Genomic DNA, 57,671 nt, shown 5'->3' on the forward strand with positions numbered 1-57,671 from the left:
CTAGAGTTAGAGCACAAGGTTTGGCTATTTCTGATGATCCTATAGGGACTTTTAAAAAGCATCCTTTGAATCCTGTAATTAATTCAGGACACGAAACAGCCTTGTTTCCTTTTAAAGAAGGAGTAGCCGCTATTGTAAGTAGACATGGATTAGAGCACAATACCATTCAATACTCTCCTGATGGGGTAAATTTTGAAATTGCCTCTATAAGTTCATTGTTTCCGATAGCTCCAGGAGGTTATATACCCGATGTGTTTACCAATACTGACAATGGAAGAGGATTAACATGGGGATTGTGTCACTTTAGAGATGTGGGTAGACCTGACGGTAAAAGTCACAGTATTTTGGCTAGGTTCGATTGTGATTTAAGTTTGGATGTAAACCGACCTGAAATGAAAGAAAGTGATTATCTAAATCATCCAGAAGTATATTTTACGTTTGGATTGAGTAATGAGGAAAAGGAAAGAACAAAAAGGGAAAATACTTTAGAGTAAGCCAATAAAAAAACAGCAACCAATTTGGTTGCTGTTTTTAGTTTTTATAATAAGTATTTTAAGATTCTTCTCCGTTCTCTAACAAAGAATTCCAACCTTGTGCAGTTAATGGAACTGCTTGGTTAGAACCACGAGTAATTAAATTCATTCCGCTATTGGCATCTGTCATATGACCAATAACAGTAATGTGCGGATTTCCTTTAATTTTATCAAAATCACTTTGTTTAATGGTAAACAATAATTCGTAATCTTCACCACCACTTAAAGCAACGGTAGTACTGTTTAAATTAAATTCTTCACATACCGAGATAACTTGTGGGTCTAAAGGAATTTTTTCTTCGTATAAGTTACAACCAACTTTAGATTGTTGGCAAATATGTATAATCTCCGAAGACAATCCGTCCGAAATATCAATCATAGAAGTAGGTACTACATCCAAATCGTTTAGAATTTTAACCATGTCTTTTCTAGCTTCTGGCTTTAATTGACGTTCTACTAAGTAAGAATAAGCATCTAAATCTGGTTGGTTGTTTGGGTCTACTTCAAAAACTTGTCTTTCACGCTCTAATACCTGAAAACCTAAATAAGCAGCACCTAAATCTCCAGAAACAATTAATAAGTCATTTTCTTTAGCGGTGTCTCTGTAGGTAATTTTTTCCTCTTCTGCATATCCAATAGCAGTTACACTAATTAATAATCCTTTGGTTGATGAGGTAGTATCTCCTCCAATCAAATCGATATTGTATTTTTCGCAAGCTAGTTGAATACCACTGTATAGTTCTTCTACAGCTTCTAAAGGAAATCTATTAGAAATAGCAATAGAAACGGTAATCTGTTTTGCGTCGGCATTCATAGCATACACATCAGACAAATTTACCATTACAGATTTATACCCCAAATGTTTTAAAGGCATATAAGCCAAGTTAAAGTGAACACCCTCTACCAATAAATCTGTAGAAACCAGTGTCTTTAAACCATCAGAATTTAAAACGGCACAATCATCTCCAATTCCTTTAATGGTAGAAGTGTGGTTAATTTTAAAATATTGAGTCAAATGGTTGATCAATCCAAATTCTCCTAAGCTTGCTATATCTGTCTTTTCGGGTGATTTATCTTCGAACATAGTGGGTCAAAAATGAAAGGTTTTTTAGTTTAAAACAACTAAATAATTAATTATGAATTTACTAAAATGTCTGCAAAGATACGTTTTTGATTGATGAAGCTTATAATAACATAAATTTTATTAATTAGGCATATGATAAAAATCATATTAAAAGTGATAAATTTGCATACGTTTATATTTTAAACAACAGAAGTTATGATAAAAGTGTCAGATACAGCAAAGAAGAAAGTAGTAGAGCTAATGACCGATGATGGTTATAATGCTACCAGTGATTTTGTTAGAGTAGGAGTAAAAAGTGGAGGGTGTTCTGGTTTATCGTACGATTTAAAGTTTGATAAGGAAGAACTAGAAGGTGATAAAGTTTTTGAAGACAATGGTGTAAAGATTATTGTAGATAAGAAAAGCTTTTTATACTTGGTAGGAACTACTTTGGAATATTCTGGTGGTTTAAATGGTACTGGGTTTGTGTTTAACAATCCTAATGCTAATAGAACCTGCGGATGTGGAGAAAGCTTCTCGCTATAGTCAAAATAGTGAAACAATTGAGTTCTATTTGTTTTATTAGACAAATTTGAACTCTAAAACAATAGAAAGACTTAAATTTGCAGCTCTTTTAAAGCAAATTAAGTTTTAAAGAAGACAAAAGTTAGATACTATATCTATCTATGTTTTAATTTTTAAATCTTTGAATTACAAAGAAATGAGTAAGTATACAGAAGATGATTTAAGAGAAGAGTTAAAAACGCAAGAGTACGAGTATGGATTTTACACGGACTTAGATGCGGATACTTTTCCAAAAGGATTGAATGAGGGAATTATTCGAGCGATTTCTGCAAAAAAGGAAGAGCCAGAATGGATGACTGAATGGAGATTGGATGCTTTCAGAAAATGGGAAGCAATGGAAGAGCCAGAATGGGCGAATGTAAATTATCAAAAACCAAATTTCCAAGAGATTAGTTACTATTCTGTTCCTAAAAAGGCAGAAAAGAAAAACTTGGATGAGGTAGATCCTGAAGTATTGGAAATGTACAAAAAGTTAGGGATCTCTGTTGATGAGCAAAAGAGGTTACAGAATGTAGCTGTAGATATTGTAGTAGATTCTGTTTCTGTAGCTACTACATTCCAAGAAACGCTAAAGGAAAAAGGAATTATTTTTTGTCCAATTTCAGAAGCTATACAAGAGCATCCAGAATTGGTAAAGAAGTATATGGGGTCTGTAGTTCCTAAAACAGATAACTTTTATGCAGCATTAAATTCTGCTGTATTTACAGACGGTTCTTTCTGTTACATTCCTAAAGGAGTTACTTGTCCTATGGAATTGTCAACCTATTTCCGTATTAACGAAGGAGGAACAGGACAGTTTGAACGTACTTTGGTAGTAGCAGACAAGGGTTCTTTTGTAAGTTACTTAGAAGGTTGTACTGCTCCTAGTAGAGACGAAAACCAATTACACGCTGCTGTAGTAGAATTAGTTGCGTTAGACGATGCAGAAATTAAATATTCTACGGTTCAGAACTGGTTCCCAGGAGATGCAGAAGGAAAAGGTGGTGTTTTTAACTTTGTAACAAAGCGTGCTATTTGCGAAACCAACGCAAAAGTATCTTGGACACAGGTAGAAACAGGTTCTGCAGTAACATGGAAATACCCTTCTTGTATTTTAAGAGGAGATAATTCAACAGGAGAATTTTACTCAATTGCGGTAACCAATAATTACCAACAAGCAGATACAGGAACTAAAATGGTGCACTTAGGTAAGAATACCAAGAGTACTATTATCTCTAAAGGTATTTCTGCCGGACATTCACACAATAGTTATAGAGGTTTGGTTAGGGTAAATCCTAAAGCAGAAAATGCACGTAACTTTTCTCAGTGTGATTCTTTATTAATGGGAGATTTATGTGGAGCACACACATTCCCTTATATAGAAGCTAAAAACAAATCGGCACAAATAGAGCACGAAGCAACTACTAGTAAAATTGGAGAAGACCAATTGTTTTACTGTAACCAAAGAGGTATAGATACCGAAAAAGCCATTGCATTAATTGTAAATGGATTTAGTAAAGAGGTATTAAATAAATTACCAATGGAGTTTGCCGTAGAAGCGCAAAAATTATTAGAGATAAGTTTAGAAGGGTCTGTAGGATAGACAATTACGAGTTACAAATTAACAATTACGAATATTTAAGGGCTAAAGGCCAAAAGCTAATAAGCTAAAAGCATATTAAGATGTTAAAAATAGAAAACTTACACGCAAAAGTAGAAGATAACGATATCCTAAAGGGATTAAATATTGAGGTTAAAGCAGGAGAGGTTCATGCAATTATGGGACCTAACGGTGCAGGAAAAAGTACTTTTGCTTCTGTAGTAGCAGGTAACGAAAATTACGAAGTAACAGAAGGATCTATTTCTTTAGATGGTGAAGACTTAAGCGAGTTAGAGCCAGATGAAAGAGCTCATAAAGGAGTTTTCTTATCGTTTCAATATCCTGTAGAGATACCAGGAGTAACAGTAACCAACTTTATAAAAACAGCAATTAACGCTAAGAGAAAAGCACAAGGTTTAGAAGATATGCCTGCTGCAGAAATGTTAAAGAAAATTAGAGAGAAGTCGGCTTTGTTAGAAATTAAAAAAGACTTTTTATCACGTTCTTTAAACGAAGGGTTTTCTGGAGGAGAAAAGAAACGTAACGAGATTTTTCAAATGGCAATGTTAGAGCCTAAGTTAGCTATCTTAGATGAGACAGATTCTGGATTGGATATTGATGCTTTACGTATTGTTGCTAACGGAGTAAATAAATTAAAATCTGATGACAATGCAGTAGTTGTAATTACACACTACCAACGTTTGTTAGATTATATTGTTCCTGACTTTGTACACGTATTGGCTGATGGAAAAATCATCAAGTCCGGAGGTAAAGAGTTGGCTTTAGAATTAGAGGAAAAAGGGTACGATTGGTTAGTTAAATAATTAGAAAACCTAATTAATTAATAACAACCTAACACCATATACAACATGAGTTTACAAGATAAATTATCAGCAGCATTTAAAAGCGATTCTAAAAATGCAACTGTTGGAGGGTATAAAAAAGAAGCTTTTGAAGCTTTTTCTCAAAAAGGATTCCCTACAACTAAAGATGAAGAATGGAAATACACTAGTTTAAGAAGTGTGTTAAAAAATGAGTATGGAATAGAGTCTGCACAAGCTACTAATGTAAATGCAGATACTATAGCTCCTTTTTTAGTTGAAGGATTAGATTCGTACAAATTAATTTTTGTAGATGGAGTTTTTCAAGCTTCATTATCTGATACGATTGAAGAAGTTTCTGTAAAATTATTGTCAGAAGCTATTGAAGATGCATCTTATGAAGCAATTTTTAAAACTAAGTACAACTCTTTAGCAAAAGGATTTACAAGTTTAACAGACTTAAATACAGCTTTTACTAACGAAGGAGTTGTAGTACAGGTTGCTAAGGGAAAAGCAGTGTCTAAGCCTATAGAGCTTATTTATTTAGCTTCTGGAGAAACATCAGCGTTATTATTACAGCCAAGAAATTTAATTACTGTAGGAGAAAATGCAGAGGTTAAATTCATAGAGCGTCACCAATCAATTGCTAATGTTGCTACGTTTAATAATGTGGTAACGGAGGTTTTTGTTGCTCAAAACGGAATTTTTGATTTGTATAAAATCCAGAATGATAAAAATGATGCTTCTTTAGTAGATGCTACATTTGTTGCTCAGGAAAGAGATACCGTTGCTTCTGTTTACACGTTCTCTTTTGGAGGTAATATTACTAGAAACAATTTAGCATTCTATCAAAATGGGTCTGGATGTGATTCTATTTTAAACGGAGTTACTATTTTAGAAGGAGATCAATTGGTAGACAGTCATACTTTGGTTGCTCATAAGTCACCAGATTGTCAGTCTAACGAAACATACAAAGGTATTTACGGAGGAAAGTCTACAGGAGTTTTCAACGGGAAAGTAATTGTAGATCAGGCTGCGCAACGTATTAATGCATATCAACAAAACGATTCTGTATTAATTTCCGATACAGCTACGATCAACTCTAAACCTCAGTTAGAAATTTTTGCAGATGATGTAAAATGTTCTCACGGATGTACTATAGGGCAGTTAGATAAATCTGCTTTGTTTTACATGCAACAAAGAGGTATTCCTAAAAAAGAAGCAGAGGCATTGTTAATGTTTGCTTTTTGTTCAGATGCTATTCAGGATGTAAAAGTTCCGGCATTAAAACGAAAAATTAACCAATTAATGGCCGATAAATTAGGAGTAAACATGGAATTTGGTGAGATAGAATAGAAAGTTCTATCAAGCAATATATTTAAAACCCTGAAACAGCTAGTTTCAGGGTTTTTTGTTTTTAATATAGCTTTCTCTTAATGTTTGTTTGAGTTAAATTTTTTACTATTGATTCTGTTTTAAAAACTGAAAATCAATGAAAAAACTTTGTTTATTAATCTGTTTAATGTCTTTAAGCGCTTTTGCAGAGAACGATTGGGGACAAACTGGGCATAGAACAGTGGGTGAAATTGCCAAAGAGCACATATCTAAAAAAACAACCAAAAAAATTAAGGCTTTGCTAAAAGGAGAGTCATTGGCTTTTGTGTCTACCTATGCAGATGAGATTAGGAGTGACAAGAAATTTAAACATTATGGACCTTGGCATTATGTAAATTTGGTAGGAAATAAAAAGTACAAACAAGATTCAATTAACCCCAAAGGAGATGTTGTACAGGCTATTAAAACATGTGTTTTAAAAATTAGAGATAAACAGACTTCTCAAGAAGACAAAGCGTTTCATTTACGAATGTTAGTGCATTTTGTTGGAGACTTACATATGCCCTTACATGTTGGTAATAAAAAAGATTATGGAGGAAATAAGATTAAAGTAAAATGGTTTGGAGAAAAAACCAATTTGCACAGTGTTTGGGATACAAAAATGATAGAAAGTTATAATATGAGTTATGTAGAGCTTTCTAACAATACTAAAGAGTTGTCAAAAAAAGAGTTTAAAGACCTACAAAAAGGGTCGTTATTAAGTTGGACTAAAGAGTCTAGAGAATTGGCTTTAAAAGTGTATAAAACGGCTAAAGAAGGAGATTATTTAAGCTATAAGTACATGTATTATAATTTTCCTGTAGCCAGAGAGCAATTACAAAAAGGAGGAATACGTTTGGCAAAAATATTAGACGAGGTTTTTAAAAGGAAAAGCCCTTGGTTAGATCGCTTTTTGGCAGATGTATAAATAAGTTAAGAATACTAATAGATAAAGGCTGTATTAATATTAATACAGCCTTTTTTAATAAAAAGTAGGTTTAGTTTTTTGAGGCTATTCCCATTTATTTTCTGCAGCATCTCCTCCCCAAATAAGAGTTGCTAAATAAGGGTTATCTATAAATGGGTTTCTATTTCCTTGAGCTCCTGATATCACTGTATTTCGTTGTATTTCGAAAGCAGATATAGGGTCTTCTTTATTCCACTTTAAAAAGGTTTCTAATGTTCCAACTTTGGTTATGGTTTCTCCGTATCTGATATTTAAGTAGAAAATCATTCTTGCTACATCTCCTTTCCACTTGTCTCCAGGATACCACCCAGAACCTGTTAAACCAGCATTTCCGTTACCTTCTACAAATTTGTGGTTTAATCTTTTGGTGTTGATAGCAGCATCACAATATCTTAAGTGGTGTAAGTCTGCTTTTACTACATCATCTCTAGCGTCTCCACCCGTTCCACCAGCATAAAGAGATTGTGGATATACGTGCTCTGTATTAAACTTTCCTGCTGAGGTACCACTAGTTTGTCTAAATGATTTGTTTTTACTTTCTCCTGTATACATTAATACTACGTTAGAAGAGTTGCTTGCGTCTTGATCTGCCTGTAACAAATAAGAATGCCTTCCAGAATAGAAAAGTATGTTGGTGTGTTTATTAGCTGTTAAAGATGTAAGTTGACTTTTTAAATCGTTAGAGTCGGTTGTGAATGTAGCGGTACTATAATAGTTTTTTAAGTCGTTAGGGATGTTAAAAACACCCTCGTTACTATTATCTAATACCGTAATGGTTACTGTTGTACTACTACATTTTTCAGAATCAGCGTTGGCACAAATAGTATAGTTAAAAGTATCCTGCCCTACAAAATTGGTTGCAGGTGTATACGTGTAGGTTGCGTTGCTATTTTTTACAATGGTTCCGTTTTTCTCGCTTTTTTCTTCTACGCTAAGCGTTACTTCTTTTGCTTTTTCGTCGTTTTCAAGTAAGTTAGAGATTACGTAATCTGTATTGATGACAGAGGTATAACTATCTGCTATGGCTACTGGTGTTTCTATTTCTGCTGGCGGTATTGTGATAACAAAATTGTTATTTTCACTAGAACATGCAGCTATAATAGCAACAGTACATAAGACAATAATTTTTTTCATTTTGAATTAAGTTTAAAAAACCTCTTTCACTTCTGAAAGAGGTTTATGTTGGGTATAATCTTTAGATTTATTCTTCTACGTAAACGTATTCACCTTCAGTAAGTATTACTCTAAACTCTTCTACAGGTCTGCTTCCAGTGTACGTATCTGCAAATACAGCAAACACATCTCCTTCTTCAGCTTCTGGGAATCTGTCTTTTAAGAATACATTTAAAGCTTTTAGTATCATTTCATTAGTCCAATATGCACTCCCTCCAGGTCTTCTGTCAAAGTTATTATATTGTGCCGCGCTCGAAACTTGTTCTACAAGCGTTGTATCGTCTTTTAATGATGAGGTTTCTAACCAATCAAAATCATCACTAGTAAATGTGTAAATAATTGGATTATCTGATGACCAAGAACCTTTTTTATGAGCAAAACGGATTGGTGTTGCTGTTGTTGTTTCTGGTAAAATCCAAGCTCCATCTTTAAACTCGTACAAGTCAAAACGCGTTTGTACATAACCACTAAAGTATTTGTATAATACAATTACCTGTTCTTCGTTCTGTGCATATGTGTATTTATTAGCTAAATAAGTTGGCAAGTAATTGTCTGGATTTATAGAACTACTAAAGTTACCACGTTCACCAGGTCGACCTGCTTCGGTACCCATCGCTGTATAATCAGCATCTGTTAGTGTAATCATATTTTCTGGTATTACAAACTCAGTGCCATCATATTGGTAATAAGTAGCCAAGGTTTCAGTTTCACCTGTATATTCATCCCCTTCACCTTTAGAAATAGTTACGTTACCAATCAACCAACGCATAGAGTCAGATGTAGTAGAAATGTATTTAAAAGCGATGTGGATTATTTTTTCATCATAAGCAGAAAAATCAATAATGTCACTAGGAGTTAAGGAGTGAGTGCTATGGATAGTTCTGTTGGTAACGGTTAGCTCTGTCCAAGTAGCTGTAGCTACATCTCCTGTATAATCTTCAGAAATTAATACTTTTAAGTTAGACAAATCTGTACCATACCTAAGGTTTTCTTCTATTTGAAATTTCAAGTCTGTTTTGTCTGTCAAATCAATTTCAGGTGAAACTAACCAGTCCTCGTTGTCTTTTGCAGAACCAGAAAATCCACTCATTTGAATATTTCCAAAGCCAGTTGCATCTTTCCAAACTTCGTCTCCATTAATATTAAAGGGGGTCCATCCATTAAAAGTTTCGTTGGTAAAATCAAAGTTTTTTATAACGCTACCAGATGCCAATATAGGTTCTTCTGTAAAATTGTTGTAGGTTATTTTGTAAAAGTTATCTTCAACAGGGCTAGGTATCTTACTGTCTAAAATACCAGCTAATAAATCGTTAGCTGTTTCGTCTGGGTGAAAAGCACCACTCTTAGCGGTTGGGTAATCTTCATCAACTAAAGTAACCTCTTCTGCATTGAATAAGTTTTGTACAGTAGTGTTGTTGTCATTGTAAACATCAATGGTTAATTCCACACTAGCACCAGGAGCTATTGGTAATACTTTATTCAATGCTAGGGGGATTAATTCTTCGGCTTGCACAAAAGATTCAAAAGCAGTACCAGACAATTCCATAGTTTTAAAATCGTCTTCGGTAAGTGTATATTGAATGGTAGATTTGATTGGAGTTGGAAGATCTCCTAACTCATCATATGTGTCCTCTAAAGTATCTGTACAAGAAAAAAGGAGCATACTAGTTGCGAAAGCTATATGTTTTATATTTTTCATTTTGTTCTATTTTTTGTTTGACTTAAATAAGGATTAAAAGTTAAGAACCATGCCTGCACTAAAAGTTCTTCCTACACCGTAATACACGCTTGCACCAGCTGCAGTACCGTCTAAATCATCAGCACGGGTAATATAGCGTGTATCAAAAGCGTTGTACATTCTTGCCATTAATTTTGCGTCTAAAACTCCAATGTTAAATTTGTGCTGAAGTGATAAATCCACCAAAGTATAAGCGGGTACTTTCCAAGGATCTTTTCCTTCTTGAGTTCTTCCACTTGGATCAAAGTCTGCGTAAAATCTATCAGCGTAGTTAGCGTCTATAAAAATCTTTGTATCTTCAGTAAGATCGTAACTTGCTCCTAAAGCTGCTGTTGTTTGTGCCGATCTTCCTACTGGTAAATCTTTAATTAAAATTTTAATTTCGCTTCCTATTACATTATTATCTTGATCCGTAATAGTAGCAGTTACATCATCTTGCCAAGTCCAATCACCTACAGACAAAGCACCTTTTACTGTTAACCTGCTAAATGGACGGTATTCAAAGTCAAATTCTACTCCTTGGTGTAAAGCATTTACTCCTAAAATGTTTGCAAAAATTACTGTGTCTTCACCTCCAGAATTTGGAATAGTACGTGTTTCCGTTTCTGTTCTATCATTCCATGCAGTTCTGTACACGTTAATGTTTGCGGTAAATTTGTCTGTTCTAAGACCGTAACCTAATTCCAAACTAAATATTTTTTGGTTTTCAGCATCTGAGTTGGTTTGGTCATTATTATTTGTTGGCCAAATAGCGTTGTAAAAAGGAGCTCTTTCAAAATACCCTCCGTTAAAGAAAACGTTGTTATAGTTGTCCAAACGGTAGTTAATACCTCCTTTAGCACCAAAACCAATAAAATTTATATTGTCTGTTTTTTGATTAGGATCAGAATCTAATTTAGCAAAGTGGTCTTCCCTAGCATACACTGTGTTTGATACGTTTGCAGCAACAAAAGCTGTAATGTCTTCGTGATCGTATTCTAATTGAGCAAAACCTCCGTAAGTTGTGTTAAAAGCAGTGCTGTAGAAATCATATTTTTCGCCTACTTTAACCAAGTTGTTAAGGTTGTTAACATTTCCATCTAAATCCAAAATGTATTCTCCTCCTAAAAGGTCTGTTAACTCTTTACCGCTACTAACTTTAGTGTAACGATAATCTATTCCAGCAGTTAGATCTAACTCATCATTAAGCTCGTAGTTTAAGTTTATTAAACCACCTCCCCAAGTATGATCGTTGGTACGTGTTTGAATATAAATACTAGATTCTACGTTTTCTTTATTTTCTTGTACTACTTTATCCGCATCAATAGGAGCATATTTACCTCCTAAACGATATTCTGCCGTATCTAATTTTCCACTATCGTTACCTTCTTCAAAACTAACTCCTCCATCACCTTTACTATAGTATACAGTGGTTGACAACTTAGCAGCATCGCTAATTTTCCAGAAATAATTTAATGAGGCAATTGGTTTGTGGAAAAAGTTTGAACTAAATCCAAATTCTTGTCCGTTTCTATAACCCCAGTTACGATTGGTTTTAATTCCGCGCTCACTTTCCCTAAATTCATTGATACTTATCATATCAAATCTTTGATTATGTCTTTGTGGAGCACCAGTTACAAAAAAAGATAATTTGTGATCATCGTTTATTTTTTTGGAGATGCTTGCAAAATAAGACATTGCATCAAAATGAGTACCATCTACATACCCATCTCCAGTAATTTTGTCAGCATATACGGTAGCTGCAAAACCATTTTCCATCATTCCTGTAGAAAGTTTTAATCCATATTTTTGATAGCCGTCGTTACCAATACCGTATTCAAATCTACCTCCTTGCTCAGCTTCTGTAGATTGAGTAATAATGTTAATAGTACCACCAATAGATGGCACAGCTAATTTAGAAGCCCCTAAACCTCTTTGTGTTTGAGTAGAAGCAGTTACATTACCAATACCTGCCCAATTTGACCAGAATACACGCCCGTCTTTTGCAGCGTTCACTGGTACACCGTTAATAACAACAGCAACGTTTTCTGAGTTAAAACCACGCATAGTAATTTCTCCATCTCCAAAACCACCACCAGCACGAGTCGTAAATACTCCAGGAGTCGATTTTAAGATTTCAACAAATTCTTGGTTTCCTAATTTTTGCTCAATTTCTTCTTGTTTAACTGTAGAATAAGCAATAGGTGTTTTTCTATCTATTGCTCTAGAAGCAACAAGTAATACTTCATCTAAGCCTACAGAAGAGCTTTCTAAAGTTACGCTTAAGCTTTTTGTACCTGCATTAAATTCAACAACCTTAGTTGTGAATCCCATAGAAGAGATTTCAATTTTTCCTTTTTGTAAAGAAACATTAAGTTCAAATTCCCCATTAAAGTTGGTAAATGTTCCTTTTTTGGTGTCAATTACCTTAATTGAAGCAACTGGAACGGGTTGTCCAAAAGTATCTTTAACCAACCCAGTGATTGTTTTTTGTCCAAAGCTCTGTGTAACCATAGCAGTGAACAAAGTCACAAGTAAAATAAGTTTTTTCATTTTGTTTAAATAAGATTTAGTTTGCCTAACAAAACTAGAGAGTTGCGAGGTGCTAAATGAAAAGCTTACTTTATGTTATGACTAATAAAGATTAAAGCGAAAGTGTTTTTTGTGTTAACTAAACATTAGAATGTTTGTTTTGTGTAAGTTATTGGTAAATAAAATGTTATGAAATAACATTGTTTAAAAAAATGTCTTTATAATAAACTATGTTTTATGTAGGGTAAAATAAAAAGCTCGAATACTAAATGTATTCGAGCTTTTTATAATGTTATCTTAATTTTTCTAATTAAGCTTCTGCAATTTCTACAGGAGTAATAGAAACATAAGATTTGTTGTTTCTTTTCTTTTGGAATTTTACAATTCCATCAACTTTTGCATGTAAAGTATGATCTTTCCCCATGTAAACATTTTCACCTGGGTTGTGAGTAGTACCTCTTTGACGTACTAAGATGTTACCAGCTAATGCAGCTTGTCCACCAAATATCTTTACACCTAATCGTTTCGATTCTGATTCTCTACCGTTCTTCGAACTTCCGACACCTTTCTTATGAGCCATAATATTGTGTTTTTTAGGATTATTATTTCTTAATTAATTTTGTTTAGACTTGCAAATTAAGCGTTGATAGCTTCAATTTGAATTTCAGTTAAATACTGACGGTGTCCGTTTTTCTTTTTGTAACCTTTTCTTCTTTTCTTCTTGAAAACGATTACCTTATCACCCTTTAAGTGACCTAGAACTTTGGCTTTTACCGATGCTCCTTCTATAGCCGGGGCTCCAACAGTAACTTCACCGTCGTTGTCTACTAATAAAACGTTGTCAAAAGAAACAGATGCTCCTTCTTCGTCTTGTAAACGGTGAACGTATACTTTTTGGTCTTGCGCAACTTTAAATTGCTGCCCTGCTATCTCTACAATTGCGTACATACGTTATAAATTTATAATGCTTGTTAATAAAATGGACGCAAATATACATATTATTTTTCAACAAACAGCATCTGGTATTATTTTTTTACAATATTTATTTAGCTGAGAATTAGGGGGTTTGTTGTAAGTGTTTTGCTGTATTATTTGTTAACAACTAAATAAGAACGCAGTAAAAACCCATTTAGATGAATAGCGCATTTAAATAGATAAATCTTACTAAGAAGACGTATATTTGTTATCGGAATAAATTTAATAAGTATGAAACTACTAAAGTATATAGTTGTTGCAGTTTTAGCAATTAATACAGTTGCTTGTAAACCTGCTGCAGAAAAGAAAACAGAAGCTGTTGAAGCTAATTTACCAAAAGCGTTAGTTACTTCTAAAGTGAATATAGAAGGAATGACGTGTGAGATAGGATGTGCTAAGACAATTGAGTCTAAAATTTCTAAGCTAGAAGGTGTAACCGAATCTAAGGTTGATTTTGAAGCTAAAAAAGGAATATTTACATATGATAGCAATAAAACTTCTGAGGAAAAAATAATCAATACCATTAATGGGTTGATAGATGGTAAGACTTATAAGGCAAGTCACGAAGACTTAAAGAAAGGATGTTCTAAGGAGTGTGCAGAGAAATGTGGGCACAAAGAAGGTGAGCCTTGTAAAAAGGCATGCGAAAAGAAATGTGAGGGTACTGCCAAAGAAGAATGTAAGTCGGCCAATAAGGAAAAGCCATGTTGTGCAGCTAAGAAATAGTTTAAATAATTGTAAAATTTTAAAAACCACTCTTTTTAGGGTGGTTTTTTTTTAGTTTTGTCTCAAACTAAAGTACTACTATTCCTCTGAAAATGAACAAATCGCTCTTAAACACCATTAAAGTTGCAACAGTATCTGTCTATATCATATTCTTGGCGGGTTCGGTTGTAAGAATGACTGGTTCGGGTATGGGATGCCCAGATTGGCCAAAATGTTTTGGATATCTTGTGCCTCCAACATCTGAAGATCAATTGATATGGAAGCCTAATACCACTTTTGAGGAGGGGACAATTATTATTCGTAATGAAGCCTTGTTTGTGGCAGAAGAAACACTTACAACAGGTTCCGAGTTTCAGTTGGGAAATTGGGCAGAGTACACCAAGCATGATTATGCGGAGTTTAATGTGTATCATACTTGGACGGAATATGTAAATAGATTGTCGTCGGTACTTGCCGGATTTGTGTTTTTAGTCTTACTTTTTAAAGTAACGTTTAATAAGAACAAGATAGCAGGTGTATCGCCTTTGGTATACTTTGCTTTTTTGGGTATGCTGTTCGAGGCCTGGTTGGGAAAAGTAGTAGTAGATAGTTTTTTAACACCTTATATCATTACGTTTCATATGATAGGTGGTTTGGCCATTATAGCTCTATTGCTAAGAGCAAGGTTTTTAGTAGTGCAATCCAATCATACAAGAACGTACAAGTATCATAAAAGTTTTCACTCATTATTATATGTATTCTTATTTATGATGATTGCACAAATTTTGTTAGGGACTCAGGTAAGACAATTTGTAGATGAACAAGTAAAGCTAAATGGTTTTGAGCAGAAGCAATTTAGTCTATTAGATCCTAGTTTAAAGTTCTATATACATAGGTCTTTTACGATAGCGGTCGTTATTGTGGCACTTGCAATGTACTGGATGAACAAGAAGTATATATTAAGGTTCGAGCAGATGAATTGGGTTTTAGGCTTGTTGTTTTTTGAAGCTTTAACAGGGATTTTAATGTATTATGTAAAATTCCCTTTTGGAACACAGGCAATTCACCTATTGTCTGGAGCATTGATATTTGGAACCCTGCTGTACATGCTGTTTATTTCTACAAGACTAAAGAGGTTTTCTTATTAGTTAGTCCACTCCAAGGATTCTATTAAGTTTTCTATATCTTTTTTAACATACACAATTGCTGGTTGTATAGAGTCGTAGTTGGGAGCAACTTTAAAATACAGAGAGCCACTTATAAAGTTTTTTACAGAATCTGTTGCCTGAAATTGTATGGGAGAAGCTGCGTTTCCAGAGACGTTAAAAATACGAGCATATACCTTTTTTTTAGGATTTTCAAAAGGACGAACATCTATTTGGTCTGCCATTAAAGTGTGCTTAAATGTTAACTTTTCTGCATCAGAAATTAATTGGTAAATATCGTTGTTTACTTTTTGATAGGTAATGTTTATGTCTGCTTTTAGATGAGGATAATGGATGTTTGCCCAGTTGTTTTCCTTTAATGTAAAAGTTGATTGACTAGAAATTTCAAAATAATAAGGAATGTCTGTGTCGGGTATTTTTTGATAAGTAGGCTGTTTATAGCTTAAGTTTAAATAAGCTTTGGGTTTAGGTGTTACATTTTCGTTACAGGAGATACAGATCACAAAAAGTGAAAATAAGAAGATGTTTTTCATTTAATAAATTTATTGCAACGCTACTTTTATTTGTTTGATACGTTTTCTTTCAATAGCCTCTACGGTAAAAATCATTTCTTGGTAACTAATTTTCTCGAATTTACGTGGAAACTTACCAGAAAGTTCTAAGATAAGACCTGCTAAAGTTTCAGATTCTCCTTTGTCTTTTTCAAAAGAAGCCTCGTCTATATTAAGAACTTTGCAAAAGTCTTTCAGGTTTATTTTTCCTTCAAAAACATAGTTTTTGTCGTCAATTTTTGAATACGATAAATCTTCATCGTCAAATTCATCGGAGATGTCTCCAACAATTTCTTCTATAACATCTTCTAAAGTTACCAAACCACTAGTTCCTCCATATTCATCTACAACAATGGCTAAGTGGTTTTTTCGTTCTTGAAAATCTATTAATAAATCATCTAGCTTTTTATTTTCTGGAACAAAATAAGGTTCTCTAACGAGTTTAGACCAGTCAAAGTTTTTTTTGTTTAAATGTGGGAGTAAGTCTTTAGAGTAAAGTATTCCGACTATTTCGTCTATGTTGTTGTCGTAAATTGGGTTTCTAGAAAATCCTTTTTGGGCTATATTATCTAGAACTTCTTGGAAAGAAGCTGTTTTTGGAATTGCAGAAATATCTATTCTTGGATTCATGATTTGAACAGTTTCTGTGTTTCCAAAATTTACAATTCCCTCTAATATGTTTTTTTGTTCTTCTGTAGTTTCTCCTTCAGAGGTTAGTTCCAGAGCTTGAGATAGGTCTTCAACAGAAAAATTACTTTTAGAGTTTCTTAAGTATTTCTCAATTAAGTTAGAAAGTCCAATTAAAGGGTAACTAATTATTCCAAATACCTTGCTAAGAATTACAAGGGAACTACTCATTAAAAGCGCAAACTTTTTAGAATTTCTATTGGCGTAAACCTTTGGTAGTACTTCACCAAAAATCAATATTATAAATGTTATTAGTATAACCTCAATAAAAAAACGAATATTGGCGTTAAAAAAATAAAAGTCAATAGTGTAGTTTAAATCTTTAAAGAAAACATCTCCCAAACTAGAAAAGAGAAGTACAATTAAAATATTAATTGCATTGTTGGCAACTAGAATGTTGGCCAATAATTTTTTAGGATGGTTAATAAGAGAAGCTGCTTTATTAGCATTACTTGTTTTAAGGTCGTTTATTTCGTCTAACTCTTTAGGAGTTAAAGAGAAAAAGGCAACTTCTGAACCAGAGATTAGAGCTGAACAAATTAATAGTACAATTGTACTTATGCAGTTGACAGTGAGTTCTAGGTTCGTGTATATGGGTTCTTCGGGCAAAATTTAAAAGTTAAAAAGGTAAATCGTCTATTATTCCTTCGGAGTTAGGTTTTTCTTCTGTAGAAGTTTTGGTTTCGTTTTTTGGAGATAAAAAATTCATGTCGTGAACGTGAATTTCAACGGTATATTTTTTTACACCCTCTTGTTCCCACTCACGTGTTTTAATTTTTCCTTCGCAATAAACTTTATCTCCTTTACTAAGGTACTGTTCGCATATTTCTGCTAGTTTGTTTCTAACAACTATATTGTGCCATTCAGTAGTAGTAATTTTTTCGCCAGTACTTTTGTTTGTGTATGTTTCATTAGTGGCTACAGGGAATCTTCCAACACAAGAACCATCATCAAAATAATGGGTTTTTACGTTGTCTCCTAAATGACCAATTAACATGACTTTATTTAAAGTACCTGCCATAAACGATTTACTATATTAGTATTCAAAAATAATGAAAAATTATTTGGTTTGGTAGCTCTCTAAAAATTTGTGAATCAGTTTAGGAACAGCATATTTTTCTACTTCGGTCCACTTTGTTTTTAAGGGTTGAAGTATTTCGTCTACGTTAAAAATCCAAAATTGTGTGTGTAGGTGTTGGTGGCTTAATTTGTGGACCCAAGGTATTGTGTTAAAACAAGCAAGCTCGTTTTTATTTGCGCTGTACTTCTCAAAAAAGGAATCTTTAATCAGTTCGTTTTTTGTTAGTTTACTTTTAGATTCAATTAAAGGGAATTGATATAGGTTTTCCCATATTCCTTTTCCAATTCGTTTCTCTATATAGGTATGTGTACCATCGTCCAGAATAATAAAATTAAAGTGACGGTTTTTAATTTTAATTTTTTTCTCTTTTACAGGAAGTAGGTTAATGGTGTTTTTTGCTTTTGCCAAACAGCCAGATTCTAAAGGACAGTTGTTACAGTCTGGACCCTGAGGCTTACAGACCATGGCTCCAAAGTCCATAATTGCTTGGTTGTATTCTCTTGGAGTAGCATTGGTAATTAATTCTTGAGCTAAATTTTTAAAATACTTAATACCCTGTGTAGAGTTTATAGGTGTATCTATATTAAAGTATCTTGCCAAAACTCTGTATACATTTCCATCTACCACCGCTGTTTTTTCGTTAAAACAAATAGATGCTATAGCAGAAGCGGTATAATCTCCAACACCTTTTAGTTTAATAATGTCATTATATGTGGTGGGAAATACTTCGTTAAGTTCGTTGCAAATATACTTTGCAGAAAAATGAAGGTTTCTGGCTCTAGAATAATAGCCCAAGCCTTGCCAGTCTTTTAATACAGAATCTTCACTGGCATTTGCAAGATCTTTTACGGTTGGATAGTGCTTAACAAACTTGTTGTAATAGTCCAATCCTTGCTGTACTCTTGTTTGTTGAAGAATGATTTCTGACATCCATATATAATAAGGATTAGAGGTGTTTCTCCAAGGAAGGTTTCTTTTGTTTTCTAAATACCACGTTTCCAGTATCTTATAAAATTCCATATATTTGTAGCTAGGAATGCAAACTTAAAGAAACTTCTTTTAAAATTTAGCAGGTAATCTTTTTAGAATTAATTAATTATCCTATATTTGCGTCCTCAAATTTTCTAGAAATAACAAACTAAAATTATAAAAAATGACGAAAGCAGATTTAGTTACGACAATTGCGGACAAATCGGGAATTGAAAAAGCTGATGTTTTAGCAACTGTTGAAGCGTTTATGGATGAGGTAAAAAATGCTTTAGAGAATGGGGATAATGTTTATTTAAGAGGTTTTGGAAGTTTTGTAATTAAAACAAGAGCTGAAAAAACAGGAAGAAACATTTCTAAGAACACAACAATTAAGATACCTGCACACAACATTCCAGCATTTAAACCTGCTAAAACTTTTACTGAAGGAGTAAAAGCGAAAGTTGAAGTAAAATAAAAATAGAATATTAACTATCTCTATAGAGTTATAGAGACTTTAAAATTATAAATTATGCCAAGTGGTAAAAAGAGAAAAAGAGCTAAGATCTCTACTCACAAAAGAAAGAAAAGATCAAGAGCTAACAGACATAAGAAAAAGTAAGTTTTAAACTTACTTTTTCTTGTTTTTATAGTTTTCTCAAAACTATAAACGTTCATTGACATTAAGACATTCGTCTTAATTATCAATTACTTATTTTTAATCGTGTTGCATTTGCAACATTTAAAAACAACATCAGGATGAAGTTAGAATTAATTATTCGTTCAAATTCTTCTGATATTGATTTTGCTTTACTTAAAGATGGTAGGTTGATTGAGTTAAACAACGAATCTAATGATAATAAAATTTCTGTAGGAGACATTTTTTTAGCCAAAGCAGGTAAAGTTCTTAAAGGACTTAATGCAACATTTGTAAATGTTGGTTATGAAAAAGATGGTTTTTTACATTATCATGATTTAGGTGCTCAAGTACAATCTCTAAACAGCTTTTTAAAGAAAGTAAGTACAGGTAATTATAAAGATTTTACGCTAAAAAAGTTTCAATTTGAGAAGGATATTGACAAAGGAGGTAGTATTGATAAGGTGTTAAAACCGAAACAAAACATCCTTGTTCAGATTGTAAAAGAACCTATATCTACCAAAGGACCCAGAATTAGTTCTGAACTGTCCATTGCTGGTAGGTATTTAGTTTTAGTGCCGTTTTCTAATAGAGTATCGGTTTCCCAAAAGATAGAAGATCCAAAGGAAAAAGAGAGACTAAAGAAATTGGCAAAAAGTATCAAACCAAAAGGGTTTGGACTAATTCTGCGCACCGTAGCAAAGGGTAAGAAAGTTGCAGAATTAGACAAAGATTTACAGAATTCACTACAAAGATGGGTAGAAATGTGCGAACGTATTCCTAATACAAACACACCTACTAAAGTTTTGAGTGAGTTGAATAGAGCATCTTCTATTTTAAGAGATGTATTAAACGATTCTTTTACAAACATAGTTGTAGACGATCCAGAACTGGCCAATGAGGTAAGGGATTATATAGAAGAAATAGATCCCCAAAAGGTAAAGATTGTTAAAGACTATGATGGACATGTCCCAATTTTTGAAAAATTTGGAATTGAAAGACAGATTAAATCTTCTTTTGGAGAGACCGTCTCTATGAGTAAAGGAGCCTATTTAGTTATAGAACATACAGAAGCTTTACATGTTATTGATGTAAATAGTGGAAATCGTTCTAATAAGGCTACTAGTCAACAAGACACTGCTCTAGAAGTGAATTTAATTGCGGCAACTGAAATAGCACGACAGTTGCGTTTAAGAGACATGGGTGGGATTATAGTTATTGATTTCATTGATATGAATACCAATGAAAACCGTCAAAAACTATACGAGCATTTAAAAAACGAAATGGCCTCTGATAGAACCAAACACAAAATCTTACCTCCAAGTAAGTTTGGTTTAGTGCAAATTACTCGTCAAAGAGTTCGACCAGAAACTAATATTAACACCAAGGAACCTAATCCTAATAAGAATGGAGTAGTAGAGGCACCAATAGTGCTTGTAGACAAAATTGATGTTGAGTTAAGAAAGTTACTGACGAAAACAAAAAAGCGTAAAGAAAATATATTTTTACATGTACACCCTTTTGTGGCTGCATACCTAAAAAGACAACTGCGTAAACAGCAGAGAAAATGGTTAACAGAACACAGCAAGTGGATAAAAATTATACCAAGAGATTCTTATATGTATTTACAATATAAGTTTTCTCGAAGAAAGTAAAATCATATCAAATTAAGCCTTATCAGTTATTACTGGTGAGGCTTTTTTTTGTTTTAAAACCAAAATCCAGCACTTATTAAGACCCTATCATATCTGTTTTCTGGAGACCAAGTGTATTTTATTTCTAAAGGGCCTATAAACGTGTCAGAACTAATACCTATTGCGTATCCTGTTCTAGCATTGTCAAAGAAAGATTCGTTTGCTAAAAAGTCTAGAATATTGTTTGTTACAATACCGTAGTTTGCAGAGAAATCTAAATAGTTTTTCTTATGAAATCTAAACCTAAAGTTTCCTAAGGTTTTTAAGTAAGAGTTTCCTTCTAGTTCTGCAAATGAGTAACCATAGAAAGGAACAAAGTTGTTTATAAAGTTTTCACCGTAGCCACCTAGTAAATAGTTAAAGTTCTCTAAGGTAGTGTCTGTAAAACTAATAGCTCCGTCTACATGTCCCATAAAAGACCAACGGTTAGAGATGGTCCAAATACCTTCTGTTTTAACTCTTATTTGCGAAAAAGGAGAAAATGTTTCACTAAAGTCAGTAGAGAGCATAAAATACCTCCAAGAAATATCTAGTAAAACTCCTTTGTTCGGAAAACTTTTCTTGTCATAAGTGTCTGCTTCAATTTTCCCTACTAAATTTAAATAATGACTGTTGTCAAAAATGGTCTTGTCTTGGTCTCTTTCCGATGAGAAATTATTGGTATAACTATTAATATACTTGTGTTCTATACCAAAAGAAATAGCATACTTATTGTCGTAGTTTCCTTGGGTGTATATATAGTTAGTAAAGTCTTCGTGTTCTAAATTAAACTGGTTTATGTTGGCACTTACAAAGTTTGTTCCTTTTACAGTAACTCCTAATTGATTAAACCTAGAATAGATTCCATAGCCTAGAAAAAGTCCGTTATCAATAAAGTAATTAATATTGTATCTTAAATTATCTCCAAAAATAAAGTCAGCAGAGAGTATGTCGTTTTGTAAGAACAAGTGTTTTTGAGTGTAGTTTACTAAACCTGCAAGTTTGTATATGGCATCGTAATGAGCTCCTAGTCTTAATGATTTGTTATTACTGTTTTGAGACAGGTTTATGTTTAGACTAACCGTAGAATCTTTTTCTTTAAAGCGATAGTAGAGGCTGTTAAAATTATTGGTAGTGGTTGCGTAGTTTATATTGTCGTTAAACTCTTGTAAGGATACTTTTGTTCCTTTTTTAATGTTTAATTTACCTCTAATGTAGCGACGAGTATAACTTCTGGCTCCATTAATTTTTAAAGTATCAATGGTGTATTCTTTGGTGTCTATTACTACTTTTTTCTTTTCTTTTTTACGCTGGTTTTGTGCTAATTTTTTAAACGTTGCGATGTACTGCTTTGCTTTTTCATATCCAGAATCTATAATTTCTCGCTTTCGTTTAAAGTCTATAATACTAAAATCTTTAACGTTAGGGTGCATGTATAAATCTACCTGACTTTTAAAATAAGTAGAATCCTTACCGTACAATTGAAAGTTTACAATCTGATCTATTACCTTAACAGCAGAGTCTAGCGTTTCTGGTTTTTTTAAATGCCCTTGAACATCAATACCAATAACGTAATCCATTCCTTTAGCTCTCATTTCGTTTACGGGGAAGTTATTGGCAATACCTCCGTCTATTAACGTAAGAGAATCTATTTTACTGGGAGTTAAAAGTGTTGGTAAAGAAGCACTAGATCTAATGGCTAGGGGTAGAGAACCTGTGTTTATTTCTACTTGTTTTCCTGTTTCAATATTTGTGGCAATGCAGAAAAAAGGAATAGGGAGTTTAGAGAAATCAGAAATACCATCTACATGATGAAATAACTCACTAAGTTTATTGTACGTGTTTTGACCTTTGGATAAAGCAATAGGCACTCCTACCTTAAATCCTTTTATAGGAAGAGTAAACAGGTACTTTTGCTCATTTTTTTTATCAAAGTAGGAATAATATTTACGGTCTATGTCGTCTGTAAGCATTTTTGGAAAGTCTATGGCCATAAAAATAGAGTCCATTTGTTTGGCGGTATAACCAGATGCGTATAGCGCACCAACAACAGCTCCCATGCTAGTTCCTCCTATATAATCTAGTTCTAAGCCAGATTCTTCAATGGCTTTTAAGACTCCAATGTGCGAAAATCCTTTAGCAGAACCACCACTTAAGACCAAACCAATTTTAGGAGCTTTCTCTTGTGCTTGTAAGAAAGTGTTAAAAAGTATGGTTAAAAAGATAAGCAGCTTTTTCATCAGGATTTTTTGTTTAGATGCTATTTTCTGTTGAGGGTTGCGTGATTACTCTCTGCATGTGATTAACCGCAGTATAAAGTTATTCTTTTTGATGGAAATATGTATGTATTTTTTTAGCTCTTGAAGTTCCTATAACATTGGTTAATTGTTCTAAATCTGCTTCTTTAATTCGTTTTACCGATTTAAAATACTGCAACAACGTTTCTACACTTTGTTTTCCTATTCCGGGTATTTCTTCCAATTCAGAATTTAGGGCAGTATTACTCCTTCTGTTTCTGTGATGCGTAATTCCAAAACGGTGTGCTTCATTACGGAGTTGCTGTAGTATTTTAAGAGTTTCTGATTTTTTATCCAAGTACAATGGAATAGGGTCTTCTGGAAAAAAGAGTTCTTCTAAACGTTTGGCAATACCTATAATGGCTATTTTATTTCTAAGTCCTAGTAAGTCTAAACTTTTTAAGGCCGATGATAATTGTCCCTTACCACCATCAATTAAAATTAATTGAGGCAATGGTTGGTCTTCGTCTAGCAAACGTTTGTAACGTCTGTGTACTGCTTCCTCCATAGAAGCAAAATCATCGGGACCTTCTACCGTTTGAATGTTAAAATGCCTGTAGTCTTTTTTACTTGGTTTACCATCTTTAAAGACCACACAAGCTGCAACGGGGTTGGTTCCCTGAATGTTAGAGTTGTCAAAACATTCTATATGTCTTGGTTCGTTACTTAAACGTAGGTCTTTTTTCATTTGTGCCATAATTCTTTTGGTATGGCGTTCTGGATCTACAATTTGAACTTGTTTAAACTGTTCTTGTCTGTAATATTTGGCATTTCTTAACGATAACTCTACGACTCTTAATTTATCTCCCTGTTTGGGTACAGTTACTTTTATGTTTTCTCCTACATTTACTTTAAAAGGAACAAAGATTTCTGGAGCTATAGAATTAAAACGATCTCTTAGCTCTACAATCGCTAATTCTAGTAATTCTTTGTCTGTTTCTTCTAGTTTCTTTTTAATTTCTGTAGTATGAGACTGTATAATAGATCCGTTAGAAATTTTAAAGAAGTTTACATAAGCAGCTGTGTCATCAGACAAAATAGAGAATACATCTACATTGTTAATGGTAGGGGTAACAATGGTAGATTTTGCCTGGTAATTGGCAAGTAAGTCCATTTTTTCTTTAATCTTTTGTGCTTCTTCAAACTCCATTTTTTGAGCAAAATTTTGCATCATTTGGGTAAAAGCAGTTAAAGAATGCTTAAAGTTTCCTTTAATAATATTTTTAATGGCTAGAATTTGCTGATTGTATTCGCTTTCGCTCTGAAAAGCTTCGCAAGGTCCTTTGCATTTTTTAATGTGATAATCTAAACAGACTTTAAATTTTCCTACAGCAATATTATTGGCACTTAAATCGAAATTACAACTACGAATTTGATAGAGTTCTTTGATTAAATCTAACAAAGCATAGGCTGTTTTTACATTGGTGTAAGGTCCAAAATACTCAGAGCCGTCTTTAATCATTTTACGAGTTACAAAAACTCTAGGAAAACGTTCTTTTTTAATACAAATCCAAGGGTATGTTTTGTCGTCTTTTAATAGCACATTGTATTTAGGCTGGTGCTTTTTAATAAGACTATTTTCTAGCAACAAAGCATCGGTTTCTGTGGCTACAACAATGTGTTTTATATCACATATTTTAGATACTAAAATTCGCGTTTTAGCATCGTCGTGATTTTTGTTAAAATAGCTGCTTACCCTTTTTTTTAGGTTGATGGCTTTACCTACATAGATAATAGTTCCTTCTTTATCAAAATATTGATAGACTCCTGGAGTGTTAGGTAAAACGGATACTTTAAGTTTAATGTCTGTATTCACGTTCACAAAGTTAACTCTTTTTGGCTATAAGCTGTAGGCAATATGCTGTGTGCTTTTTTAAATTTTTATAGTCTATTCTTAAAGCCTATTACGTATAGCACTAAGGATGGAGAGGTGTGTTTGAGCTCTTTTGTTTTGTTTATAGAATTCAGGAGTTAAGGAGTAGAGTAGTTAAGTATTTTCAGAAGCTCCTTAACTTCTTAACTACTCATATTCTTAAATTCTATAAAGAAAACAAAAAGCGAGTAGCGACAGCCTGACCCGACAGGGGAGTGCCCTAATTATGCTGTATGCTCTTTGCAGTATGCCTTAAGCTAAAAAAATGAGAGCCTAAAGCCTATTGCTTAATGCTTAAAGCCCGCAAAAAAAAGTATCTTTGCCCAAAATTTTTAAAGATGGCTTACAATTTTGTAGAAGAATTAAAGTGGAGAGGGATGATGCACGACATTATGCCCGGTACGGAAGAACAATTAGAAAAAGAATTGACTACGGGGTATATTGGTTTTGATCCTACTGCAGATTCTTTACATATTGGTAGTTTAATTCCAATTATAGTACTAATGCATTTTCAGAGAGCAGGTCATAAGCCGGTTGCTTTGGTAGGAGGTGCTACGGGAATGATTGGAGATCCGTCTGGAAAATCTGCAGAACGTAACTTGTTAGACGAAGAAACTTTGGCAAAGAATATTGCTGGAGTAAGAGGTCAGTTAGAACGATTTTTAGATTTTAAATCGGATGCAGAAAACGCTGCTGTATTGGTGAATAATTACGACTGGATGAAGAAGTTTTCTTTAATAGACTTTGTTCGTGATATAGGAAAGCACTTAACGGTAAACTATATGATGGCCAAAGATTCTGTTAAAAAACGTATTTCTGGTGAAGGAGTAGAGGGAATGAGTTTTACAGAATTTACGTACCAGTTGTTTCAAGGATATGATTTTTTACACTTGTACGAAAACATGAACTGTAAGTTGCAGATGGGGGGATCAGATCAGTGGGGAAATATTACTACCGGTACAGAATTGGTAAGACGTAAGGCACAAGGAAAAGCCTATGCTATGACTTGCCCATTAATTACCAAAGCAGATGGAACTAAGTTTGGAAAGTCTGAAGGAGGAAATATTTGGTTAGACAAAGCAAGAACTTCTCCTTATAAATTTTACCAATACTGGTTAAACTCGTCTGATGAGGATTCTGAAAACTTTATTAAGAAGTTTACTTTCTTAGCAAAAGAAGAAATAGAGGCTTTAATTGCCGAGCATAAAGAAGCTCCACATGCAAGAGCATTGCAAAAGAAGTTAGCAGAGGAAGTTACTGTAATGGTACACTCGCAAGAAGATTACGACAACGCTGTTAAAGCATCGGGGATTTTGTTTGGAAAATCTACTGCAGATGATTTACGATCTTTAGACGAGCAAACGTTTTTAGATGTATTTGATGGAGTGCCACAAGCAGAATTAAGCAAAGATGAGTTAACAGAAGGATTGGATATGATTGGAGCATTGGCTGCAAAAACTAACTTCTTAAAAACAAATTCTGATGCGAGACGTGCGTTAAAAGAGAATGCAATTTCTGTAAACAAGGCAAAAGTAGTGGCAGATTATAAAATTACAGAAGCAGATTTAATTGCTGATAAATATGTGTTGTTACAAAGAGGTAAGAAAAACTATTATTTGTTAAAGTTGGTATAGAATAAACATAGTTTTGTGATATAAACAAAAGCCCTCTAGTGTACACTAGAGGGCTTTTTTCAAACTAAATCTAAACTAAACTTACATTACTTGTAAGTAGACCAATTGTGGTCCGCTTGTTTTTTCAACTTTTCCGGATTTTCATCCTTCCACTTAGATAACGTATTTATTCCCCAAGAATTGTAGAACAAATACAATTTATTGTCTTTTATTTCGTAAGTCTCTGGATTAATGCTGTATTTCTCATTGTTTTTTCCCAAAGCATAGGCACACCAACCTCCATATTGCGGAATGTATTTGGTAGGGTTGGCTTTGAATTTTTTTAAGTTTTTAGCGTTTGCAAAACGGAATTTTACACCATCGTGCGTAGCGGTAAATTCTTTTTTTCCTTTGGTGGGTTTGCTATCAAAGTAAGAGACTACATCGTAACCTTCTATGGCGGCTCCTTTTTTAACATAATAGTCTTTTTTCTGAGCAAAACTAAATGTGGTTACCAATAGTATAAAAGAAAGGGCTATATTTTTCATGTCAACTTGTTTTACACTAAGTCGACAAAAATCTAAGTTAATTACAGTTTCTTAAATCAAAACTGAATCAAGAAACTGTAAAAGCTGTAAGTTATTGTTTTATAGGTGTTTATTGTTTATGGTTCTTGTTCTGAGTCTGAATAATCAAAACTGAATCAAGAAGTTTATTATAATTAAGCCCAAATAGGTTCGTATCCGCCTCTTGGATGTTCAGGATCAGCAACTTTAATGACTTTCATTTCTAAAGCTTTTTTTATAACCAATGAGGCTTGAGCAGCATTTTTCTTTTCAATTCCAAAACGTTCACAAAGCGTATTGTTTTTCATTTTATCTCCACTTAAGTACTTGATTATGGAATGTTGATAACAGGCTCTCACTCGTTCATTTACAGTCATGCTTCCAAAAGATTTAGGTGCAAATAAAATAACACGCATGGAGTTATTCATTTCTTGAAATTTTGGAGCTGGTAATTGATTTATTTCAGTACTAATAATTACTTTGTCTAAACCAGTTCCTTGTTCTTCACACATCTTCATTCTTCTCATTAATGATGCAAGTGCTTCATTTCTTGATCTAGGTGGTAAGTCAATCATTCTATCTGTTTGCACTAATGATTTTCCAGGGTTAGTTACCTCTAAACGATTGTTAAATAGTTCAATTAATGGGCCGCTACCACTTATTGTCATATCTTGATGAATTAGTGCATTAGCAATTATTTCTCTAATGGCAATTTCAGGAAACAGTAATTGCTTTTTTCTTTGAGTACTACCTATATGTTCGTTAACAGGAAGTAGGTCGTTTATATAAGAAACAACACCAGAAAAAGCATTTGCATACCCTTTTTTTCCATCAATTCTTTGTTTTACTGTATTTGCTCTATTGTCTCCATCATATGAAACAAAACGTATACCTTTTCTTGAAATAGAAATATCAAAATCATCTAAGTTTTCAGCAAAAAGAATTGCTCCTAAATTGGTTATTCCCCAGTGTTTCGCTACATCTTTTTTTATTAAATTATCTGCAGAAAGTTTTTCTAAAATACCCTTCTTGTTATCAGGCAAATTTTGGTTGGTTAATTTAAAGTAGGTGGAATAGTCAAGATGTTTTAAAACTTCATCAGATGTTATAAATGATTTAGCAATTGCTTTTTCCCATGTGTAGGGTCTTAAGCTGTTAATCAATAATTGATAATGTTCAGGGTAATCAGAAAGTCTAGGTGTAGCGCTGCCAATTCTTAAATATGCAATTTTGTTAAATTCTACAGGAGTAGAGTGAGTGGCAGGAATTTCTAATAAAACTAGGTTTCCTTTAGGGTGTTTTACTTTTTTAAATTTAATTGCAATCTTTGGTGTTAACATTTGAGAAAGCCACATCAAAAAGACTTGATTATTATACTTCTTATTGTCAGGGTCGAAATTAGTACCAATAATTTTTTTTGTTTTATCTTCAATACCCCATATGACATATCCAAAATCTTGTTGTTCTATTCTAGTAGAGTTAGATATAGAAGAGCATAATTTACCTATTGTGTCTGGATTTTCATTATTGTGTTTAAATTCAATACAGGTGTTTTCGGAGTTTTCTAATAGAAGCTCATCTATAAGCGCTATATCTCTTTTATGTGTTTTTTCGCTGTCTAACATGTTAATCCAAATATAGCAATATATTTTTAGGAGTTTTGTTTTACTGCACTAGTAAATTACACCCTCTAATATCGGAATTATCAAATCTTCCCAAAACGTCGAAAGTTCCGTCTTGGTAGACTTTTCCTAGGTCTTGAGTAGCGATAAAAGAGCAAGAGTTGTAGTTGGCTAAATCAATTACGTTAATTCCTCCGCTTTTACCGTTTGGGAGTAATGTTAAGGCATCTTCGGTGTCTCTCACCAAGATTTTCATCCAAGGAGGGCAGTTAAATTTTTGTGAATCTTCAAAATAAGCTTGACTTAGCAACTCTGTCATTCCGTATTCAGAGTGAATATTGTTTACTCCAAAGCCTTTTTTTAGTGCTGCATGTAACTCTTCTCGAATCATTTCTTTACGCTTTCCTTTCATACCTCCTGTTTCCATAACAATGGTATGTTTTAGCTGACATTGGAATTTTTCTATAAAATCTAACAACGCGAATGAAACACCAATTAAGAGTGTTTTTGTTTGTTTGACTTCCAGTTCCTGCAGTTTATCATACAATTCTTGATGGTTGTGTAAGTAAAAACCACTATTAGAATTGTTGCTTTTCTGAATTAAATCGTCTACCATATAGATTAAAGAAGAACCATTACGTTCCAAATAAGACGGTAGTAAGGCTAAAATGGTGTATTCTTCTATAGAGTCATAGAATTGCTCAAAAGCCTTTAAATAGCTGTTTTCATAAGCCGATACATCTGTTACCAAATGCTTGCTCTGACTCATTCCTGTAGTACCGCTACTTAAAAAAGTTTCTTGAATTTTATTCGTATTACTAACAATTCGGTGACTTTTAAAAAACTGAATGGGCAAAAAAGGAATTTTTCGAATGGTATCAACCTTAGAAATATCTACATTCAACAGATTGATGAAATCCTTGTAGACTTTACAATGCAAAGCTTGGTGTTGAAAAACACGGAGAGCTTGTTCTTCAAAATTTTCAGAAGTAGTTGCTAAAAAATTAAATGCTTGCATGTGTACGAATCTGCTGCAAAAATAGGGTTCTTTTTGGGAAGAATGACAAACTAAATTTATTTTGGAAAGATGATTTTGACGAACTATTATTATCTTTCAATAAAATTTGTGCTTGCTTAAAGTGACATTGTGTATGAAAAAAAATAAAGGATGTGTTGTAGTTTTTGGGTTATTGATTTTATTGCTTGTATTGGTTAATACTATTACAATAGGAGAAAGAATATACGAGAGAACTAGCCCAGATAAACAATTTACCGTTTATGCAAAATCATTTATAATTAATCGTTTTATTCCTGCAATGCCAGGGCAATCAGGAGATATGCCTGGAAGAATATATTTGTATGATAATGTAAATGAAAAAGTTATTTCTAGTGTTGGAACTGATATGCTACAATTGTGTAGAGATGCAGAGTGGGAAAAAAATGATGTGCGTTTTGGTAGAGGTGATGGATTAGAACTTAAATTACCAAGAGAAATAAGGTTAAATTACACTGTAAAGTTGTCTAATGGCTTAGTTCAGATTTACCAACCTGACAGTATCCTTTTTCAGGAATACTATTTGAATAAGAAATATAAAAAGATAGATCTCAAAAAGACAAAGGATAGTATCGTAGAAACTTCTTATGAGTCAGGAGAAATTCATGGGAGGTATTTCTACAAGGAAAGGAATGAATTCAATTATGTATATGAAGAATTTTACGATAATGGTATTTTAAAAACAACCTTTGAACTGGGCTTATTTAATGGCTGTGGGATACAGACAGGTATTGAATTAGTTCTCAATAGAAACGGAGCTCTGAAACAAAAGAAGGAGTTTAAGCATAACTTAGAAAATGTAGAAAATTGTCACAGCATAAAGACAATTGTTTCAGTAACAGATTATCGTAGTTGGGGATACGTTAAAGAACAAAGGTTTTTTAAAACTTGCTATGAATGTGACGAGTCTCCTTGTGGTAAATGGATAAAAAAAGATAAAGAAGGGTTAATAGTAGAGATTGTAGATTATGGAGATTGTGATTAAAATATCACTTCCTTCCAAAATCCGCAGGAATTTCTCCCCAGACTTTGGTTTCCCATTTAAGAATAGGGTTTTTAAAGGAGTTTTCTTGTAGCCATTTTTCACCGCGTTTAATCAAGTCGAACAAGACTTTGTTATCTGCGTTGGGCATAATTTTGGTTCTGCACTGTTTGGCTTTAATCCAGCCAATGGCAATTTTAGAGTCTGAGTAAATAGGCAGTTCTGTCTTTCCAATTTTTTGCAAGTAAGCCAATCCATGTACCAAAGCCAAAAACTCACCTATATTATTGGTTCCTTCCTTAAAAGGACCTTGAATAAACAGTTGTTTGTGAGTTTGGGTATCCACACCACGGTATTCCATCAAACCAGGGTTGCCCGAACAAGCAGCATCTACAGCTATGGTGTTTAGGTTTGGTTTTCCTATTTTGGCTAACAATTCTTTGTCTACAACCGGTTTTTTAGTGTTTAGCCCTTTGTAATCCAGGTAAGATCTGGTAAAAGCAGTTTCTGCCTCTTCTTTAGAAGTAAAAGATTTGTATTCTGCTCCGGGAAAACCATCAATGCTTTTTTTACAATCGTTCCAATTGTTATATACACCAGGAATTTTCCCAGACCAAACTACATAGTATTTTTTGCTTTTCGCCATTATGCTTGCGTAATTACCTCTTCTATAACTCTTGGGAAATGCTGGTACTCTAAAGTGTGCACTTTTTTAGCAATGTCTTCAGGAGAATCGTCTGGAGTTAAAGCCGTTTTTGCTTGAAAAATAATAGCTCCTTCATCGTAATTCTCGTTTACATAGTGAATTGTAATTCCAGTTTCTGACTCGTTATTTTCCTTTACAGCATTGTGCACATGCATTCCATACATTCCTTTTCCACCATAATTTGGTAGTAATGCAGGGTGAATGTTGATAATTTTATTAGGAAAAGCAGCTATTAAATTTTCTGGAATCTTTAATAAGAAACCTGCCAAAATGATAAAATCGGCCTCTTTTTTTAGCAGTTCTAAGAAAGTTTTTTGCTCTCTCATCTCTTTTCCGGTAAAAACATGACTTTTTATACCCAGTTTTTCGGCTCTTTGCAGTACAAAAGCGTCCTTTTTGTTGCTTAAAATACAAGAGATTTTTATATTTTTATTGCTTGATAAGTATTGAGCAATGTTCTCGGCATTCGATCCAGAACCTGATGCTAGAATGGCAATCTTAATCATATTTTACTGGGTTTGAAAGGGTTTAAGGTTTTCTTAACCTGAGTTAACTCTAGGTTTTTACAATACAAAGATGAGACAAATTTTTATATCTTAGTAAAGATATTTGTTAGAAACATTGTTTGTGGAAACAAAAGTTTATTATTTTTGTCCCCGGTTTTAAACTTAAATTATATTACTATGTCAGACATTGCATCAAGAGTAAAAGCAATTATCGTTGATAAATTAGGAGTTGACGAAAATGAGGTAACTGCTGAAGCAAGCTTCACTAACGATTTAGGAGCAGATTCTTTAGATACTGTTGAGTTAATCATGGAATTCGAAAAAGAATTCGATATTCAAATTCCAGACGATCAAGCTGAGAACATTGGAACAGTTGGTCAAGCAGTAAGCTTTATTGAAGAAGCTAAAAAGTAATTAGAAAATTATCTATTTATGAAATTGAAACGAGTTGTCGTAACTGGACTTGGTGCATTGACACCAATCGGTAACAATATAGAAGAGTATTGGGATGGGTTAGTGAATGGGAGAAGCGGAGCTGCTCCTATAACACACTTTGATGCTGCCAAGTTCAAGACTCGTTTTGCTTGTGAGGTAAAAGGCTTTGACGTAAACGAATACATCCACAGAAAAGAATCTCGTAGGATGGATGAATTTACGCAATATGCCATGGTAGTAGCCGATCAAGCAATTACGGACTCTAAACTAGATTTAGAAAACATTGATCCTGACAAAGTTGGGGTTATTTGGGGATGTGGAATTGGAGGAATTGGAACTTTCGAACAGGAAGTAACAAACTATGCAAATGGTGATGGAACTCCTAAGTACAACCCATTCTTTATACCAAAAATGATTGCAGATATTGCTCCTGGGCATATCTCTATGAAATACGGATTCAGAGGACCTAACTTTACTACGGTCTCTGCTTGTGCTTCTTCTGCAAATGCAATTATAGATGCTTTAAACTACATTCGTTTAGGACATGCAGATGTAATTGTAACTGGAGGTTCTGAGGCATCAGTAACTGGAGCTTCAATGGGTGGATTTAACGCATTGAAAGCCTTATCAGAAAGAAACGACGACCCAACAGCTGCTTCTCGTCCATTTGACAAAGACCGTGATGGTTTTGTAATGGGAGAAGGTGGTGGAGCTCTTATTTTAGAAGAATATGAGCACGCTATTGCTAGAGGGGCAACTATATACTGTGAAGTAGGTGGTGGTGGTTTATCTGCCGATGCACATCACTTAACTGCACCGCATCCAGAAGGATTAGGAGCAGCGAAAGTAATGGAGAACTGTTTAGAAAATGCAGGTTTAACTATTGAGGATGTTGATGCTATCAACGTTCACGGTACTTCTACTCCTTTAGGAGATATTGCAGAGTTAAAAGCAATTCAGAAAGTTTTTGGAGAGCATGCTTACAATATCAATATCAATTCAACTAAGTCTATGACTGGTCACTTGTTAGGAGCTGCTGGTGCAATTGAAGCTATTGCTTCTGTATTGGCAATGAAACATGGAATAATTCCTCCAACAATTAACCACGAGGTATTAGATGAAAAGATTGATCCAAAATTAAACTTAACTTTAAATACTGCTCAAAAGAGAGATATTAAGGTTGCTATGAGTAATACTTTTGGATTTGGAGGACACAACGCATGTGTATTGTTTAAGAAATTAGAAGCTTAAGACAAATCAGTTTGAAGTTTTTAAAAAATATAAAGAAATCTCGTTCCGCAAAGGACGAGATTTTTTATGCTCAAATAAAAAGGATAACTGGGTTTATTCCCAAAGAGCTTTCGCACTATAAAAGCGCTTTTACACACCCATCTATGCAGTTAAAAAACTCGGAAGGGAGGCCTGTAAATTATGAGCGTTTGGAATATTTAGGCGATGCTATGTTGGGATCTATTATAGCTGCTTATCTATACGACCAAGTTCCCGATGCCAACGAAGGGTATTTAACACAGATGCGATCTAAAATTGTAAGTAGGGAGCATTTAAATGAACTGGGTAAAGACTTAGATTTAATAGAGTTTTTAAATGCTAATATAGCTAAGGGGAAAATGAGTAATAATATTCATGGGAACCTGTTTGAGGCACTAATTGGAGCTATATACCTAGATAGAGGATATGCTTATTGTGTAAAATTTATCAACAAAAAGGTAATAAAACCTTATGTAGATATAGCCAAGTTAGAAGGTAAAATTACCAGTTACAAAGGAGTCTTAATTGAATGGTCTCAGAAAAATAAACGTACAATTAAGTTTGAAGTTTATGAAGATTCCGGAAATCAGAAAATAAAGCACTTTAGCGTTCGTTTGTTTATAGACGGTAAAGTAGTTTCTAAAGGGAGAGCAACTTCTAAGAAAAGAGCAGAAGAAATGGCATCCAAAAGAGCTTATTATGCCTTTCAGAATGAAATGAAGTCTTAATTTAACAGTTTATTCTGCTAATTACTTCTTTTAAATCAACGTAAATTATTAAATTTGTACGTAATTATTTACGTATTAATACGTAGTTATGGCAAAGACCATCATAAATTTTTGTGAATTTGAAGAATTGGATTACGAAATTGTTGTAATTCACTCGGTTTTGCAAGATTATAAATTGGCTTACAAAATCAATCAAAACCTAGGTTTTAACCTGTCTAGACTAGCATCGGACTTGGAATTTAAAAGTAACGAAAACGATAACGCTTTTTTTTCAGTTTTTGAATTTCAAGAATCAAAAAGTTTGATAGATTGGCACCTTATTAAAAACAAATATAAAATGGAGTTGCAAGAGAAAAAATCTGAAGGATTGTTTTCTTCTGAAACCTCTTTTGTGAGTTCTTATGTATATTTGCAACCGGAGTTAAAAGATGTGGATTATCTATTAAAAATTCAAGGAGATTTTGATTTTGAGACAATAGAAGATGCCATCAGAAAAATAAATAAAATAGAAGGTGTAATTACCTCTTATAAAATAGATAAGGAAAAACTAAACCATAAAGAACACTTAATTTTTTAAAATATGTCACAGACTAAAAAAACCAAGATAGTTGCTACTTTAGGTCCTGCGTTAACTGGGAAAAAAGACAAACTTAGAGAATTGATTATTTCTGGAGTAAATGTATACAGAATTAACTTTTCTCATGCTGATTATGACGACGTTAGAACTAACGTAAGAATGATTAGAGAAATCAACGAAGAATTAGACTTTAATGTAGCAATCTTAGCTGATTTACAAGGACCTAAATTACGTGTTGGTGTAATGGCTGAAGGTGTGGAATTAGCTCCTGGAGACATTTTTAACTTTACTACAGAGAAATGTGAAGGTACGCAAGAAAAAGCTTTCATGACTTACCAACGTTTCCCTAAAGATGTTAAAGTTGGAGAGAAAATTTTAGTAGACGACGGAAAATTATTATTTGAAGTTACAGCTACTAATGGTGAAGACTTAGTTACTACAAAAGTTTTAAGAGGAGGGCCTTTAAAATCTAAAAAAGGAGTAAACCTACCGAATACAAATATTTCTTTACCTGCGTTAACAGAAAAGGATATTGAGGATGCAAAATTTGCTTTAAGTTTAAATGTAGACTGGATGGCTTTATCTTTTGTACGTAACCCAGCAGATTTAGATGATATTCACAAATTAATTGCAGAAAACTCTGATACTTCTGTGTACAGAACTAGAGTGATTTCTAAAATTGAAAAGCCAGAAGCTTTAGAAAATATTGATGCAATTATTGCAAATACAGATGCAATAATGGTAGCTCGTGGAGATTTAGGAGTTGAGATTCCTATGTCTGAAGTACCATTAGCTCAGAAAATGTTGGTAAGAAAGTGTAAAGAAGCTAAGATTCCTGTAGTAATTGCTACACAAATGATGGAGACAATGATTGAAAACTCTGTACCAACACGTGCAGAAGTAAACGATGTTGCCAACTCTATTATGGATGGTGCTGATGCTGTTATGTTATCTGGAGAAACTTCTGTTGGAGCTTTCCCTAACGAAGTAATTAAGGTAATGAGACAAATTATCTTAGATGTAGAGAACTCTAGCTTAATTGAAGTGCCAAGAGAGTCTCCTAAGCCAGATACAGATTCTGATAGAGCTATTACAAACGCAATCTGTCATCAAGCAGCTTTAGTTGCAGAAGACATTAATGCAAAAGTAATTTCTACTATTACAAACTCAGGATATACTGCTCAACAAATTTCTGCTTTAAGACCAAAATCTCAAATTTTAGCTTATTCTTCTGATAAGAGAACTTTAGGGATGATGAATATTATGTGGGGAGTTAAAGGTAGGTTCTACGAGCCAAACACTCCTTTCTCTACAGATATCATTAGAGAAGTTAATCAGATTGCTTTTGATAGCGGTTATTTAGCAGATGGAGATACTGTTATAAATTTAACTTCTACTCCTATTATGGAACATGGAGATGTAAATACTATTAGAATTTCTAAAGTAGATTTAAGTAAGCAATAAGCGCTTATTTATTATAAAATTAAAATAAAAGGAACTGAAAAATCAGTTCCTTTTTTTAATTTAAGGCTTTATTTTTGGTAAAACAACACAGATTATGGGAAGAACTTTAGTTATTGGAGATATACATGGAGGCTTAAGAGCGTTAGAGCAAGTGCTAGAAAGAGCCCAGGTAACTACCGATGATACATTGATTTTTTTAGGAGATTATGTAGATGGATGGAGTCAATCTTTTGAAACTATTAATTTGTTAATTTCTTTAAAAGCATCTCATGATTGTATTTTTTTAAGAGGAAATCACGACGAGTTGTTTTACGAGTGGTTAAAAAATGCCAAGGATAATCCTAATTGGTTGTTGCATGGAGGTCAGGCTACAATAGATTCTTACAGAGATAGACCATTTAATTTTATACAATTACACACGCATTTTTTAGAAAATTTAGAGAATTACTATTTAGACAATCAAAATAGATTGTTTTTGCATGCTGGGTTTACTAATATAAAAGGAATAGAACACGAACACTTTAAAAAGTTGTTTTATTGGGACAGGTCTTTATGGGAAACTGCTTTGGCTGCAAGAGACTTGCCTAAGGATGACGTGTATTACCCAAGTAGGCTACAATTGTATAAAGAAGTCTATGTAGGACATACACCTTTGTCTAAAATAGGAATTAACGAACCTTTGTTTGCAGCAGGTGTTTGGAATGTAGATACAGGGGCTGCTTTTACCAATCCTTTAACCATTATGGACATAGATACAAAAGAATTTTGGCAAAGCGATCCGTTGCCTAGTTTATACCCTAACGAAAAAGGGAGAAATTAATTTAAAAGTTAAGTGTATCTAATAAGATTATATTATTTTTGTCCACGCTAATACAATTTATATTAAAAATGACAGCATTAAACATCTTTGAAACGATAGGTGACTTGTTTACAAACGGGTTATTTTTACCAATGAAATCTTTGCGTTTTAGCGGTAACTGGTGGTTATCTAACGCTATTAACTTTGGTTTCTTAATCGTATTATTAGTATACTTAGGATATTGGATGAAACAATCTAAGAAGTTCAAAGACGAAGGAACTGAAGATTTACCAAAATAATAAGTTAAAGACTACTATTGGGAAGTAAAAATAAATTAAAACGTTTCAACGAGAACGAAACGTTTGACAATGTAATACAGCCTACTCGAGATGAAGTAATCAATGGATTTATTCATAAAGGAAAGTGGGCTTCTTTTTTTGGAAACAACAACCCTATTGTTTTAGAACTAGGTTGTGGTAAGGGGGAGTACACTGTTGCTTTAGCTCAAAAAAATCCAAATATCAATTACATTGGAATTGATATTAAGGGGGCTCGTTTTTGGAGAGGTGCTAAAACAGCTATAGAAGAGGATTTACCCAATGTAGCTTTTATAAGAACTCAAATAGAGTTGGTAGATTATATTTTTGCTGAAAATGAAGTCAGCGAAATTTGGATTACTTTTCCGGACCCTCAGATTAAATACAAGCGTACCAAACACAGATTAACAGGAGATACTTTTTTAAGAAGGTATAACAAGGTGTTAAATGAAGAAGGTATTATGCATTTAAAAACAGATAGTGAGTTTATGCATGGCTATACCATTGGTTTGTTACACGGTGCAGGACACGAGGTTTTATATGCAAATCATGATGTGTATAGACAAGAAGGTGCTCCAGAAGAAGTAATGAAAGTTCAGACTTTTTACGAATCTCAGTATTTAGAGAAAGACAAAGCAATTACATACTTGCAATTTAAGTTGAAGTTTTAAATCAACTATTTATCATAACTTTTAAGTCCAACATTCGTTGGACTTTTTTTGTGCTCATATTTTTTAATAAAAAATAATGGAAATTAGTGTCATATTTTTCTAGAGGATGTAACTAAATAAGTAGAAGCTTCTAAAACACAAGTTTAATCACCTAATTGAAAATTATGGAATTACACATTCATCAAAAGAAAAAAGAGTATGGAAAGTACTAAAACAAAAGAAGGCTACTTTAAAGAAGTACTCCAAGAGAATAAACAGAAGATATTTAGAATATGCACTATTTATGCCACTAGTCCAGTAGAACCAGAGGATTTGTTTCAAGAGGTTGTTTTACAAATATGGAAGTCGCTGGAGAATTTTAAAGAAAATGCATCCATCCATACATGGATTTATAAAATTACACTGAATGTTTGTATGCGGTCTAAAATGAAATTGGTAAAGCAAATAGAAAAAACACAAAGATTAGAGGCCATACGTTTTACACCTATCAACGAGACTGTTGATGAACATCAGCAAGAAAAAATTAGATTTTTAAAAGAATGCATTTCTATGCTAAACCCTAAAGACAGTTCTTTAATGGTATTGTATTTAGATGATTTATCGTACAAGGAAATGGCAAAAATTACGGGGTTTACGGAAAATAACGTAGCCGTTAAAATGAAAAGAATAAGAACAAAATTATTCAATTGTATCACGCAAAAAATGACATAAAATGGAACAAGAATTAAAAAATATATGGAATAATATAGGCTCAGTACAAGAAATTTCAATAGACATTACTTTGTTGATAAAGGAGCTAAATGATAAAATGAAGAGCTTACAAAAGAAGATTCAGATACGAGATACTACCGAAATTTTAGCAGCTGTATTCTTAATTGCTGTTTTTGGATATAACTTTTATATAATCCCTATTCTGTTAATGAAAATAAGTTGCTTGTGGCTTGTGTTATGGTCTGTGTATGTAATTTATAAGCTTGTTAACACAAAAAATAGATTAAAACCAGGAGATTATCATCTGCCTTTGTTAGTGTTATTAACCAAACAGAAAAAGGTTTTAACAGAGCAAATAGACTTGTTAAAAACGGTTCCCTATTGGTATGTATTACCTCCGTTTATAGGAACTGTATTCTTTGTGTTAGGAATAGAAATTCCGGATGTAGATAATCCTGAAGTATTAGAACTTATATGGGGGATTTCTATTCTAAGCGTGTTTAAATGTATTATGATTATAGTACTAGCTGGTATTTTTGCTTTTGTTTTTAAGCTGAATAGAAGAGCTGTTAGAAAACAATTAACCCCTTTGTTAGAAGATTTAAAAAGTATAGAAGATGAACTTAAAGAATCGTAAAATGTAAAAAAGCATCCTAAGAAATTAGGATGCTTTTTATAAATAGATTTTACCTCCAAGGCCAACCATATTGTAATTTACACCTCCAATTCTGTATAGGTTTATTCCCGCTTTTAAAGCATAGTTTTTTTTGTAGAAGTTAATGTTAAAATTGGTCTGATAAATACTGGAGAGATCTCCCATGGTACCTCTATGTTCAAAATCGATACTGATAGGTCTATTAAAGAAATACTCCATTCCTGTTTTATAAGTAAAATAAGCTTTGTTTACTCCAGAATGCACATAAGTGGCACCCAGTCCGTAGTGTAATGTAAAAGACTCCGTTCTTACTCTGTAGTAGTTGGCCGTTAGGTCGTGCATAAAAAACTGATAAGAAGTACCTTTAACAGATTCGTGTAGATAGGTTTGGTTGTATTCTAAACTAGCTCTTTGGGCAAAACGAAGCTTTGCATTTAAATTGTTACCAAAAATTCGGTTTCCATCAAATAGAAGCTGATTAGAAAGATCTAAACGGGTTGGATTGTAAAAGTCAGGCTCATAGATATAATCTCCTTTTTGATTGTCAGAATATGGATGATGCGTTAGGTCCATATATAAATGATTTCCATCTTCTTCTAGGTGTGATTGTATGAATATTTCTACAGTGGTAGCATAAGCAACCAGAGCGATTGGTTTTACAATAAACTCTAAAAAGAGTTCTTCTCCAAAAGAGTTTTCATCATCGTCATCATCATCGTTTTCATAACTACTAGAACTTGAGTTAGAAGAGGAGTTAGAAGATGTGGAGCTTTTTAAATTAGACTTAGATTTATCTAGTTTTTGAGAAAAAACAGCCATGGAAAGTAAGCAAGCTACTAAAAGTGTAATTTTGTTCATGTCTTAAGGTTCAATTTTAATCTACCTAGACATAAAACATACCAAACTTAAATTGTGACGACAGAAAAACAAGATTTCTTTAAGAGAGTACATGAGGTTGCTAAGCTGATTCCCGAAGGAAGGGTTACTAGCTATGGAGCCATAGCTCAATACTTGGGGGCTAAATCATCTGCAAGAGTAGTGGGGTGGGCAATGAATGCCTCTCATGGCGATATGAGTATTCCTGCGCATAGAGTTGTAAACAGGCTTGGTATGCTAAGTGGAAAACATCATTTTGAAGGAGTGAATTTAATGCAGCAGTTGTTAGAGAGTGAGGGGGTTAAAGTGGTAGAGAATCAAGTGCAGAATTTTAAAGAGTTGTTTTGGGATCCTACTAAAGAACTATAGATTTTCTGGTAACAAATTTGTTTATTTGCCTCTTAAAAAATATAAAATGAGACCAATAAATTATTTCTTTGTAGTACTCTTATGTTTATTGATTAGTTCTTGTGGTTTCTGGGGACAAGTGTACAACGTTTTTTTGGATGAAGGAGACTATGAATATCAATATTATCAAGATCTTAAAGAGTTGGATGTAAGAAATGGAACATGGTCAATACTTTCTAAAGATAAAGAGGTTTCTAGTTTTTTTTCCAAAGAATTAGGAGACAGGTTCATTCGTTTTAATAATCTAAAGAACGAAAAAGGGCAGTACGTTTATCCTTATGGAATAGAAGAATTAAACGATGCTAAGCTTAAGGAAATCTATCAACTTACAGGTTTAAATTTTTTAGTAGTACAAGATAAAGAACATAGATCTCTAATAAAAGAGGTGTACACAGACGAGAGTACCATTTATATTACGGTCTATAATTTAAAAACAGAAGAAATACATTATCAGATTGTAGGAAAGGTGTTGGTGGATGACAATGGGAATAAAATATTCAAACCGAAGTTGAGGAAAAGAGTCTTAAAGAGGATTCAAAAACACATAAAATTATAAGAAAACACTCTGTAAGAGTATTTAATTAATAAAAATATTTTTTATTTCAATAAACAAACCCTTGTAAACAAAGGGTTTGTTTTATTTTTTTTAACTTTTTTAAAAAAAGTGAACCTTTTTTAAAACCGAATCTACCTTTCTCTCGTAAATAATTGTGTAAACGTTTTAATAAATAAAAACACACAATTATGAAGACACGTAAAATTTTATTGGGTTTAGCTTCTTTAGCAATCCTTTCTGGAGCTATTATAGCAGCAGATCACATTGATGCACCTGCGGTGAAGGGTGGAACAAGCGACATCACAGACTTTTATGCTTTTGAAGCAGAGGACACAAATAACTTAGTTTTTGTAGCAAACATTCAAGGGTTAATTTCTCCAACAGAATCTGCATCAGCAGCATTCGATGAAGATGTATTGGTAGAATTCAATATAGATACCGATTCGGACAATGTAGAAGATATTGTTATCCAAGCAATTCCAAAGGGAGATAAAATGTACATCTACGGACCAGCTGCACCTAACGAAACTGGAGCAAACAGCACACTTTTAAGTGATATGTATAAAAGTATGGTAGATATTACTCCATACAGTGCTTCAGCAATTACCACTACAACAAATGCATCAGCAGTTACTGGTGTTAAAGCATTCGCAGGGTTAAGAGACGATCCGTTCTTTATGGATTTTGCACAGTACTCTGCAATTATAGGAGGAACAGCATCAGGGTTTAATGACCCAGGGGCAGATACATTTGCAGGAACAAATGTAAAATCCATCGTAGTAGAAGTACCAAAATCTATGGTGGGAGGATCAGGAACTATTAACACTTGGGTAACTACAAAAAGAAAAAAATAATCTAAAAAAACACAAAAATTATGATACGTAAAATAACAACTATAGGATGTATGTTACTTATAGCAGCAGTTTCGTTTAACTGTTCTAGTGACGATGATAACAATATGAGTGGTATAAAAATGGATGCCGTGTTTGAATTAGAAGATCAAATGGGAAGACCCGCTATAAATACTGTTTTTGTAGGTTCTGCGGAGAAAGATGTATTCAATACCACTTTACCAAAGGATCAAGGAGTAGCATTTGCATCAAAATTCAAAACAAATTTAGAAGCATTAAGTCCTGCTTTTAGCGAATCAACAGATAAAAACGCTTTGGGGCAAGATGCTACAGCATTTACCAATTTATTGGCAACAGATGTACTAAACGTAAGTTTAGATGGTAAAACTACTTTTTACGATGGAACCAATGTGCTAACAGGTAGAGCTTTGGCAGATGATGTAATTACAGTAGAATTATTATTGATTTTTGGAGGAGAAGATTTTACTGAAAATCCGACATTATCAAATGATAACGTAAGTGAAAATGATAAAGAGTTTTTGACTTCGTTCCCTTACCTAGCTTCCCCTTGGTAGAAATAAATTAAAATAAAATGCTAGTATTTTCTAGCATTTTATTTCACACTTAAAATCCCTTAAAATGAAAATATTAAAAACCCTATTGCTCTTTTTAATTATTACCGCTTGCAATAAAGAGCAAAAAGACATTGTACAGTTAAAAGATATAGAACCCTATTTACAAAAAGAGGATAGTAGCCTTTTAGAAAGCACTAAAAAAGATTTAGCTTTTTGGGAAGCCAAACTGGTTAAAAATCCTAGTCAGTTTCCATACTGTGTTAAAATAGCAGGATTAGAAAGTCAACTTTTTTCTAAAACTGGAAAAATTCAACACTTAAAGAATGCGGAATTTCACTTAAAAGAAGCGGTAGAAAAATCTGGTGGAAAACAATCAGGATACTTGAGAGCACTAGCAAGAAACTACATCTCTCAACATCAATTTAAAAAAGCATTGGCTTTATTAAAAGAGGCAGAGGTGAATGGTGATAAAAAACAAGAAACAATCAAAATGCTTTTTGATGTAAACTTGGAGCTAGGAGATCATAAAATTGCAGATTATTATTTAAGAGAAATAAGTGATAAAAGATCCTTTGATTACTTAATAAGGCTTGCTAAATGGAAGGATGCTCAAGGGAATTTAGAAGCAACTATTTCTTACATGGAAGAAGCCTTAGCAACAGTGAAAGAAAAAGGATATGAAGATTTGGAGTTGTGGTGTGTTACCAATTTGGCAGATTACTATGGTCATAATGGAGAAATAGAAAAATCGTACCAATACTACTTAAAAGCATTAGAAAAAGACAACACTAATTATTATGCACTTAAAAAAGTAGCTTGGATTTCTTTTTCTAATGATAAAGACACGAAAGAAGCGAAGAAAATTATTGCTGTATTAGATAAAAAATATAAAGGATTGGATTTAGATTTGTTAGCGTATGAAATAGCTACCTATGAAAGAAAAGAAGAGAAAGAAAAACTAACTAGCTATTGGACAAAAGTACAAGACACTTTGTATGGAGAAATGTATAACAAATACAATTTTGATATTCTAATGGATCAAGAAAAATATGAAGAAGCGTATAAGATTGCTGCAAAAGAAGTGGACAACAGACCAACGGCTGCATCTTATTCTATGTTAGCACTTGCTACTGCTTATACCAAAACCCCAGCTGGAGGAATGGAAATTTTAAAGAATCACGAAGTTGTAGAATGTTTAGAGCCAGAGGTGTTGTTGAGAGTGGCTAAAGTGTATCAGCTAAATCAAAGAAGAGATGCTTTGGAAATTCTTAAACATGAGTTGATGGGTGCAAGATTTGAATTAGGTCCTGTAAAAACAAGACAAATTTTAAAATTATAGGTAAATGATGGAAAGAATCATACTCATGACGATTTTACTTTTCTCCAGTATGGGTTTTTCTCAAACTTTTAAAGGGAAAGTTGTGGATGCTAAGAGCAATCCCGTTGTATATATGTTAATTACCAACACCAATAAAGGTATTCACGCCCATACGTCTATAGATGGAACGTTTGAGCTAGAAAACACAGGTGTAGGAGATGCAATCGTATTTTCTAAAATGGGATACGATACCAAAAAAATAACTTTTGAAAAAAACAATAAAACCTTTGTTATTAATAGAAGTATAGTTGCTTTGGATCAAGTTGTGTTATCTAAAGGAGTAGACTATTCTAGTATTGTTACAGATTTAGATATTCAAAAGAATCCAGTTAAATCATCACAAGAAGTATTAACCAAAGTGCCTGGTTTAATTATTGGTCAGCATGCAGGTGGTGGTAAGGCAGAACAAATATTTTATCGTGGTTTTGACATTGATCACGGAACGGATTTAGAAATTAAAGTTGATGGAATTCCGGTAAATATGGTATCGCACGCACATGGTCAGGGGTACGCTGATTTGCACTTTGTGATTCCTGAAACCATTGATAAGCTAGATTTTAATGCGGGAGTTTACAACCCAAAACAGGGAAATTTTGCCACAACAGGTACGGTAAATATCAAAAGTAAAGAAACCTTAAAAAACAATGCTTTACAGTTAGAAGCAGGTCAGTTTGATACGCAACGATTGTTGTTTATGAATTCCTTCATCAAAGAAGAAAATCAGCACGCCTATGTTGCAACAGAATACATTCGTTCGGATGGACCTTTTGAAAGTCCACAAAACTTTAAACGATTAAACATTAGTAGTAAATACACAGGTAGGTTTCAAAATACAAAAATGATTTTCTCTTTTTCTCATTTTATGAGTAGTTGGAGTGCATCAGGACAAATTCCAGAAAGAGCCGTTGCTGATGGAAGTATTACCCGATTTGGAGCTATTGACGATACCGAAGGAGGAGAAACATCTAGAACCAATGTGTCTTTAAATGTGATCAAAAAAAATAGCGATAATTCTAAGCTGAATCACTTAGTATACTATTCGAATTACAATTTTGATTTGTATTCCAATTTCACTTTTTTCTTAGAGAATCCTGTAGATGGGGATCAAATTTATCAAAAAGAGAGAAGGAATTTATTTGGATATCAAACAGATTATCAAAAGAAATACGATTTAGAAAATGTAGAACTTACTGTGAATGGAGGTGTTGGATTTAGAACAGATCGCGTAGGTGATAACGAATTGTCCAGTACTAAGAATAGAACAGAGATTTTAGAAAGAATTCAGCAAGGAAAAGTAAACGAAACAAATTTCTTTAGTTACCTAAGTACAGATTTTGAAATTGGAAATTGGAATATAAAACCTGCTTTACGATTTGATAGATTTAATTTTGGGTATGAAAACTTTTTAATTGCAGACAAGACATTAAAAGAGCAAAATGCATTAATTGTAAGTCCAAAATTAAGTTTTACCTATACACCAAATCAAAATTTTCAAACCTATGCTAAGGTTGGGCAAGGCTTCCATACCAACGATAGTAGATTGATTTTAGAATCCGAAGCAGATGATATTCCAAAAGCGTATACTGCTGATTTAGGATTTGTTTGGAAATCAACTCAAAATCTACTGGTTGGATTGACTACTTGGGGAATGTTGTCAGAGCAAGAGTTTGTATATGTAGGTGATGCAGGGGTGGTAGAGCCTAATGGTGCTTCTGTAAGGAAGGGGGTGTCTTTAAGTACAAGATATCAACCAGTGAAATCATTATTTCTTAACATCAATGCAGATTATACACACGCTCGTTTTAGAGACGAAGCAAACGGTGAAGATTATGTGCCTTTAGCTCCAAACTTTAGTTTAAAAGGAGGATTGACTTACAAAAAAGATTTAGGTTTTTACGGAAGTATAGATGTATTGCATTTAGCAGATAGACCAGCAAATGAGGATAATTCTATTGTAGCAGATAGTTATACAGTAACTCATTTGAATATGGGGTACGAATGGGAAAAGATTGCTTTAGGAGTTCAAATTCAAAATTTATTTGATGTAGCATGGAATGAAACCCAATTTGCAACAGAATCTAGATTGGCAAGTGAAACGGAATCCGTAGAAGAAATTCATTTTACACCAGGAACACCGTTTTTTATTAAAGGAAGTATATTATATAAGTTTTGATAGGTTTTAGTTTTATTAGAGTTTGGGTGGGGTCACCTTTTAATCAACTTGGGTGATCCTGCCTTTTTAAGAAACCAAAAAATGCAAAGGTTATTACAAAATTAAATAAAATTATTGAAGTTTATTTTTAGGGGTGAAAAGGAGGAGTCATCTTTAGGGGTATGGATGGCTCCCTTTTCAATTAATGATAAATAACAAACAGCCCTTTTTTTATAGCACTTTTTTTAACAGGGTTATGTAGAGCTATCTTAGGGGTAGGATAGCTCTGCTCTTAATTAAAGGGTTTAAATAAAAATATTATTTAGGGGTTTTTTTAGAAAGTTAGAACTCAGTTACCTTAATAAGGGTAGTTAGGTAGCTAAGTTTCTAACAAAAAAAGTCTACTGGAAACAGTAGACTTTCTTTGTTTTATGTAAAGTTTTCTTTGTTAAGACACTTTGGTCAATCCAAGAGTGTATAATTGTTCTAATGTAGGAGAAACACTTCCTCCTACTGGTTCTAAAGTAATTCCAAAAGCTTGAGAAGCATTGGTGTTGTTTACTTTAATAAAACGGTCTCCGTTGTTATAAGCATCTAAAGTTCCTAAACTTGTAGGGGTTAATGGATTTAAGGTTAAAGACCATAACTGATATACTTTTCCCTCCGGAGCAGGTGGTAACCCGCTAAGATCTAAGTACATTTCATCTTTATTCTTATCCCAATATACTGCAGCGTAACTTTCTGGAGCTACTTTTTGTCCAGCCAAATCTATTTTTAACGTTTCTTTAGAAGACATAAAGGCAATTACCTCCTCTTTGGTGTTCAATTCTAGTTTTGTTGAAATCAACTCCTCTTGTAAGGTTTCGTTGCTTGCAATTTGTTCTGTTAAGCTCTTATCAACAGTTTGTTTGCTAACGTAGGCTCCAAACAGCCCAATAGCAAAAACAATACTAGCTGCCCATCCTACATAGCTGTATCTACGTATCGGAATTACTTTGGTGTCCTTTCTTTTGATGGATTTTGATAAAGCTGTAAAAGAAGGAGCTTTTAAGTTTTTAGGCTTGCTAACTTCGGCAATTTTTACAACTTTTTGTTCAATGCTTTTAACGTATTCTTTGATTTCTGGATATTGTTGAATATAAGAATACACTTCATAACTATCTTCCCTATTAAGGATTCCAGCTACGTAGAGTTCCAATATTCCAGATTCAATATATTCTTTAGTATTTATCATTTCTCTAACGTATTTAGACTTAATTTTAAAGTACTAAGACAACTTCTACTTCTAGTTTTTACAGTTCCTAAAGGAATATCTAACTCTTCAGATGTTTCTCTTTGTGTATATCCTTTGTAAAAAATCAAATCGATGAGTTTTCTACATTTTTCAGAAAGCTTTTTAATACCTGCTATTAAGATTTTTTCTTCATCGCCAGCTTCTTTTTCCTCTGGCTCTGATATATTTACGAAAATATCAATGCTTTGGTTCTTTTTTAAGTCCTTATATTCTTTAGATCTTGTCTTATCAATAGCAGCGTTTCTAGAGATGTTTAACAACCATGTAAAAAAACGACCACGTTTAGGAGAATAGCTCCCAATGTTGTTCCAAACTTTTAGAAATACCTCTTGTAAAAGGTCTTTAGACAGGTCTTCATCTTGCAAAATATTATGAATTACACCTAGCATGCTTTCGTGATACATTTCGTATAATTTTTCATAGGCTTTTAAATCTTTTTCTTCTTGAAATTTTTTAACCAGAGCATCAACTGCATCCATAAGCGTTTTTTTGAATTCGTCAGAAAATTAGTGATAATAATTCAAACATGGATCAATTAATAGACATAGAGTTGGATGTTAATTCTTTTGTAATTGAATTTAAATATTGGCAAGGTTGTTGTCTACAGCTACCAAGAAAATTTTAAAATTATTTATGATGAAGAAAAATTACACTTTTCTAGTATTGTTATTTGGAGCAATTTCATGTTTTGCTCAAAAAGAAACCTCTTCTGTGGTTAAAAACATGTATAATATTCAAACTGGTTTTGGGTTGTGGGCAAATAATGAAACAAGATTGTCACCCGAAGTAGCTTTAAGGTCCGAGGTAGGTTTTAGTGGAGGTTATAGACAGAGTTTTGATAAATCTACATTGGCTTTTGTTCCTGGTTTATCTTTGGAGCCAAGATGGTATTTTAACTTAAAAAAAAGAGCTAAAAAGGGAAAGGATATTTCTTTTAATAGTGCGAATTATTGGTCTGTTAAAGCTTTTTTAATTTCAGATAGTTTTGTGATTGCTACAAATGATGATTTAACGGTTTTAGATAACGATAGGTTGCATTTAACAGCTAATTGGGGATTAAAAAGAAATTTCTCAGAACATTGGAATTATGAATTTGGGATAGGATTTGGAACTAATTTATTGCACAGAGACAGAGACTACTTTTTTGGAAGAGAAGAATCGCCTATTGTTGGAAACTTAACACTAAGACTAGGGTTTAAATTATAGTGTAATTCTTTACGCTAAAACACATTTTGTGTAAGATTTTAGTTTGTCATTAGACAAAAGGATTCAACTAGTTAGAATAAGACCAAATAACGTATCTTTGCAGTCTAAAATTAAGAGTGATTCCATGAGTATTACAAAATCAGATATTAAAGGAGTTTTAGAAACAATTACTGCTCCCGGAGAGGGAAAGAGTTTAATTGAAAATAACAATGTAACAAACGTTGTTATTTTTGAAAACGAGGTAATTGTAGACGTAAAAATTAGCAATCCTACTTTACAAGCAAAAAAGAAAACAGAAACAGAAATTGAAAAAGCAATTGTAGCTCAGTTTTCGGAGGCTAAAGTAAAAGTAAACTTAACGGTAGAAGCTAAAAAGGAAGCCCCTAAAGCAAACCCTAATTTAATAAAAGGAGATAAAATTCCTGGAATTCAAAACATAGTAGCCGTGGCTTCTGGTAAAGGAGGAGTAGGGAAATCTACGGTTACCGCTAACATGGCTATTACTTTGCAAAAAATGGGGTTTAAAGTTGGTGTTTTAGATGCCGATGTATACGGTCCTTCTATGCATATTATGTTCGATGTTGCTAGAGAAAAACCAATCTCTGTGAATGTAGATGGGCGTTCTAAAATGAAGCCTGTAGAAAACTACGGAATTAAGTTATTGTCTTTAGGTTTCTTTACAGATCCTAACGAAGCTGTAATTTGGAGAGGGCCAATGGCTTCTAAAGCCTTAAATCAGATGATTTTTGATGCTGATTGGGGAGAATTAGATTTCTTATTGATTGATTTGCCTCCAGGTACAGGAGACATTCACTTATCTATAGTACAAGCACTACCTATTACTGGAGCGGTTGTAGTTAGTACACCACAGAATATTGCTTTGGCAGATGCTAAAAAAGGAGTTGCTATGTTCGAACAAAAGAACATAAAAGTTCCTGTTTTGGGAATTGTAGAAAACATGAGTTACTTTACTCCTGCGGAGTTGCCAGATAATAAATACTATATTTTTGGACAAGATGGTGCTAAGAATTTAGCAGAGGATTTAGAGGCTGCTTTCTTAGGAGAAATTCCTTTGGTGCAGAGCATTAGAGAAGCGGGGGATGTTGGTCATCCTGCGGCTTTACAAGATGGAACTCCACAAGAGTTAGCATTTAAAGAGATTACCAAGAATATGGCTGCTCAATTAATTAAGAGAAACGAGGACTTACCACCTACAGAAGTGGTTAAAATTACAACAATGAGTGGTTGTTCTACCAAATAATAAATTAGTATATTTAGACCGATAATAAATAAAGCAATATGACAGCAGAAGAATTACAGGAGAAAGTAGAAGTTGCCTTAGAAGAAATTCGTCCTTTCTTGTTAACAGATGGAGGTGATATTTCTTTAGTAGCTATTGAAGATAATGTTGTAAAGGTAAAGTTAATGGGAGCTTGTGTTGGTTGTAATGTAAACCAAATGACCCTAAAAAATGGGGTAGAGGCTACTATTAAAAAACACGCTCCACAAATAGAGAGTGTTATAGACGTGAGCTAAATTTTAAGCAATATAAAAGTTATAAAACCACAAAGTATCTTAAGTTTTTAAGATACTTTTTTTGTGTATTTTTATTTTTGAAAATTAACTTAATTACATCTCGACACTTCGACTCAACTCAGTGCAGGCTGCTCGATGACCCTCGGTGTTTGAGCGGAGACGAGAACTGAATTCTAAATTTTAAAATGAGGTAAAGTATGAAATATACCAAGATTCCAAATACAGATATTAAAGTTTCTAAAATCTGTTTAGGTTCCATGACGTGGGGACAACAAAATACAGAGGCAGAAGGACATGAACAGTTAGATTATGCTTTTGAACAGGGAGTAAATTTTATAGATACTGCTGAGTTGTATTCCATTCCTAGTAGAAAGGAAACGCAAGGAAGTTCAGAAAGAATTATTGGTACCTGGATGCAAAATAAAAAGAGAGAAGATGTGGTAATTGCAAGTAAAATTGCAGGTCCAATGGCTATGTTTTCTCATACCAGAGAGCCACAACCTTATACAAAAGAATTGATCTTTGATATAGTAGAAGGAAATTTAGCTCGTTTAAAAACCGATTATATCGATGTGTATCAATTGCACTGGCCAGACAGAAATGTAAATTTCTTTGGAAACTTAAATTATAAGCACAATCCAAATGAGGGATGGGAGGATAAGATTGCTGAGCTTGTAGAAGCAATGGATGCACTGGTAAAACAAGGGAAAATTCGTCATTACGGATTGTCTAATGAGACTCCTTGGGGAACTATGAGACATTTAAACGAAGCAGACTCAAAAGGTTTGTCTCGTTGTAAAACGATGCAGAATCCTTATTCATTATTAAACAGAAGCCTAGAGGTAGGTCTTTCGGAAGTAATGATGCGTGAGAATGTTGGTTTGTTGGCTTATTCACCATTAGGTTTTGGAGTGTTGTCAGGAAAGTATTTTAATGGTCAATTGCCAGAAGGGTCTAGAGTAAAGTTGTTCCCTAACTATGTTAGATATAGCAACAAAGAAGCAATGTTTTTAGCTGAAAAGTACAATGAGTTGGCTATAAAACACGGATTAAGTTTGGTGGAGTTATCCTTAGCTTTTATTGAACAGCAACCATTTTTAACCTCAACTATAATTGGAGCGACTAAGATGGAGCAGTTAAAAGAGAACATTGGTACGATTCATGTTACATTATCCGAAGAAATATTAAAGGAGATTGACGAGATTCACAAGTTGCAACCGAATCCGGCTCCTTAAGAAGAAAAATGAAAAATTTGCTATGGATATTTCTTCTAATTTTTCTACAAAAATCGTTCTCCCAAAAAAAAGAAAATGATTCACTTAACGTAGAAAAGTTAGAAGAAGTTGTTCTTAGGAACAAGAATAAGGTTAAGTCTAAAAACCCCAATACAGATGTTATCTTTTTTTCTAATGAAGATTTAAAGAAAGCTGTTACCATAATGGGGGAGACAGATCCTATAAAACTAATACAGCTAAGTTCTGGAGTGCAAACTGGAGCCGAAGGACAGTCTGGTTTTATGGTTAGAGGGGGAAATCCGAGTATGAATCTTGTGTATTTGGATGATATTTATTTGCATAATATATCTCATATTGGTGGTTTTTTTCCGCTCTTGAATTCAGATTACATTAAAAACTTATCCTTTTACAAAGGTGGTTTTAATGCCGAAGATGGAGGTAGACTGTCTTCTATTACCAAGATAAATTCCAAAACAAGTTTAGGAGAAGAAACAACCATGGGGAGTATAGGTCTTTTGGTGGCTAAATTGACTACTACCATTAATTTAAAAGATTGGAATACCAAAATACTAGTATCGGGTAGACGTACTTATTTGGAGGCGATTAATGCGTTAATGGGGGCTTCTGTTTTAGGAGAAGGAAAAGGCTATTATTTCTATGATTATTTATTAAAAGTAGAAACGAGAATCAACCAAAAAAATAAAATTGCATTTACAAATTTTAATACCAAAGATGCTTATGAAAGTCATGAAGAGGTAAAGAAGTTAAATTTAGATTGGAAAAATAGCCTCTTAGGTGTTTCTTGGTCTTACAATTCATTTTCAAATTTTAAGAATATATTATCTATATCTAGTAGTGATTTTAAATTGACGAATACCACGGATGATTTTCCTTTCAATTACGCTTTTTCCTCTAAATACGCTATATGGTCACTTAAAAATACAAGTTCTCTAGTGCTAAAAAATCACAGTTTAGATTTTGGGTTTGCTGTAAATAAAATTAAGAATACCCCTAAAGATGTAAGAGCAGATATTTTAGGAGAAACACAAATTGATATTCAGAATGATAATGACTCTGACTTATTAGAAAATAGTATCTTTTTTCAAGATTTATGGAAGCTTAAAGAGAATATAAGTCTAAAAGGAGGAGTAAGGCTTACCAATTATCAACTAAATAGCAATGGTAATTTTAATAGCTGGTATGTAGAACCAAGAGTAAGTTTGCATTACGAGTTTAAAGATAGTCAGGCTATAAAATTATCGTACCAGTATTTACGACAATACTTGCATCAGGCTAGAATTAATACGTTTAGCATGCCAGTAGAATATTATATACCTACCAACAATAATTTACCGTTTCAGAAAAGCAATCAAGTAAGTGCGGGTTATTATTTTGATAGCAAAAATATATCAGGAGAAATAAGTACTTATTACAAACACATAAACGATTATTCTGAGTTTAAAAATGGAGCGTTAAACAATCTTTTTAATTCTGATTTGTACAATGATGTAGTAATAGGAAGACTAAATTCTTATGGTATTGAAACTCATTTAGAGGCTAGGTTTAAAAAAATAAACGGGTCTATTAACTATACTTTTTCTAGAACCAAAGCTAAGTTTAGCGAGATAAATGATGGGAAATTGTTCCCCGTTGTTTTTGATAGACCTCATAATTTAAATGTAGCATTGAGTTATAAATTAACAGATAGGTTAAGTTTAAACGGATTGTTTGTTTTTACGAGTGGACAGAATTACACGCCTATTAAAGATATTAGAATAGTTAATGAGTTCTTGGTGTTAAATTTTGGAGATAAAAATAGTGCTCGTTTTCCTAGCTATCATCGTTTAGATGTAGGGGTGAATTATCAATTTAAGAAAAGGAGGAATTTTACATCTTCTTTAGATTTTACTATTTACAATCTTTACAACAGGCAAAATACATTTTATATAAATCATGTGGTGGACGGAAGTATAGAGGAGAATAATTTTACCATTAATTCTTTTTACGAAAGTTTGTTTCCAATAATTCCATCCTTAACATGGAGCTTTAGTTTTTAATAGAAATGAAAAAAATTGTATCCGTTTTTTTGTGCTTAATCTTTCTCTCTTGTGATGATACCCAACAAGTAGAAAGCTTGTATTCTGAAGCATTAACGGTAGAGGGGTATGTAACCGAGGGAGAGTTTGTAAAAGTTTACTTAACGTCTAATTTACCTTTTCAGGGAGAAATTGCAGAGCGAGATTTGTTAATAGCCGAAGAAGGAAGAGCCAAGGTAGTAGTTAGCGATGGAATAGAAGAGGAGATATTAACACTAACCAGAGATGATTCTAGATATCCTAATTTATACTATCAAACAAAGCGAATGAAAGGAAGGGTTGGAGTAAAGTACAATCTTACCGTAAATTTAAAAGGAGTAACCTATTTTGCAGAAACAACCGTGCCTTCTCAGCCAATTGTTAAGTCTATAGCGGTTATTAATGGAGGAAAAGAAGGAGATAGAGCAATTCAGATAAAAATGGAAAATTCAACGGAGATTGAATATTATAAGGTGCTGATAAAAAACAGAATCGAAGAAAGTTATTCTTGGGCTAACCCTTATTTGTTTTCTACAGAGTTAGCAAATAAAGAAGAAGACTTAAATTTAGTTTTAAAGTATTCCGAGTATGTAGGACAAGAAGAAATTAACAAATTGTACTTTTTGAATACCTACGACATTGAATTGGTGAAAATAGCTAAGGCAGAGTATGAGTTTTTTAAAAGTGCTTATGGCGATGTAACTACGCTTTTAATCACAGGTACTTTTGCTGAGAATATTGAGAGTAACATACAAGGAGGAAACAATGTACTAGGTTTTTGGACGGGAGAAAATAGATTAGAGTTTGAGGTTGAGATAAACTAAAAAAGGTGAATTCATTTAGAATTCACCTTTTTATTAATTTATGGATTCGTATTATTTTTAGTCAGCTTTTAATCTAGAATAAAAGTCTTTAAACGTTTCTCCAAAATAAGCTTCTAATGATGATGTTGTACCGTCCTCAAATACTAATTCAATATTTGATCCTTCTATAAATCTACCAGTAGCGATCTGTTCTTCATCAAATAATAAAGAAATTTTTACATGTTCATTTAAAAGATTGATATCTTCCTCTAGAGTGTCAAATTCGACATCTCCTTTAGGGGCAATATCAAATTTAATTTTAGTTTTACCCATTGAAATATTGGCATTGGCTAGACTTAAAAAGTCTTCTATTGGATTGTCTTCAATATCCTCTGGAGTTCCATCGTTTAAGGGGCTAAAATCTCCTTTTGTAGAAAGTTCAGTACTAAAAACTAGCGTATTTCCTATTTGTAAAGTAGTAAACCCACTTGTTTCTTTATTGTCATCAGATTTGCTGAATTCAGTTTTGTAAACTAAGTCTCCTTTACCAATAATAATTTCGTTAAAAACAGAATTTGGCAAGTATTTGTCATTGTCAATAGAAACAACATAATTGTGTGTAAAGTGAGTTTCTCCATTTACAGTAAGTACCATTTTTAAGCTGGTTGGAATTTCATCCCAAGAATCGTGAACTAAAGTATCAAACTCAGAAATAGTTAAAACAAAGTTCTTACCATCTTCGGAGATAGAAATTACAATTTTACCAGAATCTGCCCAAGTAAAATCAAAATCACCTGTGGATTCATTCCAAATATAGGTTCCTGTATTTTCTTTAAAACCCTCTAATATGGCCGATGAATCTTCTCCATCAATAGCACCGATAGTAGGTATACGAGAAGATTTAGAGTCAATAGATTCTTTTATAACTCCCATAGATTTTAGAGCCAATTCTACAGATTGGATTTCTTTGGGATTAAAATTACTTACATTCATCTGCTTAAGGAAGGCATTAATTTCAATTGCAGATGTTTCTTCAGAATTGAAATCGCCAACAACATCGTAAAGATTTAGTATGTTGTCTTCCATTTTCTGTTTGTTAGCTTCAACTTCGTTGACTTTGTTGTTGGTTTCGGGGGAATCACTACCTCCACAAGAAACACTTAAAATGGATAAAGCACAAACAGCCAGTGCTTGGATTGTTTTTTTCATGACAATTTTTATTTAATACTAACCTAGGTTATCAAAATGTGTACCAAATATATGTGTTTGATATTAAATAAAGCTAGTACTAAAGTCGTATATTTTGAAGGGTTTAAGTTATTTTAAATGCATCTTTTTGTATTCCTTAGGCCCTACGCTTTTAATCTTTTTAAATTGTCTGTTAAAGTAACTTAGGCTGTTGTAGCCACAGTCAAAACAAATTTGAGAAACACTCATGTCTGTTTCTATAAGGAGTTTAGAGGCTTGGGCAATTCTAAGGCTATTTACATATTCTGTAAATGTTTTTTTAGTTCGTTTTTTAAAGTATCTACAAAAGGCAGGAGTAGACATGTGGACTTTTTTTGAAAGCTCCTCTAGAGAAATATCGTGTTTAAAATTGGTGAAAATATAGTTAATTACTTCTTGAAAAATTTTACTGTCTTTTGCTTGGTATAATTGAGAGTCGTGAGAAATAGACAATAGTTTTTGATCGGTTTCTAAACTTAGCCTGTCTAATAGGTTGTAAAAATGAATTAATTGATCAAAGCCCTCTTTTTGTAATAGCTCAAAAAAATCATCTTTATAGCTTTTACTATTCAAGAATTTAATTCCACTTGCTGATTTTTTTAATAACAGGTGAATGTGATTCATTTCCGGTAGCGGGTTCTTAAAAAACAAATCGGGTTTAAACTGTATCACCACACTATGAGCTTTTTTTTCTTTCTGATTGTAAAAAGCATCATCACACCTCCAGTAATGAGGAACAGAGCTGCCAATTAATACCAAATCTCCTTCTTTATACAGTTCTGCACTAGAACCTACAAAACGAGTTCCATATCCTTTGTGAATATAGGTTAATTCGTATTCTGTATGAAAATGCCAAGGAGAATCAAAATAAAACTGTTCAAACTCTGTAATGTTAAAAGATCTGTTAAAAGGTTGATTTATAAGTTCTTTAATTGCTTTCATAAGCGTAATACATCCAATATTGATGGTTGAAATTAATTAGAAGTTAATATAGTTCAAATAATTGATAATATTCGAAAAATAACCAACAAATAATAGTGTCATTTTTGTCTTACTCAAAATGAACAACAATACCTATTAATATGGATAAAAGTAAAATGGCATGTCCTTTTGCGCATGCAAGAGAAGAGAAAGGATTTGGAGACATGAACGATCAGGACGATCCAGTAAAAATCTTATTAAGATTAAAAGACGTTCGTAAGTCTGCTAAAAACTGGAAAACGTTTCAGTCTGGAGGAGAGGAAGTTGGAAGAATCGTAGTGCCATCAGAAGTACATATTAGAGATATAAGACAAATTCCTTTTGAAGTAGATCCACCACAGCATACAGATTACCGTAACTTGGTAGAGCCATGGTTTAAGAGACCTAATGATGAAGCGTATCAAGCACAGTTAAAAGATATTGTAAATGTGGTTTTGGATGATGTTTTGACAAAGGATGCTATTGAGGTGGTTGAGGAGTTTTCTTTGGTCATTCAGTCTAGAGCATTAACGGTATTGTTAAACACTCCTTTTGAAGAATCGGATACTTGGATTGGATGGGGAACACATGTATTTAGAAGTGAAGAATCCTCTTTAGATGCAGACAAGGCAAATATTTTATACGATTACATCGATAAAGAAATTGACAGAGCAGCTGAGAATTCTACAGGAGATTTATACTCTGTTTTATTAAACTCTGAAGTTGATGGAAGAAAATTAACCAAGGAGGAAGTTAAAGGAGTAATGATTTTAACTTTTGCAGGAGGACGTGATACCGTAATTAATGCTATTACGAATTCTATGGCCTACTTTGCAGAGCACCCAGAAGCTTTAGCTCGTATTAAAGAAAACCCAGATATGATTAATATGGCTATTGAAGAGTTAATTC

57 protein-coding genes (2 of these 57 running past the window's edge) are annotated in these 57,671 nt (G+C 33.2%); 35 read left to right on the forward strand and 22 right to left on the reverse strand.

The genetic code is table 11. The annotated features are described in order from the left end of the window. Positions 1 to 494, forward strand: the 3' end of a protein-coding gene (locus tag ACXHHC_RS11050) for a glycoside hydrolase family 117 protein (protein ID WP_458226440.1). It extends 787 nt beyond the left edge of the window; 494 of the gene's 1,281 nt are visible here — the last part of the coding sequence; the start codon falls outside the window, past its left edge; its stop codon occupies positions 492 to 494. Between the two features lie 58 nt (positions 495 to 552). Here ACXHHC_RS11050 and thiL read toward each other — a convergent pair whose 3' ends face one another. After that, positions 553 to 1,617 carry a thiamine-phosphate kinase gene (gene thiL / locus ACXHHC_RS11055; protein ID WP_458226441.1) on the reverse strand — a complete coding sequence of 355 codons (1,065 nt, stop codon included), beginning with the start codon at positions 1,615 to 1,617 and terminating at the stop codon, positions 553 to 555. 195 nt (positions 1,618 to 1,812) lie between these two features. Here thiL and ACXHHC_RS11060 point away from each other — a divergent pair, with 195 nt between their 5' ends. From ACXHHC_RS11060 to ACXHHC_RS11080, 5 genes are all read left to right on the forward strand, one after another. Then, the gene (locus ACXHHC_RS11060) at positions 1,813 to 2,142 is read left to right on the forward strand and encodes a HesB/IscA family protein (RefSeq protein WP_458226442.1); all 330 of its coding nucleotides are present in this window, start codon (positions 1,813 to 1,815) and stop codon (positions 2,140 to 2,142) included. A gap of 175 nt (positions 2,143 to 2,317) precedes the next feature. After that, positions 2,318 to 3,763, forward strand: coding sequence for a Fe-S cluster assembly protein SufB (gene sufB / locus ACXHHC_RS11065; RefSeq protein ID WP_458226443.1), 1,446 nt, complete (start codon positions 2,318 to 2,320; stop codon positions 3,761 to 3,763). An 80-nt stretch (positions 3,764 to 3,843) separates the two neighbouring features. After that, positions 3,844 to 4,584, forward strand: coding sequence for a Fe-S cluster assembly ATPase SufC (gene sufC, locus ACXHHC_RS11070; protein WP_458226444.1), 741 nt, complete (start codon positions 3,844 to 3,846; stop codon positions 4,582 to 4,584). A 45-nt stretch (positions 4,585 to 4,629) separates the two neighbouring features. Beyond that, positions 4,630 to 5,937, forward strand: coding sequence for a Fe-S cluster assembly protein SufD (sufD, locus tag ACXHHC_RS11075; RefSeq protein ID WP_458226445.1), 1,308 nt, complete (start codon positions 4,630 to 4,632; stop codon positions 5,935 to 5,937). A 136-nt stretch (positions 5,938 to 6,073) separates the two neighbouring features. Continuing rightward, the gene (locus ACXHHC_RS11080) at positions 6,074 to 6,883 is read left to right on the forward strand and encodes a S1/P1 nuclease (RefSeq protein WP_458226446.1); all 810 of its coding nucleotides are present in this window, start codon (positions 6,074 to 6,076) and stop codon (positions 6,881 to 6,883) included. An 84-nt stretch (positions 6,884 to 6,967) separates the two neighbouring features. Here the strand turns inward: ACXHHC_RS11080 and ACXHHC_RS11085 are convergent, their stop codons facing one another. From ACXHHC_RS11085 to rplU, 5 genes are all read right to left on the reverse strand, one after another. Next, positions 6,968 to 8,056: an endonuclease gene (locus tag ACXHHC_RS11085; RefSeq protein WP_458226447.1), complete on the reverse strand. Its 1,089-nt coding sequence runs from the start codon at positions 8,054 to 8,056 to the stop codon at positions 6,968 to 6,970. A 67-nt stretch (positions 8,057 to 8,123) separates the two neighbouring features. Then, positions 8,124 to 9,794 (reverse strand): choice-of-anchor J domain-containing protein, encoded by a 1,671-nt coding sequence (locus ACXHHC_RS11090; RefSeq protein WP_458226448.1) that lies wholly within the window; start codon positions 9,792 to 9,794, stop codon positions 8,124 to 8,126. A gap of 33 nt (positions 9,795 to 9,827) precedes the next feature. Further along, on the reverse strand, positions 9,828 to 12,365 hold the full coding sequence (locus ACXHHC_RS11095; protein ID WP_458226449.1) for a TonB-dependent receptor: 2,538 nt from the start codon (positions 12,363 to 12,365) through the stop codon (positions 9,828 to 9,830). Positions 12,366 to 12,654: 289 nt separating this feature from the next. Next, positions 12,655 to 12,924, reverse strand: a complete 270-nt coding sequence (gene rpmA / locus ACXHHC_RS11100) for a 50S ribosomal protein L27 (RefSeq protein ID WP_458226450.1) — start codon at positions 12,922 to 12,924, stop codon at positions 12,655 to 12,657. A 56-nt stretch (positions 12,925 to 12,980) separates the two neighbouring features. After that, entirely contained in the window at positions 12,981 to 13,292 is a 312-nt protein-coding gene (gene rplU, locus ACXHHC_RS11105; RefSeq protein ID WP_458226451.1) for a 50S ribosomal protein L21, read from the reverse strand. Positions 13,293 to 13,550: 258 nt separating this feature from the next. Between rplU and ACXHHC_RS11110 the strand changes: the two genes are divergently transcribed. Together ACXHHC_RS11110 and ACXHHC_RS11115 are read left to right on the forward strand one after the other, a co-directional pair. Further along, entirely contained in the window at positions 13,551 to 14,045 is a 495-nt protein-coding gene (locus ACXHHC_RS11110; RefSeq protein ID WP_458226452.1) for a heavy-metal-associated domain-containing protein, read from the forward strand. A gap of 92 nt (positions 14,046 to 14,137) precedes the next feature. After that, positions 14,138 to 15,172 carry a COX15/CtaA family protein gene (locus tag ACXHHC_RS11115; protein ID WP_458226453.1) on the forward strand — a complete coding sequence of 345 codons (1,035 nt, stop codon included), beginning with the start codon at positions 14,138 to 14,140 and terminating at the stop codon, positions 15,170 to 15,172. Here the strand turns inward: ACXHHC_RS11115 and gldD are convergent. Genes gldD through mutY form a run of 4 tightly spaced genes read right to left on the reverse strand, consistent with a single transcriptional unit; the run spans position 15,169 to position 18,529 of the window. After that, positions 15,169 to 15,723 (reverse strand): gliding motility lipoprotein GldD, encoded by a 555-nt coding sequence (gene gldD / locus ACXHHC_RS11120; protein WP_458226454.1) that lies wholly within the window; start codon positions 15,721 to 15,723, stop codon positions 15,169 to 15,171. The two genes, ACXHHC_RS11115 and gldD, sit on opposite strands and share 4 nt — an antisense overlap. Positions 15,724 to 15,732: 9 nt before the next feature. Then, entirely contained in the window at positions 15,733 to 17,037 is a 1,305-nt protein-coding gene (gldE, locus tag ACXHHC_RS11125; RefSeq protein WP_458226455.1) for a gliding motility-associated protein GldE, read from the reverse strand. A 10-nt stretch (positions 17,038 to 17,047) separates the two neighbouring features. Next, entirely contained in the window at positions 17,048 to 17,449 is a 402-nt protein-coding gene (locus ACXHHC_RS11130) for a single-stranded DNA-binding protein (RefSeq protein ID WP_458226456.1), read from the reverse strand. Between the two features lie 39 nt (positions 17,450 to 17,488). After that, positions 17,489 to 18,529: an A/G-specific adenine glycosylase gene (gene mutY, locus ACXHHC_RS11135; RefSeq protein ID WP_458226457.1), complete on the reverse strand. Its 1,041-nt coding sequence runs from the start codon at positions 18,527 to 18,529 to the stop codon at positions 17,489 to 17,491. A gap of 133 nt (positions 18,530 to 18,662) precedes the next feature. On the opposite strand from mutY, the gene ACXHHC_RS11140 reads away from it, so the two are divergent. Both ACXHHC_RS11140 and ACXHHC_RS11145 read left to right on the forward strand, forming a co-directional pair. Then, complete coding sequence (locus ACXHHC_RS11140; RefSeq protein WP_010136136.1) at positions 18,663 to 18,953, forward strand: HU family DNA-binding protein; 291 nt, start codon at positions 18,663 to 18,665, stop codon at positions 18,951 to 18,953. 281 nt (positions 18,954 to 19,234) lie between these two features. Next, positions 19,235 to 20,767 (forward strand): Rne/Rng family ribonuclease, encoded by a 1,533-nt coding sequence (locus ACXHHC_RS11145; RefSeq protein WP_458226458.1) that lies wholly within the window; start codon positions 19,235 to 19,237, stop codon positions 20,765 to 20,767. Positions 20,768 to 20,820: 53 nt separating this feature from the next. On the opposite strand, the gene ACXHHC_RS11150 is transcribed toward ACXHHC_RS11145, so the two are convergent. Both ACXHHC_RS11150 and uvrC read right to left on the reverse strand, forming a co-directional pair. Next, positions 20,821 to 23,025 carry a patatin-like phospholipase family protein gene (locus ACXHHC_RS11150; RefSeq protein ID WP_458226459.1) on the reverse strand — a complete coding sequence of 735 codons (2,205 nt, stop codon included), beginning with the start codon at positions 23,023 to 23,025 and terminating at the stop codon, positions 20,821 to 20,823. A gap of 79 nt (positions 23,026 to 23,104) precedes the next feature. Continuing rightward, positions 23,105 to 24,898 carry an excinuclease ABC subunit UvrC gene (uvrC, locus tag ACXHHC_RS11155; protein ID WP_458229248.1) on the reverse strand — a complete coding sequence of 598 codons (1,794 nt, stop codon included), beginning with the start codon at positions 24,896 to 24,898 and terminating at the stop codon, positions 23,105 to 23,107. A gap of 395 nt (positions 24,899 to 25,293) precedes the next feature. Here uvrC and tyrS point away from each other — a divergent pair, with 395 nt between their 5' ends. After that, on the forward strand, positions 25,294 to 26,589 hold the full coding sequence (tyrS, locus tag ACXHHC_RS11160; protein ID WP_458226460.1) for a tyrosine--tRNA ligase: 1,296 nt from the start codon (positions 25,294 to 25,296) through the stop codon (positions 26,587 to 26,589). Positions 26,590 to 26,675: 86 nt separating this feature from the next. Here tyrS and ACXHHC_RS11165 read toward each other — a convergent pair whose 3' ends face one another. The 3 genes from ACXHHC_RS11165 to ACXHHC_RS11175 all read right to left on the reverse strand — a co-directional run bounded on the left by ACXHHC_RS11165 (position 26,676) and on the right by ACXHHC_RS11175 (position 29,774). Beyond that, entirely contained in the window at positions 26,676 to 27,116 is a 441-nt protein-coding gene (locus tag ACXHHC_RS11165; protein ID WP_458226461.1) for a YHS domain-containing (seleno)protein, read from the reverse strand. A gap of 173 nt (positions 27,117 to 27,289) precedes the next feature. Then, positions 27,290 to 28,759 carry an ATP-binding protein gene (locus ACXHHC_RS11170; protein ID WP_458226462.1) on the reverse strand — a complete coding sequence of 490 codons (1,470 nt, stop codon included), beginning with the start codon at positions 28,757 to 28,759 and terminating at the stop codon, positions 27,290 to 27,292. A gap of 40 nt (positions 28,760 to 28,799) precedes the next feature. Then, a complete protein-coding gene (locus tag ACXHHC_RS11175) occupies positions 28,800 to 29,774 on the reverse strand; it encodes a LuxE/PaaK family acyltransferase (protein WP_458226463.1) in 975 nt (324 codons plus the stop codon). 133 nt (positions 29,775 to 29,907) lie between these two features. Between ACXHHC_RS11175 and ACXHHC_RS11180 the strand changes: the two genes are divergently transcribed. Beyond that, a complete protein-coding gene (locus ACXHHC_RS11180; protein ID WP_458226464.1) occupies positions 29,908 to 30,795 on the forward strand; it encodes a hypothetical protein in 888 nt (295 codons plus the stop codon). A gap of 4 nt (positions 30,796 to 30,799) precedes the next feature. Here the strand turns inward: ACXHHC_RS11180 and ACXHHC_RS11185 are convergent, their stop codons facing one another. Further along, on the reverse strand, positions 30,800 to 31,438 hold the full coding sequence (locus ACXHHC_RS11185; RefSeq protein WP_458226465.1) for a ribonuclease H1 domain-containing protein: 639 nt from the start codon (positions 31,436 to 31,438) through the stop codon (positions 30,800 to 30,802). Continuing rightward, positions 31,438 to 32,004, reverse strand: a complete 567-nt coding sequence (gene purN, locus ACXHHC_RS11190) for a phosphoribosylglycinamide formyltransferase (protein WP_458226466.1) — start codon at positions 32,002 to 32,004, stop codon at positions 31,438 to 31,440. The genes ACXHHC_RS11185 and purN overlap by 1 nt, the downstream gene beginning before the upstream one ends. A 177-nt stretch (positions 32,005 to 32,181) precedes the next feature. On the opposite strand from purN, the gene ACXHHC_RS11195 reads away from it, so the two are divergent. From ACXHHC_RS11195 to ACXHHC_RS11240, 10 genes are all read left to right on the forward strand, one after another. Beyond that, positions 32,182 to 32,418 (forward strand): acyl carrier protein, encoded by a 237-nt coding sequence (locus ACXHHC_RS11195; RefSeq protein WP_010136106.1) that lies wholly within the window; start codon positions 32,182 to 32,184, stop codon positions 32,416 to 32,418. 18 nt (positions 32,419 to 32,436) lie between these two features. After that, on the forward strand, positions 32,437 to 33,690 hold the full coding sequence (gene fabF, locus ACXHHC_RS11200; RefSeq protein WP_458226467.1) for a beta-ketoacyl-ACP synthase II: 1,254 nt from the start codon (positions 32,437 to 32,439) through the stop codon (positions 33,688 to 33,690). An 11-nt stretch (positions 33,691 to 33,701) separates the two neighbouring features. Continuing rightward, positions 33,702 to 34,436, forward strand: coding sequence for a ribonuclease III (gene rnc / locus ACXHHC_RS11205; RefSeq protein WP_458226468.1), 735 nt, complete (start codon positions 33,702 to 33,704; stop codon positions 34,434 to 34,436). Between the two features lie 88 nt (positions 34,437 to 34,524). Then, positions 34,525 to 35,013: an IPExxxVDY family protein gene (locus tag ACXHHC_RS11210; RefSeq protein WP_458226469.1), complete on the forward strand. Its 489-nt coding sequence runs from the start codon at positions 34,525 to 34,527 to the stop codon at positions 35,011 to 35,013. Positions 35,014 to 35,016: 3 nt separating this feature from the next. Next, positions 35,017 to 36,477 carry a pyruvate kinase gene (gene pyk / locus ACXHHC_RS11215; protein WP_458226470.1) on the forward strand — a complete coding sequence of 487 codons (1,461 nt, stop codon included), beginning with the start codon at positions 35,017 to 35,019 and terminating at the stop codon, positions 36,475 to 36,477. Between the two features lie 94 nt (positions 36,478 to 36,571). After that, entirely contained in the window at positions 36,572 to 37,297 is a 726-nt protein-coding gene (locus ACXHHC_RS11220) for a metallophosphoesterase family protein (RefSeq protein WP_458226471.1), read from the forward strand. A gap of 68 nt (positions 37,298 to 37,365) precedes the next feature. After that, a complete protein-coding gene (locus ACXHHC_RS11225) occupies positions 37,366 to 37,575 on the forward strand; it encodes a DUF6341 family protein (RefSeq protein ID WP_458226472.1) in 210 nt (69 codons plus the stop codon). A gap of 17 nt (positions 37,576 to 37,592) precedes the next feature. Continuing rightward, complete coding sequence (trmB, locus tag ACXHHC_RS11230) at positions 37,593 to 38,264, forward strand: tRNA (guanosine(46)-N7)-methyltransferase TrmB (RefSeq protein WP_458226473.1); 672 nt, start codon at positions 37,593 to 37,595, stop codon at positions 38,262 to 38,264. A 198-nt stretch (positions 38,265 to 38,462) separates the two neighbouring features. Beyond that, complete coding sequence (locus ACXHHC_RS11235; protein ID WP_458226474.1) at positions 38,463 to 38,975, forward strand: RNA polymerase sigma factor; 513 nt, start codon at positions 38,463 to 38,465, stop codon at positions 38,973 to 38,975. A 1-nt stretch (position 38,976) separates the two neighbouring features. Next, positions 38,977 to 39,612, forward strand: coding sequence for a hypothetical protein (locus ACXHHC_RS11240; RefSeq protein WP_458226475.1), 636 nt, complete (start codon positions 38,977 to 38,979; stop codon positions 39,610 to 39,612). Positions 39,613 to 39,648: 36 nt separating this feature from the next. Here ACXHHC_RS11240 and ACXHHC_RS11245 read toward each other — a convergent pair whose 3' ends face one another. Then, positions 39,649 to 40,488, reverse strand: coding sequence for a hypothetical protein (locus ACXHHC_RS11245; protein WP_458226476.1), 840 nt, complete (start codon positions 40,486 to 40,488; stop codon positions 39,649 to 39,651). 54 nt (positions 40,489 to 40,542) lie between these two features. Here ACXHHC_RS11245 and ACXHHC_RS11250 point away from each other — a divergent pair, with 54 nt between their 5' ends. The 6 genes from ACXHHC_RS11250 to ACXHHC_RS11275 all read left to right on the forward strand — a co-directional run bounded on the left by ACXHHC_RS11250 (position 40,543) and on the right by ACXHHC_RS11275 (position 46,447). Next, the gene (locus tag ACXHHC_RS11250; RefSeq protein WP_458226477.1) at positions 40,543 to 40,875 is read left to right on the forward strand and encodes an MGMT family protein; all 333 of its coding nucleotides are present in this window, start codon (positions 40,543 to 40,545) and stop codon (positions 40,873 to 40,875) included. A gap of 46 nt (positions 40,876 to 40,921) precedes the next feature. Beyond that, a complete protein-coding gene (locus ACXHHC_RS11255; RefSeq protein WP_458226478.1) occupies positions 40,922 to 41,470 on the forward strand; it encodes a hypothetical protein in 549 nt (182 codons plus the stop codon). A 188-nt stretch (positions 41,471 to 41,658) separates the two neighbouring features. After that, a complete protein-coding gene (locus ACXHHC_RS11260) occupies positions 41,659 to 42,324 on the forward strand; it encodes a DUF4331 family protein (RefSeq protein WP_458226479.1) in 666 nt (221 codons plus the stop codon). Positions 42,325 to 42,344: 20 nt separating this feature from the next. Further along, positions 42,345 to 42,896: a DUF4331 family protein gene (locus ACXHHC_RS11265; RefSeq protein WP_458226480.1), complete on the forward strand. Its 552-nt coding sequence runs from the start codon at positions 42,345 to 42,347 to the stop codon at positions 42,894 to 42,896. A gap of 64 nt (positions 42,897 to 42,960) precedes the next feature. Next, the gene (locus ACXHHC_RS11270) at positions 42,961 to 44,235 is read left to right on the forward strand and encodes a tetratricopeptide repeat protein (RefSeq protein WP_458226481.1); all 1,275 of its coding nucleotides are present in this window, start codon (positions 42,961 to 42,963) and stop codon (positions 44,233 to 44,235) included. A 4-nt stretch (positions 44,236 to 44,239) separates the two neighbouring features. Then, positions 44,240 to 46,447: a TonB-dependent receptor gene (locus ACXHHC_RS11275; RefSeq protein ID WP_458226482.1), complete on the forward strand. Its 2,208-nt coding sequence runs from the start codon at positions 44,240 to 44,242 to the stop codon at positions 46,445 to 46,447. 427 nt (positions 46,448 to 46,874) lie between these two features. On the opposite strand, the gene ACXHHC_RS11280 is transcribed toward ACXHHC_RS11275, so the two are convergent. Next, entirely contained in the window at positions 46,875 to 47,660 is a 786-nt protein-coding gene (locus tag ACXHHC_RS11280; RefSeq protein WP_458226483.1) for an anti-sigma factor, read from the reverse strand. Further along, positions 47,657 to 48,199 carry an RNA polymerase sigma factor gene (locus tag ACXHHC_RS11285; protein ID WP_458226484.1) on the reverse strand — a complete coding sequence of 181 codons (543 nt, stop codon included), beginning with the start codon at positions 48,197 to 48,199 and terminating at the stop codon, positions 47,657 to 47,659. The genes ACXHHC_RS11280 and ACXHHC_RS11285 overlap by 4 nt, the downstream gene beginning before the upstream one ends. Before the next feature lie 157 nt (positions 48,200 to 48,356). On the opposite strand from ACXHHC_RS11285, the gene ACXHHC_RS11290 reads away from it, so the two are divergent. The 6 genes from ACXHHC_RS11290 to ACXHHC_RS11315 all read left to right on the forward strand — a co-directional run bounded on the left by ACXHHC_RS11290 (position 48,357) and on the right by ACXHHC_RS11315 (position 54,596). Then, a complete protein-coding gene (locus ACXHHC_RS11290) occupies positions 48,357 to 48,926 on the forward strand; it encodes a hypothetical protein (RefSeq protein WP_458226485.1) in 570 nt (189 codons plus the stop codon). A 124-nt stretch (positions 48,927 to 49,050) separates the two neighbouring features. After that, a complete protein-coding gene (locus ACXHHC_RS11295) occupies positions 49,051 to 50,187 on the forward strand; it encodes an Mrp/NBP35 family ATP-binding protein (protein ID WP_458226486.1) in 1,137 nt (378 codons plus the stop codon). A gap of 38 nt (positions 50,188 to 50,225) precedes the next feature. Beyond that, positions 50,226 to 50,462, forward strand: coding sequence for a NifU family protein (locus ACXHHC_RS11300; RefSeq protein WP_458226487.1), 237 nt, complete (start codon positions 50,226 to 50,228; stop codon positions 50,460 to 50,462). Positions 50,463 to 50,659: 197 nt separating this feature from the next. Further along, a complete protein-coding gene (locus tag ACXHHC_RS11305) occupies positions 50,660 to 51,697 on the forward strand; it encodes an aldo/keto reductase (protein WP_458226488.1) in 1,038 nt (345 codons plus the stop codon). Between the two features lie 8 nt (positions 51,698 to 51,705). Beyond that, positions 51,706 to 53,754 (forward strand): TonB-dependent receptor plug domain-containing protein, encoded by a 2,049-nt coding sequence (locus tag ACXHHC_RS11310; protein WP_458226489.1) that lies wholly within the window; start codon positions 51,706 to 51,708, stop codon positions 53,752 to 53,754. Between the two features lie 5 nt (positions 53,755 to 53,759). Beyond that, on the forward strand, positions 53,760 to 54,596 hold the full coding sequence (locus tag ACXHHC_RS11315; RefSeq protein WP_458226490.1) for a hypothetical protein: 837 nt from the start codon (positions 53,760 to 53,762) through the stop codon (positions 54,594 to 54,596). A 57-nt stretch (positions 54,597 to 54,653) separates the two neighbouring features. Here ACXHHC_RS11315 and ACXHHC_RS11320 read toward each other — a convergent pair whose 3' ends face one another. Next, positions 54,654 to 55,784: a hypothetical protein gene (locus tag ACXHHC_RS11320; protein WP_458226491.1), complete on the reverse strand. Its 1,131-nt coding sequence runs from the start codon at positions 55,782 to 55,784 to the stop codon at positions 54,654 to 54,656. A gap of 108 nt (positions 55,785 to 55,892) precedes the next feature. Further along, positions 55,893 to 56,744, reverse strand: a complete 852-nt coding sequence (locus ACXHHC_RS11325) for an AraC family transcriptional regulator (RefSeq protein ID WP_458226492.1) — start codon at positions 56,742 to 56,744, stop codon at positions 55,893 to 55,895. Between the two features lie 140 nt (positions 56,745 to 56,884). On the opposite strand from ACXHHC_RS11325, the gene ACXHHC_RS11330 reads away from it, so the two are divergent. Then, positions 56,885 to 57,671 carry the 5' portion of a cytochrome P450 gene (locus tag ACXHHC_RS11330; RefSeq protein ID WP_458226493.1) on the forward strand. 377 nt of this gene lie beyond the right edge of the window, so the window shows 787 of its 1,164 coding nt (coding positions 1-787); it begins with the start codon at positions 56,885 to 56,887; its stop codon lies off the right edge, out of view.

The organism is Wenyingzhuangia sp. IMCC45574, assembly GCF_054182685.1.

Excerpts from the sequence above, each read along its gene's own strand:
- ACXHHC_RS11245 (WP_458226476.1), bottom strand. The coding sequence starts at position 40,488 with ATGAACAAAATTACACTTTTAGTAGCTTGCTTACTTTCCATGGCTGTT.
- sufC (WP_458226444.1), top strand. The coding sequence starts at position 3,844 with ATGTTAAAAATAGAAAACTTACACGCAAAAGTAGAAGATAACGATATC.
- sufB (WP_458226443.1), top strand. The coding sequence starts at position 2,318 with ATGAGTAAGTATACAGAAGATGATTTAAGAGAAGAGTTAAAAACGCAA.
- mutY (WP_458226457.1), bottom strand. The coding sequence starts at position 18,529 with ATGGAATTTTATAAGATACTGGAAACGTGGTATTTAGAAAACAAAAGA.
- ACXHHC_RS11320 (WP_458226491.1), bottom strand. The coding sequence starts at position 55,784 with ATGAAAAAAACAATCCAAGCACTGGCTGTTTGTGCTTTATCCATTTTA.
- ACXHHC_RS11095 (WP_458226449.1), bottom strand. The coding sequence starts at position 12,365 with ATGAAAAAACTTATTTTACTTGTGACTTTGTTCACTGCTATGGTTACA.
- ACXHHC_RS11085 (WP_458226447.1), bottom strand. The coding sequence starts at position 8,056 with ATGAAAAAAATTATTGTCTTATGTACTGTTGCTATTATAGCTGCATGT.
- ACXHHC_RS11080 (WP_458226446.1), top strand. The coding sequence starts at position 6,074 with ATGAAAAAACTTTGTTTATTAATCTGTTTAATGTCTTTAAGCGCTTTT.
- tyrS (WP_458226460.1), top strand. The coding sequence starts at position 25,294 with ATGGCTTACAATTTTGTAGAAGAATTAAAGTGGAGAGGGATGATGCAC.
- ACXHHC_RS11240 (WP_458226475.1), top strand. The coding sequence starts at position 38,977 with ATGGAACAAGAATTAAAAAATATATGGAATAATATAGGCTCAGTACAA.
- ACXHHC_RS11060 (WP_458226442.1), top strand. The coding sequence starts at position 1,813 with ATGATAAAAGTGTCAGATACAGCAAAGAAGAAAGTAGTAGAGCTAATG.
- rplU (WP_458226451.1), bottom strand. The coding sequence starts at position 13,292 with ATGTACGCAATTGTAGAGATAGCAGGGCAGCAATTTAAAGTTGCGCAA.
- ACXHHC_RS11280 (WP_458226483.1), bottom strand. The coding sequence starts at position 47,660 with ATGATAAATACTAAAGAATATATTGAATCTGGAATATTGGAACTCTAC.
- ACXHHC_RS11150 (WP_458226459.1), bottom strand. The coding sequence starts at position 23,025 with ATGAAAAAGCTGCTTATCTTTTTAACCATACTTTTTAACACTTTCTTA.
- ACXHHC_RS11110 (WP_458226452.1), top strand. The coding sequence starts at position 13,551 with ATGAAACTACTAAAGTATATAGTTGTTGCAGTTTTAGCAATTAATACA.
- ACXHHC_RS11315 (WP_458226490.1), top strand. The coding sequence starts at position 53,760 with ATGAAAAAAATTGTATCCGTTTTTTTGTGCTTAATCTTTCTCTCTTGT.
- ACXHHC_RS11310 (WP_458226489.1), top strand. The coding sequence starts at position 51,706 with ATGAAAAATTTGCTATGGATATTTCTTCTAATTTTTCTACAAAAATCG.
- ACXHHC_RS11115 (WP_458226453.1), top strand. The coding sequence starts at position 14,138 with ATGAACAAATCGCTCTTAAACACCATTAAAGTTGCAACAGTATCTGTC.
- ACXHHC_RS11165 (WP_458226461.1), bottom strand. The coding sequence starts at position 27,116 with ATGAAAAATATAGCCCTTTCTTTTATACTATTGGTAACCACATTTAGT.
- ACXHHC_RS11295 (WP_458226486.1), top strand. The coding sequence starts at position 49,051 with ATGAGTATTACAAAATCAGATATTAAAGGAGTTTTAGAAACAATTACT.
- ACXHHC_RS11170 (WP_458226462.1), bottom strand. The coding sequence starts at position 28,759 with ATGTTAGACAGCGAAAAAACACATAAAAGAGATATAGCGCTTATAGAT.
- ACXHHC_RS11270 (WP_458226481.1), top strand. The coding sequence starts at position 42,961 with ATGAAAATATTAAAAACCCTATTGCTCTTTTTAATTATTACCGCTTGC.
- ACXHHC_RS11180 (WP_458226464.1), top strand. The coding sequence starts at position 29,908 with ATGAAAAAAAATAAAGGATGTGTTGTAGTTTTTGGGTTATTGATTTTA.
- gldD (WP_458226454.1), bottom strand. The coding sequence starts at position 15,723 with ATGAAAAACATCTTCTTATTTTCACTTTTTGTGATCTGTATCTCCTGT.
- ACXHHC_RS11145 (WP_458226458.1), top strand. The coding sequence starts at position 19,235 with ATGAAGTTAGAATTAATTATTCGTTCAAATTCTTCTGATATTGATTTT.
- ACXHHC_RS11265 (WP_458226480.1), top strand. The coding sequence starts at position 42,345 with ATGATACGTAAAATAACAACTATAGGATGTATGTTACTTATAGCAGCA.
- sufD (WP_458226445.1), top strand. The coding sequence starts at position 4,630 with ATGAGTTTACAAGATAAATTATCAGCAGCATTTAAAAGCGATTCTAAA.
- ACXHHC_RS11285 (WP_458226484.1), bottom strand. The coding sequence starts at position 48,199 with ATGGATGCAGTTGATGCTCTGGTTAAAAAATTTCAAGAAGAAAAAGAT.
- ACXHHC_RS11185 (WP_458226465.1), bottom strand. The coding sequence starts at position 31,438 with ATGGCGAAAAGCAAAAAATACTATGTAGTTTGGTCTGGGAAAATTCCT.
- ACXHHC_RS11290 (WP_458226485.1), top strand. The coding sequence starts at position 48,357 with ATGAAGAAAAATTACACTTTTCTAGTATTGTTATTTGGAGCAATTTCA.
- purN (WP_458226466.1), bottom strand. The coding sequence starts at position 32,004 with ATGATTAAGATTGCCATTCTAGCATCAGGTTCTGGATCGAATGCCGAG.
- pyk (WP_458226470.1), top strand. The coding sequence starts at position 35,017 with ATGTCACAGACTAAAAAAACCAAGATAGTTGCTACTTTAGGTCCTGCG.
- ACXHHC_RS11275 (WP_458226482.1), top strand. The coding sequence starts at position 44,240 with ATGATGGAAAGAATCATACTCATGACGATTTTACTTTTCTCCAGTATG.
- ACXHHC_RS11260 (WP_458226479.1), top strand. The coding sequence starts at position 41,659 with ATGAAGACACGTAAAATTTTATTGGGTTTAGCTTCTTTAGCAATCCTT.
- ACXHHC_RS11255 (WP_458226478.1), top strand. The coding sequence starts at position 40,922 with ATGAGACCAATAAATTATTTCTTTGTAGTACTCTTATGTTTATTGATT.
- ACXHHC_RS11325 (WP_458226492.1), bottom strand. The coding sequence starts at position 56,744 with ATGAAAGCAATTAAAGAACTTATAAATCAACCTTTTAACAGATCTTTT.
- ACXHHC_RS11305 (WP_458226488.1), top strand. The coding sequence starts at position 50,660 with ATGAAATATACCAAGATTCCAAATACAGATATTAAAGTTTCTAAAATC.
- rpmA (WP_458226450.1), bottom strand. The coding sequence starts at position 12,924 with ATGGCTCATAAGAAAGGTGTCGGAAGTTCGAAGAACGGTAGAGAATCA.
- ACXHHC_RS11130 (WP_458226456.1), bottom strand. The coding sequence starts at position 17,449 with ATGGCAGGTACTTTAAATAAAGTCATGTTAATTGGTCATTTAGGAGAC.
- ACXHHC_RS11300 (WP_458226487.1), top strand. The coding sequence starts at position 50,226 with ATGACAGCAGAAGAATTACAGGAGAAAGTAGAAGTTGCCTTAGAAGAA.
- thiL (WP_458226441.1), bottom strand. The coding sequence starts at position 1,617 with ATGTTCGAAGATAAATCACCCGAAAAGACAGATATAGCAAGCTTAGGA.
- ACXHHC_RS11210 (WP_458226469.1), top strand. The coding sequence starts at position 34,525 with ATGGCAAAGACCATCATAAATTTTTGTGAATTTGAAGAATTGGATTAC.
- ACXHHC_RS11140 (WP_010136136.1), top strand. The coding sequence starts at position 18,663 with ATGACGAAAGCAGATTTAGTTACGACAATTGCGGACAAATCGGGAATT.
- ACXHHC_RS11195 (WP_010136106.1), top strand. The coding sequence starts at position 32,182 with ATGTCAGACATTGCATCAAGAGTAAAAGCAATTATCGTTGATAAATTA.
- fabF (WP_458226467.1), top strand. The coding sequence starts at position 32,437 with ATGAAATTGAAACGAGTTGTCGTAACTGGACTTGGTGCATTGACACCA.
- ACXHHC_RS11225 (WP_458226472.1), top strand. The coding sequence starts at position 37,366 with ATGACAGCATTAAACATCTTTGAAACGATAGGTGACTTGTTTACAAAC.
- ACXHHC_RS11220 (WP_458226471.1), top strand. The coding sequence starts at position 36,572 with ATGGGAAGAACTTTAGTTATTGGAGATATACATGGAGGCTTAAGAGCG.
- ACXHHC_RS11090 (WP_458226448.1), bottom strand. The coding sequence starts at position 9,794 with ATGAAAAATATAAAACATATAGCTTTCGCAACTAGTATGCTCCTTTTT.
- ACXHHC_RS11235 (WP_458226474.1), top strand. The coding sequence starts at position 38,463 with ATGGAAAGTACTAAAACAAAAGAAGGCTACTTTAAAGAAGTACTCCAA.
- ACXHHC_RS11175 (WP_458226463.1), bottom strand. The coding sequence starts at position 29,774 with ATGCAAGCATTTAATTTTTTAGCAACTACTTCTGAAAATTTTGAAGAA.